Source organism: Streptomyces sp. NPDC028305 (assembly GCF_055569495.1).
Window position 1 is genome coordinate 130,774 of the sequence record NZ_JBVHTN010000003.1, and the last position, 56,832, is coordinate 187,605.

The following is a 56,832-nucleotide window of genomic DNA, read 5'->3' on the forward strand; positions in this document are numbered from 1 at the left end:
CCCGCAACAACGCCACCGGCGACCTATGGCTCTACCCCGGCAACAGCCAACGCGGCTACTCCAACCAAACACCCGTCAAAATCGGCAACGGCTGGTAGACACTTCGTCGCATCGTGCTGGGCACAGGCGGTCCCGGTAGGCCGAGGGTGACGCAGGTCCGCCAAGTCCGTCCGGCCCGGCATTCAGGCCCCTACCTGTCATGTGGCGTCAGGCATTCGCTGCGGATCTCCGATCCCGCGCAGTATGGCCGCGGCCGCGCCGGCGAGGAGCAGGACGAGGATGAGCGGCAGGTAGGCAGCCTGGGCGGACCTCGCCTGGAGGACCGCGCTCGTCGTGGCGCTCCCCAGGACCGCGCCCAGCTGGCGGGCGGTGAAGTAGGTGCCGGAAGCGGTGCCGCGCAACTCCGGTGGGACGGTGCGCAGGGCCGTGTTGTTCAGCGGGACCAGGGCGAGGCCCATGCCGAGGCCACACAGGAGCAGTCCGGGGACGCACTGCCATGCGGGTGCGTCGCGAAGGGTGCGCAGGGCGACGTGCGCCAGGCCGAGGGCCATGCCCAACAGGCCGGACAGCACCAGATACTTGGCGTTCACGCGGTCGGAGAGACGGCCGATGAAGGGGCCCATCGTGGCGGCGATGAGCGCCATGGGCGCGGTGAGGAGCCCGGCCTGTGTGGGTGTGAGGCCGAGGGTGGTCTGGAGGTGGAGGACGAGCGGCAGGAACATGCCGGTCATGGAGAAGCCGAGGGCCGCCGTGATCAGAGCGCTGACCGAGAAATTGCGGTCCCGGAAGAGACGCAGGGGCAGCAGCGGATCGTCACGGGTGAAGCGCTGTGACAGGACGAAGGCGCCGAGCAGGACCACACCGGCGACGATGACCTGGGGCACGGTAACCGGGCCGACGAGCGCGCCCCAGTCGTAGGACCTGCCGTTCTGCACGCCGAACACGATCAGCGTCAGGCCCGCGGCGGAGAGCAGGATGCCGAGCGGATCGATGCGGCGGGCGTGACCGGGTCGCCAGTCGGGAAGCACCCGCAGGCTCATCACCAGGGTGCCGGTGCCGAGGAGGACATTCAGGTAGAAGATCCACTCCCATCCGAGGCGGTCCACCAGGAGACCGCCCAGCAGGGGGCCGGCGACCGTGGCCAGTCCGGAGGTGGCGCCCAGCATGCCCATCGCACGGCCCCGTTCGCCGTCCGGGAACAGGTGGGTGATGAGGGTGAGTGTCTGAGGGGTGAGCAGTGCGGCGCCCAGCCCCTCGATCGCCCGCGCCGCGATCAGCACCTGGATGTTCGGCGCCGTCGCCGCTCCCAGGCACGCCACGCTGAACAGCGCGAGCCCGGCGACGAACAGCCGCTTGGGTCCGTGCCGGTCGGCGAGCCGGCTGGTGAAGAGCATCGGGACGGCATAGGTCAGGAGGTAGACGCTGGTGACCCAGACGACCGCGTTGAGACCGGCATGCAGGTCGCGGACCATGGCCGGGACCGCCACCGACACGATGGACGTGTCGACGACAATCATGAAAAGACCCAGGCAGAGCGCGGTGAGCGCCGCCCGGGCGCTGTGCGTGGGCGAGGTCCGGCGGGAGGCGGGTTTCGGTGCTTCGGTGTTCGTCATGGCTCACTTCGGCCGGTTTCGGCAGGGCTGCTGGGGACGCGTGCGGGCAGGCCGGGCCACGGGCCCGGGGCTGGGGTTCGCCCCGGGCCCGTGGAGTTCGGGGTCCGCGGTCAGGTCAGTAGCGGACCTTGCCGTAGTCGACTTCCTGTTCGGGGTAGCTCTCGGCGCGCCGGCCCAAGTCCCGCATCCGCGCCCGCATCTCTTCGGGCGGGAGGTGGTGGAACGATCCGTGGCCGGGCAGCACCCACTCGAAGGTGAAGGCGTCGGCTCCATGGGTGACGGACGCGGCCAGCGTCTTGATCGAGTCGTAGACGACGCTGTCGGCGACCTCGAGATCCTGCTCGGAGTGGGACCAGAAGAACGCGTCGCCGGTGAAGCAGAACCTGTCGTCGGCCACGAACACCGTGCTGCCCGCCGTGTGGCCAGGGAAGGGGTGGGCGATGACGCCCGGCCCGATCTCCACCGGGTCCTGGCCCCGGATGACCGAATCGGCGTCGGGGCGTGAGTGCAGGTCGCCCTCGTGGATCCACAGGCGCGCGCCGAACGCGTCGGCGTATTTCCGGCCGTGTGCGACGTGGTCGAGGTGGGTGAGCAGCACGTCGGTGATCTCGCCGACCGCTCGCGAGTAGCGCCGGGCGAGCGCGGGACGCCAGCGCGGGGTGTCGATCATCATGGCGGTGCCGTCGGGGCGGCGCAGCAGGTACGAGGTGGCGCCGTAGGTCTGCGGGGAGGCGTATCCGCACAGCAGCACGATGCCGTCCTCGTCGAGGGGCATCGGGTAGGGGTCGGAGTCCTCGCCCCACTGGTCCTGCGGCGGGTGCACGGACCGGGTCGGGCAGGCGTACGCGGCCTGGTACATCTGCCGCACCTCCTCCTCCGTCTCCGGCTGGCGTACGACGGAGGACACGCCGCCGTAGTTGCCGCCCTCCGCGTAGGTGATCATTCCGGGGGCGTACTGGCGGGCGATGTTGCAGTTCAGGCAGCGGTCATCGACGTACCAGCCGTCTCGGGGCCGGGCGTCGGTCTGCGTCGGGGTGTCGGTCTCGGTCTCGGTGGTGCTCATGACTCTGCTTTCTCGGTGTGGGGGGTGCTCAGATGGGTGGCGAAGAAGGTCTCGATGCGCTGCCAGGCGTCGGCGGCGGCTTCCGGGTCGGGGCCCATGCCCATCACCCGGAACAGGGGGCGCAGCGGGCGGGGGCCGACCTCGGCGTCGTTGAGGAAGGAGTGGCCGGCCTGCGGATACTCGTGGACGTCGTGCACGACACCGAGCCGGTCGAGGCTGGTGCGCAGCCGGGCGGCCGCGCCCTGGAGGGCACGGTCGCGCCCTCCGTAGCTGGCGACGACGGGGCAGGCGCCGGCGAGGGCGTCCAGGTCCTTGGGGAGCATCCCGTAGTTGGCGGAGGCGGCCTGGAAGCCACCGCGCCCGGCCGTCATCAGAGCGAAGGAGCCGCCCATGCAGAACCCGATGACGCCGACCGCGCCGGTGCAGTCGGACAGGGCCGCCAGGTAGGCGCGGGCGGCTTCGATGTCCTGGTAGGCGCGCCCGGTGCCGGACAGCGCCGCGCGCATGGTGGGGACCAGGCAGCGCCGTACGCCGCCCTGCGTGAACAGGTCCGGCATCAGAGCGAGGTATCCGGCCCGAGCCAGGCGCTCTACCTGACGGAGCATCACGTCGTCGACGCCGAGTGCCTCGTGGACGACGACCACTCCTGGCCGGGGGCCCGGGCCGGTGGGGCGAGCGAGGTGCCCGTTCAGCCGTCGGGAACCTCCGGCCGGGGCGCTGAGGTGGCACAAGTCGACGTGTTCGACAGGGGGCATGGACTTCTCCGGATCTCCGGGGACGGGGTCACAGGTCGAGGACGAGACGCGGGCCCCGGGCGCGGGAGACGCAGATCATCATCGTCTCGCCGGCCGCCCGGTCCTCGGGGCTCAGGACGGAGTCCCGGTGGTCCGGTTCGCCTTCCAGCACCTCCGTCTCACAGGTGCCGCAGATACCGTCGGTGCACGAGAACGGAGCATCGATCCCCGCCGCCCGCACGGCCGACAACACGGTGTGTTCCGGGGGCACCTGGACGGTGACGCCGGACTCGGCGCAGACGACTTCGAAGGCGGTACCGGCACCCTGTGCCTCCCGCTCCTTCGCCGTGAACCGCTCCATCTGAAGCGCCCCGGTGGGCCAGGCGCGGCAATGCTCCTCGATGGCGGCGAGCAGGGGCTCTGGCCCGCAGCAGTACACGAGGGTGTCCCCGTCGGGCTCGCCGAGGTGGGCATCGAGGTCGAGGAGCCCGTACTCGTCCTGCGGCCGGAGTGACACCTTCTGGCTGTACGAGGCGAGTTGGCTGGTGAACGCCATCGAGGCGCGGCTTCGTCCGCCGTACAGCAGATGCCACGGCGTGCCCGCCGCCTCCACCGCGGCGACCATCGGCAGCAGCGGCGTGATGCCGATGCCGCCGGCCACGAACAAGTACCGACGTGCCGGGCGCAGCGGGAAGTTGTTCCGGGGACCGCGTACCTCGACCCGGTCTCCGGGATGGAGTTTGTCGTGCACGCAGGCCGAACCGCCCCGGCTGTCCGGGGTGCGCAGCACGGCGATGCGCCAGGCCGTGCCGTCGGCAGGGTCGCCGCACAGGGAGTAGGTACGGGTGAGGCCATTGCCGAGCAGCAGCTCGACATGTGCTCCCGGCTGCCAGTCCGGCAACACCTCGCCCTCGGGGTGGCGAAGTGTCAGGGAGATTGTCTCATCGGCTGCTAGGGCCCTTTCCGCGACGACGAGGGACTGCTCGTACGAAGTGGGGGGTGCGCTCAAGGAGGAAGCCCGCTTTCACAGAACTCTGTGCGTCACGGGTCGTCGGCAACAGGAACCGAGGCACGGACGTGACGCAGAACGGTCAGGTCTCGGAGCGTGCGACGGAAGGCAAGGCGACGGACGACGTTTCCAATCTGGACCCTAACGCACACAGGGCCCACGGGTTGCCGAATCGTTATCCTCCAGGGGCGTGCGAGCAGCACGTTCCAGCCGCGCCTTCCCGCCCCACCCCTGTTACTCGGCTCGGTAGAGGGAGGCAATGTCCGTGGCGACGCGGGCGAGTTCCTCGCGAAGTTCCGGCGGTGAGACGACTTCGACATGCGGACCCTGGGACCCCCACAACCTGCTCCGCTTCAACAAGAACATCACCCCCGCCGTCTGAACACCCCGATCTAAGGCCATCAGCATGACCTCCAGCACCTCGTCCCCTTCCCCTCGCATCGCCCTCGTCACCGGAGCCAACAAGGGTGTCGGCCGCACCATCGCCCAGCAGCTCGCCGAACTCGGCATGACTGTCTGGCTCGGTGCGCGGGACCCGGAGCGCGGCAAGCAAGCCGAAAGCGAACTGCGCGACCTCGGTCTCGACGTCCGCTTCATCCGGCTCGACGTCACCGACGAGGCGACCGTCGCTCTCGCCGCCGAGCACATCGGGCGCGAGAGCGGCCGACTCGACGTGCCCGTCAACACGCCGGAATCAGCCGCCCTTGGGACCTGCCCAGCGAGACAGCGGTCGAGGACGTGCAGGACACCTTCGATACCAACGTGTTCGGATACATCAGGGTCACCAACGCCATGCTCCCGCTGCTGCGCCGTTCCGACGCGGGGCGCATCGTGAACATCAGCAGCGTGATCGGTTCCCTGACCGCCGCGGCCGAGAACCACGACCCCACCGGGGCCTTCCCCGACGGCCAGTTCCCTGTGATCCTCAGTCACAGCATGTCGAAGGCAGCGGTGAACTCGCTCACCGTGATGTACGCCAACGAACTGCCTGCCGAAGGCATCCTCGTCAACGCGGTCTCCCCGAACTGGGTCCCGACCGACGCCAACGGCCACTCCGGGATCCTCACCCCGGAACAGGGCGCCCGTATGCCGGTGCGGATGGCCGCCTTGTCCGACGGGGGACCCACGGGAACGTTCACCTGCTCCGATGCCACTGGTGACGGGCTGACCCTGCCCTGGTGACCCGCGCCCTCCTGTGCCGCGGCCTCCAGCGGGCGGCAGCACAGGAAGGCAGCAGCCCGCCGACCGGTTCTGGTTCGCCATCATGTGCGGACTGATACCCCGGCGCCACTGGCGCGAGATCTACCCTGTCACAATCGAACGCGGGCACCAGCGTCTCTATCCCACCCCGACCAGCACTTCCGAGGCGGAGAGCCTATACCCAACTGCTTTCGGTTCCTGAAGGTTTGGGCTTGTGGCGCATCCCGAACAGGAAACGCGTCACCCGCATCCTGCGCACTGCGCACTCGTACACCGCGAGGATCACCGCCAGTGAACCGGCCACGATGCCTGCATACTTGACCGCGGACGGCACGGACCATCCCACCACTGCGTAAGCGAAGGCGACCACGACGGGTTGGTGCAGTACGTACAGCGGAAGCGCGGCGACGGTGAGATACCCCCACACCGGCTTGCTCCCGTCCGCGGCCTGCCTGCCCTCGCGAGGTTCACGGGGCCGGTCCAGCAGGCCGAGGATCGCCACCACCAAGCACCATCCCGCCACCCCGAACAACGCCCGGGTGAACATCGCGAACCCACTCCGCGCGGTGAACGGATCGCCCTCCGCCAGAAAGCCGGGCGCGGTCCCGGCGAACAGGACGAGCCCGAGCACGCCGACCGGTACGGCCAGGCGGCGTATGACGGCGCGGATCCGCTCGTCGCCGGCCCATGCGTAGCCACAGAGGAAGAACACCAGGTACGCCCAGCGGTTCCAGCCCGCGTAGTCCTCCTCCATACCTGCCAGCGCATTGAGCAGGGCGAGCGGCAGCGCGGGCAGCAGGAGCAGGACGGGCCAGCGGGTCACCGCGGATCCCGCATGCTCGCCGCCGTCTTGCACCGCCGCCGCGACGGGTGCCAGGAGCAGGCAGAAGGCGAGGAGGAGGACGACGAACCACAGATGGCCGGTCTCGAAGTAGCGGCCGCTGAGGACGAAGGGGAAGTCATCGGGGTCCGGGTGGACGGTCAGGAAGCGCGGCCAGAAGTGCCAGTACGACTCGTGGTAGCCGGGGTCGGCGGCCCGCTGCCGCAGCCACTGCGGCAGCGGGTTGAGGGCGAGCGTCGCGAAGACGAGCGGGATACCCAGGCGCAGCAGGCGCTCGCGGGCGAACCCAGCCCGGCCACGGCGGCGGATCGAGTGCCAGGCGCCGAGGCCGGCGACAAGGAACAGCATGGGCATGGCCCACACCACGCCGAACCCGGCCAGGACGGTGACGGCGCCGGTCGTCTGCGCGTTCTTGACGTAGAAGTCGTCGTCCGGGGAGAAGACGAGGGCGGCGTGGAAGAAGACCAGGCCCAGCACAACGAGGGCACGCAGCGCGTCCAGTTCACCGCGCCGGGCAGCAGCCGTCGACCGCTCGGCCTCCGGGCCCATACGGCCCCTCCCTCCATGCCCCGCCCCAGTGTGGCGGAGCGCATCCACGGAGGACAGGGCTCCGCCGGAAGGAGACAGCACGGCCCCTGCCCTCGATCTGAAGGTGCTTCTGCCCTACGGCCGAACCGGGCCGATCCGCCAACTTCCCGAAGAGCCAGCGTGCCGAGGACCATGGCGAGACCCGCGTCTCCGCCGGGACTTGCGCTGCTGCGGACCGCGAAACCGCCGGCGTCTACAGCCCCGAAGGGCTGCAGGTGCGGAGAGGGCTGAGGTCTCGCGCGGCCATCCGCTTGCCGCCGACCGCTCTCACCTAGACCGGAACCGCGCCTCTCGATAGTCATACGACGCATTGACCCCACAGCGCCATCGCGGTTGCATGCTTGTGGCCCTCCGGTGGGGAGCCGGGGAGAAGGGCCATGTCCTGTCTTGGGGGGAAAATGAGGGGAAACGCGAATCGGAGCGCCACCAGACGTGTGCGGGCCGCCTTAGGCGCCACGGCCGTGGTCTGCGCGGTGACGACGGTGCTGCCGGGAGCCGCTTCGGCTGAGCCCTTGACCGTGCCGGGCGTCGCGGGCGCCAGCGGAGCCGGGGTCGAGCGGATCAGTGTCGCGACCGACGGCACCCAGGGCGACGGCGACTCCGCCGGCGCCACGATCACGGCCGACGGCCGGCGTATCGCCTTCTCGTCGTTGGCGAAGAATCTCACACCCGCCAATCCAGTGACATGGGAAAGGGTGTTCGTCCGCGACCAGCGGACGAGCCAGACCACGCTGATGAGCAGCATCACCCCAACGAATCAGGGCCCGGTGATCAGCGGTGACGGGCAATACGTCGCCTTTTGGGGGCTGTTGCAAAGAGACACGAAGTCCTTCCTGTCCCAGGTGAGCTCGGGAAGCACGATCGGCATCAACTGCCCCGGCCTCAGCTGCAGCCAGCCGTCGCTGAGCGCGGACGGCCGCTACGTCGCCCAGGTCGCCACCTTCAACCGACCGCCGTCCCGGCAGCGCATCGAGGTGCGGGATTGGCGCACCGACACCACGGAGACCGTCGCCGAGTTCGACCACACCGTCTCGGCCCGGCCGTCCATCAGCGGCGACGGCCGTTTTGTCGCCTACCAGGACGGCCAGGCGGAGGACGTCTTCGTGTGGGACCGGACCGACGACACCTCCTCCGGCCCGATCGAGGGCCCGTCCAAGGCGGCGACACTCGTCCAGCTCAGCAAGGACGGCAGCAAGGTCGTCTACCTCTCGGGCTCCGACACCTACGTCCACGACGAGAGCTCGGGCACCGACCAACTGGTGCCGAACGTGCGGGGCGTGGCCATCGATCCCACCGGCCGCTATCTGCTGTACGCCCCACACGACACGAACGGACCGTCGCTCACGCTGCGCGACCTGGAGACGGGCACCGACGAGATCGTCTCGAACCAGCTCGCCTCGGCCGGGACCGACGCGGTCAGCGCCGGTGGGCGCGACGTGGTCTTCCATTCCACGGCCGACGACATCGTGCCCGGCGACACCAACGGCAAGTCGGACGTTTTCATCCGCCGCTTCTACTGATCGGCCCTCCGGGAGTATCCGAACGGAAGTCAGCGGCAGCCGCTGACCGGATCATGGTCCGGCTGTAGCCGCAAGGGCGTTGACGCGACTCTCGTACTCGCGGCGGGCCTTGCGCTGGGCCGGGATCACGGTGGCCCCCGGGGCGCCGTCGTCGAGTGCGGCCCGCTCGGCGACGGCGGGGCGGCGACCGCCGGCAGCCTTACGTGAGGCCGGTTCGAGGGGCTGAGCCTATGCTCGTCGTCCCAGTCGCCAAGCCGGGCCAGGAACCTTGCGGATGCCGAAGCGACTGCCCCTGTTGCCAGAACTCGGTTACACCGGGGCCTGAGTCTCCTGCTTGACGCGTTCCGCGTCAGTGCCGGGTGCCAGGCCGACGGCCGCCGTGGGCTCGCTCACCCTGCTCGTGGGCATCGACGTGTGACCGGAGACGGACGTCGGTCCAGCGATCTCGACTTTCTGCCCGGGGCCCGTGTCGTAGCGTGCCGTGCAGCCGTTGAAGGTCGGCGGCGAGTCGCGCGGGGCCGTACTTGGTCTGCCGCCGCAATGCCTCCACCAGGTCAGCGATGTCCTCGGGGGTGCGGGCGGGGCTGGTGGCGGTGCGTTCCGATATCCCCTGCTGGTGGCGCTCCTGGACTCGGCGGCCGCGTTCACCGGGAGCCCTGGGATCTCAGGGCTCCCGCGTGAGCGGCTGTGCATGGCGTCAGCGTGCGAACTTTTCGATGGCCGCCGGGGTGACCGGCGTGAAGAAGTTGACCAGGTTGCCGTCGGGGTCGCGGAACAGCAGCGACCGGTTCCCCCAGGGCATCGTGGTGGGCTCGGTGACGAAGTCGGTCACGAAGCCGGTCAGGTTCTGGCGAACGCGGTCCACGTCGTCGACGAGGAACTCGGTGATCACGCTGTGGTTGTCCGCCGGACGGGCGGAGCCCGGGGCGAACAGCGGGACGGTGCGGGTGCCGGCGATCGCGAGGGTGGCGCCCGCGGTCCTGAGTTCGGCGAAGTCCTCGGTGGCCCATGTCGCCCGCACCCCTGTGGCTCGCTCGTAGAACTCGACAAGGCGCGCTACGTCGCTGGTGATGATGCGGATCGAGACGAAGTCCATGGGAATCTCCTTGGCTGTGCTGGAGGCGTGCGCGTCGCAGGCTAGGAGAAATAGCGGACAGAATCGGTCCTGAATTCGCGTGGGGCCGCGAACGACCAGCTGATCGACCTGGACGTGCCCGTGGAATCGGTGCGCGGCGCTACGGCGGGTACCGGCTCGCCCCCGGGTACCGCTTGCCTCCGCTCATGCTCAGCGACGTACGAGGCGCTGGTGTTCTGAGTCGTGCCTTTGTCCGTTCCTTCGCGTTGTCTGATCGCAGACTGCGGCTGATACGCGTTGCCCCACGTCGTCAGTGGGGGTGGGCCTCGTGAAGGGGTGCTCCGGCAAGGCGGGCGCCGAGGACGCCGGCGAAGTTGGGACAACTGTGGATGTCGTCGTGTGGACAGGCCAATGCGTGGGCGATGGCGGTGCGCGCCGTTTGGGCTTGGGCGATATGTTCGTCGAGCTCGGCAAGCTTGCGCTGGTGGAGTTCTCGCCAGGCGCTGGGGTCATCGGAGCGAGGGGCGACGAGCGCCTTGGTCTCGCGCAGCGTGAAACCGACGTCTCGTAGGAGCAGGATCAGTCCGACCAGTCCCACTGCCGAAGCCGGGTACCGCCGTTGGCCCGAGACCCGGGCCGGGATGGGAACCAGGCCCAGTTCTTCCCAGTAGCGCAACGCCGAGGTAGCGACCCCAGTGATCCTGGCCAGCTCACCGATCGTCAACTGCTTCATAGGCTGCTTGTCCACCATGTTGACTTCAAGGGTACTTGAAGCTGTTGGCTCGCGCCCATGACATCGACCTCGCTCAAGCAGCGCGTGACCACCAGAATCCTGCGCCAGTTCGGCCGTCCGCACGGTGTGCCCGGACGGCTGGTCGGATGGGTCATGGCACACCCCGTGAACTCGCTCGGGTTCTGGCCCAACCCCACGCAACAGCTCAGCGAGCTGCGCGGTCTGCTCCGCCCGGGCGGACGCATCGCGCTCGCCAGCCAGCCCCGCTGCGCCGGGGCCACCGCTGACACCACCGCCCGAGCCGGCCGGGAACTTCACGATCGGCTCACCCAGGCAGGCTTCACTCAAGCCCGCATGGAAACCCTCCCTCTAGCCCCACCAGTCGCCTGTGTCCTCGCCACCAACCCGGCAGAGGAGCAGCCCTGACCACAACAAGGGACAGACGGATGAACCGCAGCCCGCAGCCTCCAGGTGAAGTGCCGACCACCCCCGGCCTCCGGCTACGGCGGGGGCCGGCCGACCATCGACCAGGCGGTGGCGATTCAGGACCAGGGGCTTTTCAGGCTCCGTGCGGTGAGTCCGATGAGCGTTGTTCTTCTTGCAGGGGAGCCTCCCAGGTGGCGGTGATGTCGCGGGCGACATCACGTAGGAGGTCGATCAGCATGTCTGCGAGTGGTGTGAGGCTGGCGTCGGTTCTGGTCAGGGCGTAGAGCTGGCGGTAGGGCCTGGGGTGGGCCAGTTCGCGATGGGTGGTGCCGGGCGCATGGGTCAGGGCCAGGCGCGATACCAGAGCCACAGCGCTGCCTGTGCCGACGAGGGCCTGGACAACGTCGTAGGACTCGGTCTCGAACCGCACCGTGGGAGTGAAGCCGGCCTCGCGGGCAGCGTCGTGGAACTGTTCGCGTGCGGCGTGGCCGGCCAGGATGGAAACCCACGATTCGTCGCGCAGTTGTTTCAGGCGCAGTTCGGTGTCCGCGGGCTGCCCGGTGGCCAGTGGGTGGTCGTCGGGGAGAACCACGACCATCGGGTCCAGCAGGAGCGGGTGGGCGCGTAGGTGCGGGGGCGGCGCGAGCGGTGTGCCCCAGGACGCGACGATGGCGAGGTCCAGGCGCCCTGCGCTGATCTCGTTCGCTCCCCGTCCGGACACCACGTCCACGACGGAGACGTCGGCGTCCGGATGGCGGTGCCGCAGGGCCGTCAGAGCGGGTGGCAGCAGGTGCAGGGCAGCCGCCTGGAACGTTCCGATCCGCAGCCGTAGGGAGAGGTGACCGAGCAGTGCGGCCAGTTGCGCCTCGGCCTTGTCCGACGTCTCCTCCACGGTTCGACCGTGGGAGGCGAGCAGCGCACCGGCCGCGGTGAGCGTTGCTCCGCGCGGACCACGGATGACCAGGGGCACCTGCCAGTCGCGCTCGGCCTTGACCACCTGCTGTGTGACCGCCGCGGGCGTGAGCTGGAGGGCGTGAGCCGCCGCCGTCAAGGAGCCGTGCCGCTCGATCAACGCGAGAAGCCGGAGCTGTCCCGGGTCCACCACCATTCACTCATCCTAACGCTGCACCCTTCTCTTTTAACTTCTCTTATAAGTGCGGGAGAGGAAGCCTGGTGGTGCACCCATCGACCCCGATCCCTGGAAGGGTTCTTTCCCCATGCCTACGCATGTGCCCATTTTCATCGCCACCACATTGCTGCTGGCGATGCTGCCAGGCGCGAGTACAGCCATGATGATCCGGCAGGTTCTGGAAGGCGGGCAACGCACAGTCCGAGGCACGCTCGCGGGCAACGCCACCGGCTTCCTGCTGTGGTCCACGGCCGCCGCGGCCGGGCTGTCCGCTGTCCTGCTGGCCAGCCCGCGTGCGTACGCGGTGCTCCGGATCGCAGGCGGCGTCGTGCTGATGATCCTCGGGGTGAACACGCTGCGGACCGCGCTCACCACCGCATCCCCCCGTCCGGCCCGCGAGGGCGGGCGCCGCACCGGCTTCGCGGGCGGATACCTCACCGGCCTGAGCACCAACCTCGGCAACCCGAAGGCCGGCGTGTTCGCCGTCTCGGTGCTGCCCCAATTCGTGACGGCGAAGGGCCCGGTGTTCCTGTCGACCGTCGCCCTGGGAGCTCTGTGGGCGCTCGTCAGTGCCTCTTGGTACCTGCTTCTCACCTGGGCCGTCGGCCGAGGGCGCGCCTTGGTATCGCGGCCGACGGTCCTGCGGGGGCTCAGTGTGACGACCGGCGTGGTCCTGCTTGGGCTGGGCGCCGCGGTGGCAGCGGGTGTCTGAGGGCCGGGCCGGCACTTCTTCCAGCAGCCGACCGCGCGGGCCATCTGTCGCCATCTTCCTCAGTTGTTGAGCAGCCGCCATGTGGTGAGGGCGAGCCCGGCTCGTATCAAGCCAGTGGGCTCGGTGAGTTCGATGTTCAGGGTCTTACCGATCCGTTCGAGCCGGCGGGCAACGCAGTCGTGTCCTGCCTCAGCGGCGGGATACGTGTCTGCTTCCGCCCGGAACAACCGGATGAGAAAGAGGAGGAGATCAGGCTGGCGGCGGGAACGGCGGTCATTGTCCCGCGCGGGCGATGGCACCGCATCACATTGGACGGCCCCAGCGACATCATGTCCGTCACCCTTCCACGCGGCAGTCGCCTGGAGAAGCGGAGCCAAGCCTAGCCGGGCCCGTCACACACACAGAGCCCTTTGCCCGAGCAAGATCAAACTGAGCCGCGCGGGGATGGGGATGCGCCGCTCCGCAGCTACGGTGCCGCCCACCGCGAGGTCATGTCGTCGGTCGAGCACCGCAGCATGAAGGGCTTCCGCAAACCGGCGGCACATGACCGTCACCAGGAGCGGCTGAGCGCTCGCGCGCCCGAGGGGACCGTCCTTCATCCGACGGTCCCCTCGGCGCGGATCAGGGAAAGAGCTGTTGGCGCCCGCCGTTCGTGGACTCCCGGGCGTGCAGCCAGTGCGGAGCCGTGTGCACCTCGAACGGCAGGGGTTCGTCCGAGCGGATGCGGGCCGCCAGGCACTTCACGGCCAGCGAGGCGATGGCGGTCTTGTCGGGGACCACGGACGTGAGGGACGGCGTGCTGTAGAGCGCCTCGTCGGTGCCGTCGATGCTGGCCACGGCGACATCGTCCGGGATGGTCAACCCCGCTTCGAACAGGGCGCGTTGGGCACCGACGGCCAGCAGGTCGCTGAAGCAGAAGACCGCGTCGGGGCGTACGCCGGCCGGCAGGGCGGCCAGGGCGCGCATCGCCAGCAGGCCATTGCGCCGGTCGAACTCCTTGATGGCGGGGGCGAGCCGGGGGTCGTAGATCACCCCGGCTTCGTGCAGGGCGAGCTGGAAGCCCTCCAGGCGCTGACGACTGGTCGCCGACGCCTGCTGGTCCACACCGATGGCGGCGATCCGCGTACGGCCGAGGGCGGCCAGGTGCGCGGTGGCGTCGCGTGCCGCCGCGACGTTGTCGATCAGGACGTGGTCGGCCCCCACCTGGTCGCGCGCGTAGCTGCGCTCCCCGAGCAGGACCAGCGGGAACTCATTGGCCACGGCGGCGAGTTCGTCGGGCGAGACACCCAGGGGCGACAGGATCACACCGTCCAGCAGGGACGCGCCGACGCCGGTCGCCAGGCGCAGTTCCTCCGTCGCGTCGCCCAGCGTCTCCTCGATCAGGACGGTCAGGCCCAGGTGCGCGGCCTCGGCCCGTACGTGCTGGGCGAGTTCGGCGAAGTACGGTGTGGCCAGATCCGGGACGGCGAGGCCGATCAGGCCGCTGTGCCCGGTGCGCAGGCGGCGGGCCGATGGGTTGGGCCGGTAGCCGAGCTCGTGCACGGCCTTCAGTACGCGCTTCCGCGTGGCCTCGGATACGCGGGGAGCATTGCGTACAACGTTGGACACGGTCTTGATCGAAACCCCCGCCCGCTCCGCCACGTCCTTGAGTGTCACCGCGGCCACTGGCCAACCTCCTCACCTGTGCTTCTCCGCATTATGCATGGGCTGCGGCGGACTGTCAGCTCCGGGGCAGCTCGGAATCCCGTTCCGGACGAGGGGTTGACCGTGGCGAGATATCGCGGTTACAACGTTGGAACCGATCGATAGCAAGCGATTGCCACCGAGGGCGTCACGCGGGCAGCCGCCGACCGCTGTCCGTCGGACGGGTCCGGGCTGCCCGCCCGTGCCCACGGCGCCGACGCTCACCGCACATCCCATCAGGGGGTCCGCATGTCTTCGCACCGCTCCACCACCCCACTGCGCACAGCCGTGGTCGGCACCGGGGGCATCGCGCGCTCCAGCCACCTGCCCGCGCTGCGGGCGCTCGCCGACGCGGGCGAGGTGGAGATCGTCGCCGCCGTCGACGTCGACATGGACGCGGTGCGCGCGTTCGCGGCCGGCGCCGGGATCCCGCACGCCTCGACGGACCTCGACGCGACGCTGGCCGAACTGCGTCCCGATCTCGTGGTGTTGTGCACACCGCCCGCTGTCCACCGCGACCAGGCGGTGACCGCGCTGAAGGCGGGCGCCTGGGTGTGGTGCGAGAAGCCGCCGTGCCCGTCCCTCGCCGACTTCGATGCCATCGAGACCGCCGAGAAGCCCGGGGACGCGGGACCGTACGCCGCCATCGTCTTCCAGCACCGGTTCGGCTCCGGCGCGCGCCATGTGCGGCGGCTGCTGCGGGAGGGGGCGTTCGGCCGCCCGCTCGTCGCCCACTGCCAGACCACCTGGTACCGGGACGCCGCCTACTACTCCGTTCCGTGGCGGGGACGGTGGGCGACCGAGGGCGGCGGGCCCGCCATGGGACACGGCATCCACCAGACCGATCTGCTCCTGGACCTGATGGGGCCCTGGAGCGAGGTGCGGGGGATGGCGTCACGGCTCGTGCACGACGTGGAGACCGAGGACGTGTCGACGGCGCAGGTGCGGTTCGCGAGCGGCGCCGTGGCCACCGTGGTCAACAGTGTGCTGAGCCCCGACGAGGTGAGCCGGATCCGTATCGACTGCGAGCTCGCCACGATCGAACTGACCCACCTCTACGGCTACCGCAACGCGGACTGGCGCATCACCCCGGCTCCCGGTGTCCCCGAGGAGACCGTGGCCGCCTGGCGCGACTTCGGCACGGACGAGCCCAGCTCGCACCTGGCCCAGCTCCGCGCCCTGGTGGCCGACATCAGGGCGGGACGCCGCCACGCGACCAGCGGCGCGGGTGGCCGGCAGACGCTCGAGTTCATCACCGCCCTGTACAAGTCCGCGTTCACCGACGCCCCGGTGCGCGCGGGGGAGATCGGCCCCGGCGACCCCTACTACACCGAGCTGCACGGCGGCGCCCAGGGCTGGGCGCCGGACACCGCCCGCAAGGAAGAGGCCCACGCATGACGCTCGCACTGACCCACGCCCACGGCGACCGCATCACTGTGGCCCACGAGGCGACCGGCACCGAACTGTTCGCCTATGTGTACCGCCCCGAAGCCGCGTGGGAGTCCCCCAAGCCGTATCTGCACCCGGTCCGGACCCTCTCCGGCGGACTCGTCACCGACTACCGCCCCAACGACCACCGCTGGCACAAGGGGCTCCAGCTGACGGCCTCCCATCTGTCGGGCCAGAACCTGTGGGGCGGGAACACCTATGTCCACGGCGAGGGGTATGTCGCGCTGCCGGAGCGGATCGGCTCGATGGCACACGCCGCCTTCGAGGAGGTCGCCGCCGAGGACGGCCGGGCTGTGATCGCCGAGCGCCTGACCTGGCATCCGTACGACGGTGAGCTGTGGGCCGAGGAGGAGCGCCGCATCGAGGTGAGCGATGTCGATCCGCGCGCCGGCAGCTGGTCGTTGACGTGGACCTCGGCGGTCACCAACCGCCGTACCGAACCGCTGCGTTTCGGCAGCCCCACCACCCACGGCCGCCCGGCGGCCGGATACACCGGCCTGTTCTGGCGGGGCCCGCGCGCCTTCCGCGACGGCCACGTCTTCACCGCCGAGGCGGACGGCGGCGACCTCATGGGCAGCCAGGCGCCCTGGCTGGCGTACGTCGGTGAGCACGACGGGCGCGACGGCCACGCCACGGTCGTCTTCGAGCACGCCCCGGCCAACGACCACGCGGGCGACAAGGGGACGCACCCTGCGCACTGGTTCGTGCGCAGCGACCCGTTCGCCGCGGTCGCGCCGTCCTGGGCGTTCCACGAGGAGCTCGTCCTCGCCCCCGGCGACACCCTCTCCCGCGGCTACCGCGTGACCGTCGCCGACGGCGCCTGGGACCGCGAGCAGGTCACCGCTCACCTGGACAGGCACACATGGTGAGCGCGACGTACGACGGCTTTCCCGCGGCGGTCGGCGTGTCCCGGCTGCGCGTCTACGACTGGCCCACCGTCAACTGCGGCCGGCTCCCACACCCGAGCCGCCGGGCCGTCCTGGCCGTTGCCGCCGTCGGCCTCGGCACCGCCCTGACCGGCACGCTCTCCGCGTGCTCCGCCGCGAGCGGCGACACGTCCGGCATCACCCTCCGGTTCTCCTGGTGGGGCAACGACGACCGTGCCGCGCGCACCGAGAAGGCGGTCCGCCTCTTCGAGAAGGAACACCCCGGTGTCACCGTGCGCACATCGAACAGCGACTTCGGCTCCTATCTCCAGAAGCTGGCCACGCAGGCCGCCGGCGGCGGGGTACCCGACGTGGTGCAGCTCGACTACCGGCAGATCTCCCAGTACGCGGGCGGCAAGGCGATCATGCCGCTGGACGGTGCCATCAAGGGCCGGACGATCCGCACCTCCGACATGGACCAGGACTTCCTGCGCACCGGCACCTACAAGGGCAGGCAGTTCGCCCTGCCCATGGGGCGTGGCATCACCGGATACGCCTACGACTCCGCCGTCTACAAAAAGGCCGGTATCCCCACGCCCCGGCCCAGCTGGACCTGGCAGGACTGGGCAGAGGCCAACAAGAAGATCGCCGCCCTGGGGCTGAAGTCCCCCGACGGACGCCCCTACACGGGCTCCAACGACGGCGGCGACAACGAGGACGTCTTCGAGACCTGGCTGCGCAGCCGCGGCAAGAATCTCTACGCGGACCAGACGGAACTCGGCTTCAACGAGGACGACCTGACCGCCTTCTGGTCGTTCCGCGACCGGCTCCGCAGGGAGGGAGCCATCGCCCAGGCCCGGGACACCGTGCAGGCCGGGAGCACCGAGACCAGCCCCATCGGCCGCCGTCTCGCGGCCGCCGACTTCACCTGGGACGCGCCGTTCCCCGGATACACGGCCCTGCTCGGCGAGGACATCCACTTCGCACCCGTGCCCACGACCGACGGGCGGCAGGGCGCGTACTTCAAGCCGAGCATGCTCCTCGGCATCGGCGCGAACAGCAAGCACCCCCAGGAGGCGGCCCAGCTGATCGACTTCCTCCTCAACGACCCACGGGCCGGCGACATCCTCGGCTTCTCCCGGTCCACCCCGCCCAACCGCAAGATCGCCGCCCGCGTCGCCAAGGCGCTCGAGGGACCGGAGCGGGAGATCTACGACTACGCGCAGACGATGGAGAAGTACGGCCTGGATGCCCCGCCGACCGCACCGCCGCCCGGCGACCTCGCGATCCAGACGGCGCTCAATCGGGGCTACCAGCGCGTGATGTACGGCATGGCCACACCGCGGCAGGCGGCACGTGAATTCATCGACGAGGCGAACCGGGAGCTGGAGTCATGAGCACGGTCTCGACGACGAGGGCGCCCGAACGCACCGCCCGTACGACGCGGCCGAGCCCGCGGAAGAGCAAGCGGCGCCAGGTGCGGGAACGGCAGTGGCCCGCCTATGTGTTCCTCTCCCCATGGATGATCGGCGCGGTCGTGCTGACCCTCGTGCCGATGGCCGTGTCCCTGTACCTGTCGTTCACGGACTACAACCTGTTCGACCCGCCGCACTGGGTGGGGCTGCGCAACTACCGGGAGATGCTGACCGAGGACCCCCGCTACTGGCGGTCGGTCGGCACCACGATGCTGTACGTCGTCGTGGCCGTCCCGCTGAAGCTGGGCCTCGCCCTCGGTGTGGCGATGCTGCTGAGGAACCTCAGCCGGGGCCGGGGCTTCTACCGCTCCGCGTTCTACGCGCCGTCCCTGCTCGGCGCGAGCATGTCCATCGCCCTGGTGTGGAAGGCGCTGTTCAACGACGGCGGCACCGTCGCAGACGTCCTGGACTCGGTCGGCATCCACACCGGCGGCTGGGTCGGCGACCCCGATCTCGCGGTGTACGTGATCGTCCTGCTGACGGTGTGGCAGTTCGGCGCGCCCATGGTGATCTTCCTGGCGGGCCTCCAGCAGATCTCGCCCGACCTCTACGAGGCCGCGGCGCTCGACGGCGCCGGCCGCTGGCGGCAGTTCGTGTCCATCACCGTGCCGATGCTGTCCCCGGTCGTCTTCTTCAACCTGGTCCTGGAGGTCATCAACTCCTTCCAGGTCTTCACCCCGGCCTTCGCCATCAGCGGCGGCGACGGCGGCCCCGCCGACTCCACGATGTTCTACACGCTGTACCTGTACGAGCGCGGCTTCACGGCCTCGCATATGGGATACGCGGCGGCGATGGCCTGGCTGCTGCTGATCGCCATCGGCGCGATCACCCTGATCCTGTTCCGGACCTCCCGGTCCTGGGTCTTCTACGCGGACGAGGAGGGCCGATGAACATCGCCACGAAGCGGTGGCTGCCGCATACGGTCTCGGCCGTCGCGCTGCTCGTCCTGCTGTATCCGCTGGCCTGGCTGCTGGCCACCTCGCTGAAGCCGGCCGACGAGGTGATGACGAGCCTCGACCTGTGGCCCAGCCACCTGGAGTGGTCGAACTACACGACCGCCCTGGACGGGGTCTCGGGCGTCACGGTCACCCAGCTGCTCGGCAACACCCTGCTGATCGCGGGGGGCGCCGTCCTCGGCAACGTCCTGTCCTGCTCGCTGGCCGCCTACGCCTTCGCCCGGCTGCGCTTCCGCATGAGCAAGGTGATGTTCGCCTTCATGGTGGCGACGCTGATGCTGCCGCACCACGTCGTACTGATCCCGCAGTACATCATCTTCAACCGGCTCGGCCTGGTGGACAGTTACTGGCCGCTGATTTTGCCGAAGTTCCTGGCCACCGAGGCGTTCTTCGTCTTCCTCATCGTCCAGTTCATGCGCGGCCTGCCGCGTGAGCTGGAGGAGTCCGCGCGGATCGACGGCTGCGGTCCCTTCCGTACGTACTGGTCGATCACCCTGCCGCTGGCCCGGCCCGCGCTGATCACCACGGCCATCTTCACGTTCATCTGGACGTGGAACGACTTCTTCACGCAGATGATCTATCTCTTCGCGCCGGAGAAGTACACCATCACCCTCGCCCTGAGCAGCTTCGTCGACCAGTCCAGCACCTCCGCGTACGGGCCCATGTTCGCCATGTCGGTGATCTCGGTGCTGCCGATCGTGCTGTTCTTCTTCGTCTTCCAGCGCTACCTGGTGCAGGGCATGGCCACGTCCGGACTGAAGGGGTGAGGCACACCATGGCCGACACACGGCACACCATGGCCCACGCACCGATCGCGCCGGGGCGCGAGCGCCGGGAACCCGGAGAGGTCTTCGGCTCCGGCTTCACCCTCTTCGCCGACATGCTGCTCATCGGCCTGCTCACCAGCCTCGCCTGCCTGCCGGTCGTCACGGCCCCGGCCGCGTTCGCCGCGGCGTCCGCGACGCTCCGGGGGGCCGCGGGCAACGGCGTGCAGGTCAGGGCCGGTACGTACGGCGCACACCTCCGTGCCCACCTGTCCGCGCGGTCGGCGGCCCTCGGTCTGGTGCCGCCACTGCTCGCGGTGGTCGTCCTGATCGATGCCGCGCTGATGCGTGCCGCGCTGCCCGGAGCGGCCGTCATGGCGCCCGCCCTCGCGCTGCTCGTCCTGGGCGCCGCGGTCGTGGCGCTACGGGCGGCCTCGCTGGAGGCACCGCACGTCCTGTCCGCACGCGAAGCGCTGCTCCGCTCGGCCGCGAACCCGCGCGGCAGCCTTCTGCTGGCCGGTGCAGTGATCCTCAGCGGGCTCCTGGCCTGGTCGATTCCGCTGCTGATCCCGCTGCTGCCGGGCCCACTGGCGTTCGCCGCCACGGTCGTGGACCTCCGCTCCCCCGCGGACGCCCAGGAGCCCGTGAACGCCCAGGAGAACTGAACGGCAGCGCGGCACCCTCCCATCCCCCACCCACGCACCACACCACCGGAGTTCACGCATGCCCCACCCGCACCTGGACGCCGCAGGCCATCCGAGGCCGCAGCTGATCCGCGATCCCGACTGGCGCGACCTCGGCGGTCCCTGGCAGTTCGCCCACGATGACGAGGACCGCGGTCGCGCCGACCGCTGGATGGACCCGGCGAACTCCGCACCGTTCACCGGCACCGTCACCGTGCCCTACCCGCCCGAGTCCGCGGCCTCGGGCGTGGCGGACACCGCCTTCCACCCCGTGCTCTGGTACCGGCGCACGATCGACGTGTCCCGGCCGACCGCCGGGCGGCGGCTCCTGCTGCACTTCGGTGCGGTCGACCACCGGGCCGAGGTCTGGCTGGGCGGCCGCCTGGTGGGACGGCACGAGGGCGGGCACACCGGCTTCACCTGCGATCTGACCGACGCCATCGACCGGGACGGCGAGCAGACCGTCGTCGTTCGCGCCGAGGACCAGCCGCTCGACGCCGCACAGCCCCGCGGCAAGCAGGACTGGCGCCGGGATCCGCATGTCATCTGGTACCACTGCACCTCCGGGATCTGGCAGCCGGTGTGGCTGGAAGAGGTCCCGGCCGAGCACATCGCGCTCCTGCACTGGACCCCCGAGGTCGCCCACGCCCGCGTCCGCTGCCGGCTGCGGCTCGGCCACTGGCCGCAGCGCCCGCTCACCGTGACGGTCCGCCTCACGCGAGGTGAGCGGGTGCTCGCCGAGCAGCGGACGCTGATCGAGGGCCAGGAGACGGAGTTCGATGTCGCGGTGCCCGCCCTGCGCCACGGGCAGGATCTCGACGAGCTGCTCTGGAGTCCGGAGCGGCCGCAACTCATCGACGCCGTGGTGGAGTTGCGCGACGCGGCCGAGGACACACCGGTCGACCGTGCGACGTCCTACCTCGGCCTGCGCGACATCGGCTGGGACGACGGCGTCTTCCTCCTCAACCACAAGCCGTACTTCCTCCGGTTCGCGCTCCAGCAGGGCTACTGGCCCGCATCGCATCTGTCGGCCTCGGCCGAGGAATTGCGCCGCGACGTCGAACTGGCCAAGGAGATCGGCCTCAACGGGCTGCGTATCCACCAGAAGGTCGAGGACCCGCGCTTCCTGTACTGGGCCGACCGGCTCGGGCTGCTGCTGTGGGAGGAGATGCCGTCGGCGTACGCCTTCGGCGCACAGACCGTCGAGCGCGTGGTCGCCGAGTGGACCGAAGCCATCTCCCGCGACCTCAGCCACCCCTCGATCGTCGCCTGGGTCCCGATCAACGAGTCCTGGTCCGTGCCGAACCCGGCGCTCGTCCCCGCGCAGCGCCACTTCATGGACGCCCTGTACCACCTGTCCAAGGCCCTGGACCCGTCCCGCCCCGCCGTCTCCAACGACGGCTGGGAGATCTCCGCCGCCGATATCTGGGGCGTCCACGACTACACCCAGCACGGGGACGTACTGCGCAGGCGCTACGGCCACGCCTCGCTGCGGCAGGGCGAGCTCGCCGAGCAGTGGCCCGGCGCCAAACGGCTGACCCTGGACGGCGTCCGCCACCAAGGGCAGCCCGTCGTCCTCAGCGAGTTCGGCGGCGCGACCTTCGAGCCGGCCGAGGGCGCCGAGTGGTTCGGCTACGACACCGTGGCCACGAAGGAGGAGTTCGCGGAACGCCTCGCCGACCTGGTGACCGCCGCGGTGGACTCCGGGCTCGCGGGCTACTGCTACACCCAGTTCACCGACACGGAACAAGAGATCAACGGCCTGCTCACACCGGACCGCCAACCGAAGATTCCCCTGGCCGAACTGCGCGAAATTCTCACCCGAACCCGCACATAGCGCGTCTCGCCATCTGATTCCGCAGAGGAGAAACCGCAATGGCGCCATCCGAGTACGGGCACAGTCGTCGCCGAGTCCTCCAGGCATCCGCTCTCGCCTTGGCCACCGTACTGAGCCCGTGGAGCACGGCGGCCGGCTTCGCCCTATCGGCAGGCACCCCCGATTCGGCAGGCACCCCCGATGAGGACGGCTACGAACTCTGGCTGCGCTACCGTCCCACCGCCGATCCCCGGCGGCTCGCCGAGTACCGGAAGGCCCTGGCCGGTCTGGCACGTCAGGGCGAGGGCCAGGTCATCGGCAACGCCGAGTCGGAACTGCGCCGAGCCGCCCGGGGCCTCACCGGAAGCGAACCGGCCCGGGTTCCCGCCGATCGCGCCTCGGTCGTCATCGGCACGGTGGACGAGTCGCCGGTCGTGCGCTCCGAGGTGAGCCCCGATCGGCTGGCCCGGATCGGTGAGCAGGGGTACGTGATCGAGATGACCGGACCGCCGGGCAGGCGGCGACTGGTCGTCGGGGCCCGCAGCGATCGGGGCGTGCTGGCCGGAGTCTTCCATCTCATCCGTCTGCTCCAGCTCGAGCGGCCACTGCACAAGCTGTCCGTCGTGGAGAAACCGCGCACCGCGCTGCGCATGATGAATCACTGGGACAACTTCGACGGGTCGGTCGAGCGTGGCTACGCGGGCACTTCGCTCTTCGAGTGGGACAAGCTGCCGGACATCTCCGACCGGCTCGTCGACTACGCACGGTCCATGGCATCGATCGGCATCAACGCCTCGGTGCTCAACAATGTGAACGCCGACGCCGACTTCATCACCGGCGAGATGCTGACCGCGCTCAGACCCCTGGCGGCACTTCTCCAGTCATGGGGCATCTCCGTCTGGCTGTCCGTCAACTACGCCAGTCCGATGATCCTGACCGCGGACGACGCGGATCCGATCACGACGGCCGATCCCGCCGATCGACGGGTCCAGCGGTGGTGGCAGGACAAGAGCGCCGAAATCTTCAACAGCCTGCCCGGATTCGGCGGGTTGCTGGTGAAGGCGAACTCGGAGGGGCAGCCCGGCCCGCTGGATTACGGACGCACCCATGCCGAGGGCGCGAACATGCTGGCTCGCACGGTCGCCCCGCACGACGGGCAGATCGTCTGGCGCAGCTTCGTCCACGAGGATTTCAGCGACTGGGCGGAGTACCAGTACCGGGTGTTCGCCCCGCTGGACGGCACGTTCGAGGACAACGTCATCCTCCAGACCAAGTACGGACCGATCGACTTCCAGATCCGCGAGCCCGTACACCCCCTGTTCGGCGCGATGCGGCACACGAACCAGATGCTGGAACTCCAGCTCACACAGGAGTACACGGGCCACACGCTCCACGCCACCTATCTGGCTCCGCTGTGGCGGGAGGTGCTGACCTTCCCGACGCGGGGGCCCGGCACCGGACCGACCGTCGCCGACATCCTCGCGGCCGGCGACGGCCGTGCGCCGCGGGCGGGCATCGCCGGGGTCAGCAACTTCGGCAACGCCCGCAACTGGACCGGCTATCTGATGGGAGCGGCGAACACCTATGCCTTCGGCAGGATGTGCTGGGACCCGGACGCCGATCCCCGGGACCTGGCCGCGGAGTGGGCCGGGCTGACCTTCGGCACCGACGGCGCGGTCACCGAGGTCGTGGCCGACATCCTCGTGCACTCGCGCCGGACGTACGAGGACTACACCTCGCCGCTGGGGATGGGCTATCTCACCGACCCCGGTGGCGACCATCTCGACCCGAGCCCGCTGGGCACCCTCTTCCAGTCACACCACTCCACGACCGAGGGCACCGGCTTCGACCGCACCGAGGCGACCGGCAGCGGCTTCACCGGGCTCTACCCACGGCTGTGGCAGAAGCACTACGAGTCCACGGCGACCTGTCCCGACGACCTGCTGCTGTTCATGCACTGGGTGCCGTACGACCATCGACTGCGGTCGGGCAAGACCGTCATCCAGCACATCTACGATACGCACTTCACCGGGGTCGACCGCATCGACCGGTTCCTCGCCGGATGGAGCAAACTGTCCGGGGAAGTCGACCGGCAGCGCCATGCCGCCGTCAAGGCGGGGATCGAGGCCCAGCGGGCGCACGCGAGGTTCTGGCGCGACACGGTGGTCGGATTCTTCTTCGACAAGAGCCGCGTCGTCGACGCGCGGCGGGAATGGCTGCAAGCGGCGCTGAACGGTTCGCGGGTGCTGCTCGGCGGCCGGCCGAACCTCCTGCCGGTCACCGTCACCAACGCCTCGGCGCGGGACCGCGACCTGACGGTCGCGCTGCGGCCACCGGCGGCGGACTGGCGCACCGAGCCCGCCGAGCAGTCCGCGGCCGGCGCTGCGACCGCCGAGCTCGAACTGCCGGTCACGCCCCCCTTGTCGGGCACCGTCGCCGCCCTGGACCTGGAGGTGGCGCCGAAGCTCACCCGGCTCGACGGCCGCCCGCCGTCCCTGGTCGTAGCCCCCGAGGGCAGGCGCTGCCTCAAGGCGCTCAACGCCGGTCCACGGAACGGGACGTCGATGCCCGGCTACGACGCGCTGACCCCCGAGTCGGCGTGGTCGGCGTCGGCCGGCCACGGCTGGGTCGGCGCCGCCCCGTCGGCCAGGGACCGCGGTGGCGAGCCCCTGTTGCGCGACCACCTCTGGCACAACGCGTCCCGGGTGCTGCGCGTCGCCCTGCCGGCCGGCAAGCACACCGGGTACGCGCTGGTCGGTGACACCGGTGCCACGGCCTCGCCGACCCGGGTCGCGGTCGACGGCGCCACGGTCGCCACCAGTCCGAAGCAGCCCGGCGGGACCTTCACCTGGCTGGAGCTCCCCCTCGACGGAGGTGCCACCGGCCGCACCACGGACATCACGTTCACGGGGGTGGGCGGCCCCTGGCGGCTGTCCGCGTTCGCCGTCACGGACCCCGGCGCCCCGGTGCCGTCCCTGGTCGTCATGAGGGCGGTGGCGGATCCGGTGTGGTGGGCGGGCCGGGCCAACCCGGTCACGGTGCTGGTACGCAACACCGGCACCAAGGACCGCGATGTCACCGCCCGCCTCGTCACCCCCGACGGCTGGTCAGGCACCGAGCGGACCGTGACGGTCACCGCCGGAGCCGAGCGAGAGCTGACCGTCACCGCGACCCCGGTGCCCACTCCGGGATTCGCCACCGTCGAGATCCGGCTCACCAGCGGCGACGAGGAGATCGAGCACGGCCGGTCGGTGTCCGTGGTCACCACACCACACCCCGATGACGCGGCCACGGCGTTCGACGCCGGCCCGCCGTCCAGCCCGCTGCTGACCGGATACACCAGGCTGTCCCCCGAGGACGTCTACTCCGCCGACCGCGGCTTCGGTTGGGTCGGCGACCGGCCGAACACCCGTGACCGGGGCAACGCCGACGATCTGCGCCGCGACATCGTCATGCAGCGGGGCAAGCCCACCGTCCTGCGCGTCCCGGTGCCGGCCGGCGAGCACACGGTGTGGGTGCTGACCGGCGACTCCCTCACCGATTCGGGTGTCACCACCATCTCCGAGGACGGCACGGTCCTCGGACGCTCCGGCGACGACAGCCTGCCGAGCCGAGCCTTCGTCTGGTTCTCCTTCGCCCTCGACGGTGGAGCCGATGGGCGCACCGCCGACCTGGAGATCACCGGCTCGAAGCTGAACGGCCTCTGGCGCATCGCGGCCCTCGTCGTCGTCTGAGCCACCTCCGCGCCGCACACCCACCTCCGGCATATCCGTCATCCGCAAAGGAGAGTCCCCGACATGACATGGAAGCCGGCACGATTCCCCGCGCTCCGGGGCAGACCCGGCGCCGCCCTCCTCGCCCTGCTCATGGTCCTCGGCCTCGGCAGTGCGCATCCCGGACCGGCCGCGGCCGATCCCGCCGATCAGCCCGGGACGTACCAGAACCCCGTGATGGACAACGTCGCGGACGCCTTCTCCGACCCGTCGATCATCCGCGGCAAGGACGGCTACTGGTACGCCTATGCGACCCAGACCAGCATGCGCCGGGACAACCAGGGAGGCCCCTGGGAGTCACAGCACTTCATGCCGATCACACGCTCGGCCGACCTCGTCAACTGGACCTACGTCGGTGACGTCTTCGGGCCCGACAACCACCCGGAGTGGCGCGACTTCGCGACGACCTACTACTGGGCACCCGACATCCGCTACATCAACGGCAAGTACTACCTCTACTACTCGGTCGCCGGCGGCGACAAGAACACCATCGCGCTGGCCACGTCGGACCATCCGGCCGGCCCGTGGAAGGACATCGGTCACCCCGTGCTGCCGTACGGGACGACGGTCAATCAGATCGATCCGTCGGTGTTCGTCGACTCCGACGGCCAGAAGTACCTCTACTACGGCTCGTTCCGCGACGGCGGAATCCAGGCGGTGCGTCTGAACGAGGAGGGCACCGCGCCGGTCGGCGATCCGGTGCAGGTGGTCGGCGCCCGGCGCGGCGAGGCCGCGTACGCGGTGAAGCGCGACGGCTGGTACTACCTGTTCTACTCCGGCCTGGGCTGCTGTGCCCGGGACAAGGGCGCCTATCCGGTGTTCGTCGGGCGGGCCGAGAACCCCATGGGCCCGTTCAAGGACGCCGAGAGCGTCGGCCTGGCCGATCTGCACCCGGGCGGCACGATCGTCAACGCGCCGAACGGCAACAAGTGGGTCGCGACCGGCCATTCGGCGAACGTGGTCGACAAATCGGGCCAGGACTGGATCCTCACCAATGGATTCGACCGCCACGAGAGCGATCCCCACTGGGGCGGACGGCCGAGCGTGATGGACCGGCTCGACTGGATCGACGGCTGGCCGACGGTCCGCGCGGGGGCCTGGACCAGCGAGGACCGGCAGACCGCGCCGACCGGCGCATGGGACGCGGGCAGCACCTTCGAGGACGGCCTCGTCCACTTCGACATCCCCGGACACGGCTCCTGGACCACGGGTTCGGATCCCGACTCGGGACGCTATGCCCGCAGCCGGTCCCGGGCCGCGGTCCCGCAGCTGCTGCTGCCGCGTCGGGCCCCGGACGGCGATGTGAGGATCGAGGCCGACGTCCGGCTGCGCGACGACGAAGGCCGGGTCGGCCTGGTCCTGGCGTCCGCGGGCCCGTCCGACCACGCCGTGGCCTGGCTGGATTCCACCGGCACACTCTCCGTCGAGGTCACCCGGGACCGGAAGGTGGTGCGGAAGCGGACCGCTCGTCTGCACACGAACGCCGATCCGCGGACCTGGCACTCGCTCACGGCCGAGATCCGCGACGGGGCGGCGCATGTTCAGGTCAGCTCGGCCATGCTCGACATGCCGCTGGCCGAGCTGAAGGTGGACGTGCCCGAGGACTGGCGCCGTGGCGGTGCCGCCTCGACCCGCGGCGCCGGCGAGGTGGACAACGTCGGCGTGACCCGGCTCTACCGGCCGGTGACCGTCAAACAGCCGGACCCCCACATCGGAACCCGGCTGCCGGAGTACGACGAGGACTTCGACGACAACCAGCTGGACGGCTGGACGTGGTTCGGCCCCGCCGACGGGAAGGTCACCGACGGCCAGTATGTGTGGCCGACGCAGGATGCCGACTTCTCCGGCAAGGGCACCATGGCATCGGCGCTGCTCCGTGACGCTCCGACCGGCACCTACACGGTCGAGACCAAGCTGCACTTCCCGATCACCGACGCCCCCGACGGGCGCAGCCAGGCCGGGATGATCGCCTTCCAGAGCCCGGAGAACTCAATCCATCTGGCCCCGACACGGACCGGCCCGTCACGGCAGGCTTTCCTGTGGATCGGCCGAGACCGTGACAGCTGGCCGGAGATGCAGCTGGGCCCGTCGGCCGACACCATGTGGCTGCGGCTGCGCCACACCGTCGATCCGAAGACCGGCGAACACACATTCCAGCCGGCCACGAGCCGGGACGGGAAGCACTACATCTGGGGCGGGGTCTGGCATCTGCCCGCCGGCTCCGACCCGCGCATCGGCCTCGTCTCCCTGGCCGGTAAGGGCGTGACCGCACGCTTCGACTACGTGCGCTTCTACTCCTGACGCCGCTCCGCTCCACTCGCGACGACTCCGAGTTCCGCCATGTGCTGCCGAGCAGTTGGGTGATCCTGTCGAGCCGCTGGAGCACGGTGTTGCCGTGCAGGAGAGAGCACGTCGACCTGAAGGAGCTTGCGCTTGCCGAGAATGCCATCCGCCCTGGTCGGAGGCGCGCACCTGGACTGGCGGTCGTCGGCCCCGTCGCTCGAGTCGGCGCTCTCGCGTAGCCGGTAGCGGGCGCGTCATGATGATCGACCGTGCAGCTGCGACTGGCCTGCATGGGAGTGACCAACACGTTCGCGCTGCCGCGTCTGCTGCCGATGAGCGACCGGAACAAGGACGCGGAGATCCTGACCTTCCGCCATCAGATCACGGTGCTCGAACGCCAACTCAGCGATGATCGAGCACAGTTCACTCCGGGCGATCGGGCGTTCCTGGCGGTGCTGCTGCACCGGCTGGCATTGCCGGTTCTGCGACGGGTGCGGCTGCTCGTGCGTCCTGACACGGTGCTGCGCCGGCATCGCAGCCTCGCAAGCACTGCGCCTGGCGCGGGAGTCGGCTGGATGCTTCTTAGTCGTAGCGGTCGACTCCGGTCCTCAGCTCGGGTTGACGGGGTGTGAGAGGTGCCGGTCAGGCCCCTCACCTCCCAGTACCCAGCTGAGGTCGTGATCCGTGTGCTCCCGGGACCGGGCGCTGAGCTGGTCGCTGATCCACATCTTGGTGCGCTGCGGCACCCGTGGGTGGGCGACGAGTTCTTCCAAGTCGTGGCGGGTTGTCGGATAGGCCCGGCGGACCGCGCAGCTCACCAGCCCCAAGGCGTACCGTTCCGGAAAAGCCACGTGGCCGACGTCGCCCTCCGCACCAGGCTCCTTGAGGTGCTCCCACAGTCTCCGGTACACAGCCGGGGAACCGTGGTCGAAGATGCTGTCCATCGCGCCGCGGAGCGCCTTGGCCAGGTGGTTCTCCGCGGCCGGGCCCTGTCGTGAGGCCACGGCCCTGCCGATGACGCGGATCAGCAGCTCGGTGGCGGGTGCCGCGCCGTGTGCGGTGCTGAGCCGGCGCACCAGCTGGCCGAGCCCGCTGATCAGTCCGGCGTCGGTCGGTGGGGCGAAAGCCAGGTCGAGGGCCTTGGTGACGGCCGTGTGGGTGAGAGGGCCGGACTCGCAGGCGGCGTGGAGGAGCGCCTTCCGGGCCGCGTTTCGGGTGCTGGCCGATGTGTCGTTGAGGTGGGGGATGTCTCCCGAGGCGTCGAACACCAGCCCCGAAAGGAAGAGGTCTGCCGTGGGGTACTGGCCGGGTTCGCGCGCGGCGATGGTTCCCACCAGCCCGACAAAGGCCGCCCGGGTCTTCTGATCGGAGAAGATGCCGTACCGCGGAAGGAGATCGGTCAAGCCGGGCGCGGGGAGAACACCGGCTGACACGGAGCATTCCCAGAGCGTCAGTGCCTGGCGCTGCCGCTTGCCGCTGTTGCCCTCGGCCGTTTCGTCCGCGATCAGTCCGGTGAGGGCCGGGGCCGATGCCCGTAGTGCGCCCAGCACCCGCTCATGGGCGAGGGGAGTCAGCGGACCGGTGCCCTTCTTGGCCCGGCCGGTGGTGATGGCCTCCAGGAGCACCGTGTCGGCGTCCAGGAGTGACAGGGTCACCAACAGGCCGATGTGGCGCTCGGTGTGGAGACCGGCGTCCGTGACCGCTCGGTGCAGGGAACGGCGGATGAGGCCCCGGGCGGCTGCGGGGGCGGTCGTCGCCTTCTCGATCCTGTGGACCGCGGTGGGGTGACCGCCGAGCGCGGCCGGCAGCAGGAGCGTCGCCAGGCCGTCCCGGGACAGCCACATGTCGGAGTCGGCGTCCCAGCCGGAGTGTTCCAGGACCTGCCGGACGCGGTGCGGGGGAACGTCCCGGTGGGCGAGGATCCGGCGGGCGACCAGTGCTCGCCGTTTCGAGGGCGTGACCGGCTGGTTTTCGGGGCAGGGCAGTGCCTTCAGCATGGCCGCGAGCCTGTGCATGAGAACCTCTGCCGCGGCGCAGTCGCTGCTGAGCAGCGAAGGGAAGACCATGCGGTGCTGCAGTGCGTGCGGCGCTCCGTGGCCGGTCATCTCCAGACAGCGGTCGAGGGTGGTCTCGATGGCCCAGTGTCCGTGCGGCAGCGTGGTCAGGATCGCGGTGACGGCGATGAGTCCGGCATTGCCCACGGTGTCCTGGTCGTCCGCTTCGAGCAGCGCCAACGTATGGTCGAGGCAGTGGGTCCAGGGGTGGGTTCCGGTGTCGGGACGGCCGTCGGCGCCGTCGCCCGGGAGCCCGTGGTCATGGGTCCAGGAGGCGGCCACCACCCTGGCCAGGGCTGTTCGGAAGATTTCGACGTCCCCCGACTTCGGCGGGATGCGCACACGCTCGATCCGCTTCTGGACGGCGGCGGCCCACTCCGGCGAGCCCAGTGTTCTCCAGTGCCGCGCCCAGAGGGTCATCACACCGGATGCCAGCTGCGCCAACCCCCGGGACAGGGCGAAGTCGAGCACCCCCATGAGACCCCTTTGGGCGGATGCCACATCGAGGTGTGAGGTCAGCACGAGAAGCCGAGGCAGGATGTCGATGCCCACGCTGCCCGTACGGCGCCCGGTCAGTTCCCGGACGCAGCCCCAGTCGGCCAGGGCGGCGTGCACGGCAAGCGAGTTCTGCGCGGCCAGCCGTTCCAGGGCTTCGAGCACGGCCTCCTCCAGACTGGGTTCCTTCCTTTCCCACAGCCCACGCAGCAGCGGGAGGAGTGCGTCGACGTCCGTGTCGCGTACGGTCGGGGCCAGGACCGCGTACCGCCGGGCCACGCCGTGCGGCGCCGTCGCGAGCAGAGGCTCGACGGACACGCCCACGGCCGGGTTCCGGGCGGCGACGGCCACCGCGACGGTATGGAGGATCACGGCGTCCGGGTGCGCCGCCATGCGCCTCAGCGTGTCCCGTACCGGGCCGCGATACCGCTCCGGCCCCGCCGCGAGCATGAGGAACTGTTCGAGGATCGCCCCGACGAAGAAGTCATGGGGATGGGAGCCGACCCACTCGGACAGCGACCGCAGCGCTCGCACCCCGGTGAGGCGCAGCAGGCCACGCGCGGCCGCGTACTCGAACATGGTCTGGTGGAAGAAGTGGATACCGTCCGAAGCTCCTCTGGCCAGCACGCCCCGGTCGATCAGCAGATCCATGGCCGCCCCGACGCGGGCCGGTTCGTACGGCCGCGAGGGGCGGGGGCCGGCGTCCGCCGAGGTGAGCCGCTCGACCAGGTCCTCGTGGGACAGCTCGGTCCGGCCGGCCGACATGAGTACGACGGCGATCGCACCGGTGATCGATGAGAGATCCTCCGGCGACGTGGCGCTCTGGTTGCCGTAAACGCGCCGATCGGTGACGACCCGGTGGTCCCAGTAGCGACGGTAGAGGCCGGTGGCGTCGATCTCGGCGCTGGGGAACGCCCCGTCGTCCCGCGCGAGTTCGAACAGCAGCCGCAGCTGGAGGGGGCTTCTGCACACCTCGCGCACCGGCAGTCCGCGGGCGACGGGCTCCATCAGCCTCCGCACCCGTGCCCCGTCGTCCCGGGGCACGGCATCGGGGCAGTAGAGCGCGGCGTGTCCACGGATGGCGTGGGGGATCTCGCCGTCGTCGTAGGGGCCCAGCGACATCCGGACGAAGCCGGTGCGCAGCCGGTTCGCCTCCTCCGGCCGGGAGGTCAGCACCATGCGGACACCAGCGGCGGCGAGATCCTCGCACAGGTCGAGCAGCGCCATCTCGTGGAAGTCGTCGTGCAGCAGCAGATCGGCGGTGTCGAGGAGCACGACCGGTGCGCGCCCCCGAGCCCGGGCATGGTCCGCCCCGGACACCACGGTCCGGGAGGTCAGCATGGGGCTTCCGGAGGTGCCGCTCAGGGGGCGCAACAGCCAGGCGGCGTTCACCAGGAAGACCTCGGTGTCCTCCAGCGCGGTCAGGTCCTGGGCGATGCCCCACAACAGACTGCTCTTGCCGTTCCCGGCGTCCCCGGTCACCAGGATTGCCTGCGGATCACCGTCGTAGAGGGCCTCCATCACCCGGTCCTGGACGGTGCGCCGCACATACAGCCCGCCGCTGAGCTGCGGCGGGGAGCCGGTGCCGCCGTCCGGCCGGGGAGAGGCCACGATGTCCAGATCGTCCGAGAACCTCCGTGCCCATCGGAGGAGCTGCCGGTGTGCGGCCGACTCGCTGTCCGACGGCCTCCCCTCGTCGGGATCCGATGCCGGCTCCGGTGCCGGTGTTGGTGTTGGTGCCGGCTCCGGTGCCGCCGGCCCTTCCGGGCCCACCTCGTACGCCGGCGCCGGGCCCGTGGGATTTCCCGGCCCGGGTGGGGCCGGATCGCCACCGGGCGGCAGTGCGCGGAGAACGGAGAAAGCAAAGGCGGCGGCATGGCGGGCCGCGCGGGACTGCCAGCCCTGGGCATCGGCGTCGTACTTCTCCCCGTCGGCCCGGTCGCTGATGCCGCGGACGATCAGGGCGGGTAAGGCCGCGTTGAGATGGGCGGCCTGCGCCACGCCGGCGCCCTCCATCTCGATGGCGGCGGCGTCCTGGTAGTTCCGGCGCAGTTGCCGGCGCAGGGGCGAGTCCGCGGAGTTGAGGACGACCTCCCCGGCGGCCACCGGCTTGAGGTGGACGGCCGGGAGGGAGGCGCCGGGCGGGCGGTCCCGCAGCAATCCGGTCCATGAACCGGACCTGCGGGCGAAGCGGGCCAGCTGGTCGAGTTCCTGGCGCACCGGCCAGACCCTCGGGCGGGAGTGAAACTCGCCGTCCTCGTCCTTTCCGCCGTGGTACGCGTACACATGCGTGGCCACGACCACGTCGCCGAGCTCGATATCGCCCTTGAGCGCCCCGGCCACCCCGACGAACGCCACCGCCCGCGGGCGGAACATGGCGATCGCCCGCTCGGTCAGCACGGCCGCCCCCTGGTTGCCGTCGCCGAGTTCGGCAAGCGCTACACGCCATGACGTACCGACGAGTCGGCCGACCTCGAACAGGGTGCCGGACGCGTGCATTCGCGGCAGCAGATCGACCAGATGTGCCCGAACGGCCTCGTACTCCACGTCCAGCGCGGTCAGCACGACGAGTGAGTCGCTGTGATGACCGGTGCTCTCCACGTTTCCCCCTGGCCCCGCGTCCACCATCCGGCCCGCAGGCGAAATGCTACCGTCCAAGGGCTTTCTGGGGTGGCGCCGAGGGCCGGCTCACCGGAAGAACTCCGCGATGACGGCGGCGTCCTCCAGCTTCTGCTCGCCCCAGTCACCGTTGCGGTTCATCGTCATGGCGTGCCGCCCGTCACCGGAGACGACCGTGCGGGTTCCCGAGCCGGGGATCATGCCGCCGTGTCCCCAGGCCCAGCAGTCGCCGTCGCGATCGCCATCGCCGTCGCCGTCCCCGTCCCCGTCGAGCTTGAAGCGGCGTATGCCGAGGCCGTACAGGTCGTCCTCACCGCCATGTCCCTTGTCCCCCGCTACGGACACGGCCGTGAGCAGTCGGCGCTGCTGTGCGGCGGGCAGCAGCTCGCCTCTGAGGAGCCGTGAGATGCCGCTGGTGTGGTTGAGCAGGTGGCGGGCGATGACCCCGGGCGTGCCCTGCGCGACGATCCGGTCGAGAGCCGCCTGCGTACGGTCGTGCGCGCGACGGGGCGGGTCGGAGGAGTCTGCGAGTGCCGGGGTCGCGAGAGCCAGGGCGCCCCATGCGCAGAGCAGTGCCAGAGGGCGACGACGTAACCGATGTGATCCCATGAGTCCAGCTCACCAGCCGGGCGGCGGACAGGGCATCGGGGAAGCCCCGGAGAACCCCCGGTGGTACGGAACTCTTCATCCCTGAAAGGGTGTTGTCGCGCCGAGCCGGCCAAGCGGCCCGGGTGAAGTGGCCGGTGCCGCCCACTCCGGTCGAGGAGTGTCGACGCGGCCCTCGGTACGGGCGCCGCATCGCGGGGGTCGCCTGCCGGGGGTCGTCTGCCGGAACCGCGCCGGGGAACAGGTAACGGCACACGGAATCCGCAACGGGAGAGATGGGACACGTCATCACGCAGTACCGCCAGGCACTCCGCACAGAGGAATTCAGGTGGCGTTGGAGGTGGTCGTGCGACGGGCGTGGGCTTCGATCAGGGCGAGCGTGACTTCGGGCTGTTCGATATGCGGCAGGTGACCGGCTCGGGGGATGACTTCGAGGTGGGCGTCGGCGAAGGCCGCGGCGTAGGCAGCGCCGTAAGCGGGCGTGACCACGCGGTCGCTCTCCCCCCACAGCAGGAGTGCCGGTATATCCACACGGCTCAGGCGGCGCAGCAGTTTCGTATCGTGCATGTACGGCTCGCCTGCGAGAACGTGCATGGTGGCCATGCTGGCCTGCCGGGTGGCGCGTTGGTCGGCCGGAATGGCGGCGGGGTCCACGTAGTAACGGTCCGGGTCGTACCAGGAATGCTCCGCCACACCGCGGGCGTCGAGGGCGAAGAAGTTCGTGATCGGCTCGCCGGCGATGTGCACACCTACCGCGTCGATCAGGACGAGGCCGCTGATCACACCCGCTGTGTCACGTACCGCCATCTCGGCTGCGATCCAGCCGCCGAGCGAGGAGCCGATGACCAGGACGTCGCGCAGGCCGCGGTCGTGCAGGAGGTGCAGGTAGGTGATGGTCAGATCGTCCACGCCGGTCAGCCAGCCGGGGCGAGGCGTTCCCTCCCAGCCGGGGTGCACGGGGGTGAGAGTGTGCGCGGTGGACGAGAGATGTGCGGCGATGCCGGCGACCGTGGCGGGCCCGCCGCCTCCGTGCAGGATGAGCACCGGGCGGCCGGTGCCCGCCTCGGACAGGGTGAGGGCGAGGTCGTCGCACGAGGCGTTGTGGGCAAGGGAGTTGATGTCCGCTGTCATGCCCCACACACTAACTAAGCTTCTTTAATTAAGCTAGTTTCAATGCGGGTAGACTTGCAGCATGGATGCTGATCTGCAGGTTTTGGGGCGCGCGGTCAAGCAGGCGCAGTACCGGCAGCACCGAGCGCTGGACAGTGCGCTGGGCGAGGTCGGGACGACGTTGGCGCAGTGGGATGCGTTGCGCGCCATCAGCCGCCGGCCCGGAGCGTCGGCGCGCGAGTTGGCCGCCGTGACATTCCAGAGCGAGCAGGCGTTCGGAGCGCTCGTGGGCCGTCTGGCCGCCCAGGGACTGGTGGAGCGCACACCGGGCCACGGACGCCGCGTCGAACATCGCCTCACGCCCGCCGGCGAAAAGACTCTGGCCGCCGGCCACCTGGTCAGCAACAAGGTCCTGGAAGAGTGTTTCTCGCTCCTCCCGTCCGCAGACCGAGCAACCCTGCTCGGCCTGCTACGACAGCTCAACGGGGAGCGTCCCGCTCAACCTGGCCGCCCAGACGGTTAGTTGACGTCGAGGACAGTGTCCGGAAGGCACGCGGTTTGAGGTGCGCGATGCGTCGAAGGACGGCTTGGCCTACCAACGAGGGCCCCGGCGTGAGCGGAAGACCCCTTCAGCGGTCGGCGGTGCCAGCGCCGTGAGCCCCCGGAAACATGGCGTTCATGACAAGAGGAAACCGACGGTAACAACTGCTTCCTAGCGTGATCGGCCGAGGGATCAGAGTCGTATACAGGGCCGCCGGAACGACTCATGACGACCCGTCGAGACTCCCCCGTTCTGTCGATGACGCCACGCGGGGCTCTCCACCGCATCGCAGCACCGGCACCCAGCACCACCGGGAGGCGCGACATGAGCACCACCGAGTCACCGCTGAAAACGACAGGCGCGACGAAGACCGCCGCCGACCAGGCGGCCCGGGAGACGCTGGAGGACTACACCCTCCGTTTCGCGCCCCGTAGTTACCGCCGCTGGACCCCGATGGTCGTCGCCACCACCGCACTCGGCGGCATCGCCTACATGGCCGACTTCTCCATCGGCGCCGGCATCGGGCTGGCGCACGGCACGGGCAACGCGCTGGTGGCAATCGCGGTAGCCGCCGTGGTCATCTTCATCACCGGCTTCCCGCTCGCCTACTACGGCGCCCGCTACAACATCGACCTGGACCTGATCACGCGCGGCTCCGGCTTCGGCTACTACGGCTCGGTGCTGACCAGTGTCATCTTCGCCAGCTTCACCTTCATCTTCTTCGCCCTCGAAGGCTCGATCATGGCTCAGGGCCTCAAGCTCGGCCTCGGGCTCCCGCTGTGGCTGGGCTATCTCGTCTCCACGCTCATGGTCATCCCCCTGGTGATCTACGGCATGAAGGCCCTGAGCAAGCTCCAGGTGTGGACCACCCCGATCTGGCTGCTGCTCATGGTCGGCCCGCTGGTCTACCTGGTCACCACCGATCCCGGCACGGTCGACCGCTTCCTCGCCTACACCGGTACTGAAGGCGACGGCAGCGTCAACACCGCCTCCGTACTCCTCGGCGCGGGCGTGTGCCTCTCCCTCATCGCCCAGATCGGCGAGCAGATCGACTACCTGCGTTTCATGCCGCCCAAGACCGATGCCAACAAGCGCAGTTGGTGGGCCGCCGTGATCATGGCGGGCCCCGGCTGGGTGGTGCTCGGCGCGCTGAAGCAGGCCATCGGCGTCTTCCTCGCCGTGTACATCCTCGCCAAGGTCGGCCCGGCCGCCGCGACCGAGCCGATCCAGCAGTTCCGCGGCGCGTTCGACGCGATGATGCCCTCCTGGATGGTCATCCCGCTGGCCGTGGCCCTGGTGGTCATCAGCCAGATCAAGATCAACGTGACGAACGCGTACTCCGGTTCGCTGGCATGGACGAACTCCTTCACCCGCGTCACCAAGCACTATCCGGGCCGCATGGTATTCGTCCTGGTCAACCTGGGCTTCGCGCTGGCCCTGATGGAAGCCGACATGTTCAGCTTCCTCAACGACATCCTGGGCTTCTACTCGAACTGCGCCATCGCCTGGGTCGTCACCGTCGCCACCGACATCGGGATCAACAAGTACCTGCTGAAGCTCTCCCCGCTTCAGCCGGAGTTCCGCCGCGGCATGCTGCACGCCGTCAACCCGGTCGGCGTCGTGGCGTTCGTCGCAGCCTCCGGACTGTCGATCGCCATGTACTTCCACGTCCTCGGCGACACCCTCCAGCCGTACTCCCCGGTCGCCGCGGCGGTGATCGCCTTCATCCTCACCCCGCTGATGGCGATCGTCACCAAGGGCAGGTACTATCTGCGCCGCACCGACGACGGCATCGCCGAGCCTCTCCTGGACACCGACGGCAACCCGAGCGCACTCACCCTCGACTGCCACGTCTGCCACCAGCCCTACGAACGCCCCGACCTGACCGCCTGCGCCACCCACGACGCGGCCGTCTGCTCACTGTGCCTGAGCACGGACAAGGTCGGCGATCATGTGCTGCCGGCCACCGCATAGCACCCGGCGACCAGGGGCGCTCGGCACACTTCTTCAAGCCTCGACCTCGCAAGTACCGGCTACCGCACCCGGGTCATCGCCCCCACCGGGCTCGCCGGCAGCTCCCTCCCCTCCCCCGGAACACCCCACGTCCATGGCCGCCCCGTCCACTCACCAGGTTCTGCCCACCCGAATACCCGGCGGTGTGATCAACGGGTACAGATACCCTGCCTGACCAGGAACGACGAGCTTCCGAACGGCACAAGGTCGTTGACCGGCGCACCCACGGCGCAAAGGACCCTCAGGGAGCTGCTGGGCCCTGCGGGTTACCAGGGGCCGTGGTCGACCAGTCCCAGCGCCAGGATGGCTGCCGCGGTGGACAGGAACACGATCCCGCCCACGATGTTGCGGGAGCCTACCCGCAGGTGGGCGATGATCGCGCCGATGAAGTACAGCACGAGGCCGGTGGCAGCGAGGGTTCCCAGGAGCGGAACGGCGAACCCGGCCAGCAGCCCCACGGTGCCCGCCGCCAGCAGGGTGCCCAGTACCGGAACCCACTTCCGGGGTATGCCCTTCATGTCCGCCTGGGTCTTGGGGTATTCGTGACCGATCAAGTAGGTGACGGCGGCGGCACCGTTGAAGACCGCGCCGAGGATGGTGACCGTAACGTAGGTGGCGTACACGAATTATCCGCTTCTGTAGAGAATAGTACTGTCGGGCACTCCGGGACGGGATGCCGTTCTCCAGGAGGACGAGCAGGCGACTCGATTTGTGACATCGCTTGGCAGCCGAGCGTGCATCCGGGAGTGCGTGGGGCCGGCGCCCTTTCCGCGTCGCGTACGGCCACCGCCGGCGGAAGAGAGCTGCGCTCATCCAGCCCCTGGCGCGAGGCCCCACGACGGGATCAGACGGTGAGGACGAGCTTGCCCTGGAGGTGACCGCCGTCGAGCAGCCGGTGCGCGACGGCGACGCGCTCGAACGGGAACGTCTCCTGCACGTGGACCCGGAGCCTGCCCTGTTCGACGAGTTCGACGAGACCTCGCAGGGCGACCGGATCGGGGTCGACCGCGATACCGCTGAAGCGCATCCCCGCCGCCTCGTACTTGGCCGCGAGCTCCGAATCCTCCTCGGCGACCGCCGTCACCAGGTGACCGCCTGGGCGGAGTACTTCGAGCGACCGCTCGACGGTGTCGCCGCCGATCGTGTCGAGCACGACGTCGATGTCGCGGACCGCCCCGGTGAAGTCGACCGCCGTGTAGTCGATCACCTCGCCCCGGTCCCCGCAGACCGCGCCCGGAACCGGCGGAGGCGCGGCTCCCGAGGTGGACGCCCACCGAAGTTCGACAAGACCGACTACCGCGAGCGTCACGCGGCACCGGGCCGTGGCAACGAGGTATGACAAGCTCGCCGTCCGCTACGAAGCGACCGTGCTGATCGCAGCCCTCAGCGAATGGCCCTGACCTGTGCCTGCTTTCCCGGTCGTTGCTCACCAATCCCGGGTGGCGATCATCTCCTCTACGTCCACGTCCGTGAACCCATAGGCCGATGCGACAAACCAGAAGTCCTCAGCAATCTCCTCCCGCGCGACAGCTGGCGCAGAAACGCATGCCCTGCTACCCGCTCGTTTGTGATCGACATGAGGCTCCCCCGTCTCCTTGAAAGGACCGATGCGCCGATCATGCAAGACACCACTGACAGGGCGAAGGTCGTTCAACCTCCGCTTTCACGGATGCTCGGCTGCGACGATCAAGAAGTTGGGGAGGTGGACGTAGCTCTCGATGCCAGGTTCGCTGTCCGCTGTCTCCCGCGCGATGTCGGGTTCGAGGCCCGGCTCGGCGATCTCGCGTAGTCGGCATCCGAGCGCGGCCAGTTCGTTGAGGTAGGCCGAGATCGGCCGGTGGAAGTCGGTCGCGTGGGTGAGGGGGATCTCGTATTCCTCCAGGTACCGCCTCAGGCGGTACTCCCCGTGTTTGCGCCAGGTGGCCAGCAGTTGCTCGAAGGCGGGGTGGTTGACGGAGAAAAGGAACAGCCCGCCAGGTCTCAGGGCCTGCACGCAGGCTCGCATGGCGGGCTTCCAGTCGGGGATGGCGGGTAGCACCATGCTGCAGACGACGGCGTCGTACCCGCTGCCCAGGTCTGGTATCCGGGTCAGATCGGCTTGGATGTAGTGGATGCCCTGCTGGAGGGCAAGCTCCTTCTCCTGGCTGTAGGCGAACATCGCGTCGGTGGGCTCGACGCCGGTGACGTGGGCGCCGCGAGTGGCCAGCATGCGGCTGAAGTAGCCCTGGCCGCATCCGGCATCCAGGACGCACCGGCCCCGCACGTCACCGAGCATGCGCAGCAGCACCGGGTTGATCAGATGACGTTTGGCGAAGTCGCCGTCAGGCTCCATCGCCTCCATGACCTCGCGGGGCATCGTGTTCCACTGCTGGATAGAAACTTCGTTCGTCGGACGTGTGGTCACTCGCGGGAGCGTAATCCGGTTGGCGGCGCGGCTTCGTTCCTTTTTGGTGGTGGGCGGGGCGGGCGTATGCCTCACCGGTGGTCAGGGCGGCTCAGCCCGCGCTGCCGACCCGGGCCCGGGCCTTGACCCGGGCCCGGGCCTTGAGGAGCCGCCGCAGGCCGGTCAACAGCCGCTCGTGGAAGACGGCGGGGGCCACGCGGGGGCCACGACTCCGGGAGCCGTCCGCAGCCGCTCGACGTGCCGCATCCGGTTCTGGATCCAGAGCCCCTCCTCCCGGGCGCGTCCGCCGCTCGCGGGTCGGTGACGAAGAGAGCGGTGTATTCCGGGTGGTCGGGCCACCACCGCGGCATCCAGCGCAGGGCGTGGTCGCGTAATGCGGAGTCGCGATCGGCGGACGCGCAGCGGTACCGCAGCTTCCGGACCTGAAAGGCGTCAATACTCCGATCAGGCTGCTGAGCTGGGCGTTTCCGGCGAATGCTGCGGCGGTCGGGGTGCCGTGGTGTGGTACTCGTCGAGCAGTCCACCGAGTATCCGCTCGCGCCCGACCGTGGCGGCGGGCAGGGGGATGATGTTCGGGTCGTCGTCCGGGGCACGTAGGTCGAGGCTGCGGTGGGCTCGTCCGGCGTTGTCATGCTCGGCGTACCTGGTGATGCCCCCTTCAGCCCTCGGCCACTTCGTGTCCTGCAAACAGCGGATCCACCACCGGAACTCGTGTTCCCCGGGCGTCGCTCCGATCATGCGCGCGATCCGCGCGGATGTCGAGCAGCCGCAGACCTGACCCGGAGTTGCCCCGTTCGCCCACCGTCACCGCGGGATCAGCGACAACAGCGCCACGAACCGCCACTCCCCCACCGTCGGGCCGGTGACCAGGAGATACGCAGATGTCCGGCCGGAGTGGCTAGGGGCCGCAACGTCTCGCCAGGAGCGCCGCGTGGAGGTGGTGCAGGTCTGTCGGGCGGTGTGGGGAGAGCCCGGTGAGTTCGGTGATACGGCGGATCCGGTAGGCCACGGTGTTCGGGTGCACGTGCAGTGACGTGGCGGTGGCAGTGCGATCCAAGTCCTCGCGGAGATAGGTCTCCAGGGTGGTCAGGAGCACCGGCTTGTGGTCGAGCGGGGCCAGGAGCAGGGCGAGTCTGTCGCGGGCCTCGCCGGGGCGGCTCAGCTGGTATTCGAGGAGGACGTCGGCAAGGCGGTAGAGACCGGGAGGTCTCCCGGTGCGGAGCAGGAGTTCCACGATGTCGGTGTTCTGGGAAACCGCCGAGGGGACGGCGGCCGGGTCGGCAGGGTCGGCCGTGGCGGCCGCCGCGGTGATGGGCGCGCCCGCCGCTTTCGCACAGGCGGCGACGAGCCCGCGCAGCTCGTCCCAGGGCGGTGGTGCCGGGACGGGGACCAGGGCGGTGCCGCCCGTCGCGTCGAGGTCGGTCATCACCGGCTGTCCGGCATAACGGTCGAGCACCACCCGGACCCTGCGGATCTTGCGGCGCGCGGCGATCGCCGCGCCCGGGGCGCGGCCGTGGTCCGTCTCGTCCGGGTGTGGGACGAGGAACAGGGCGAGCGTCACGTACCAGTCGGCGGGGCGCAGTGCGCCGCGCCGTCCTGAGCGGTCCCCGACGGGTTCGCCCGCGAGGAGCGCGGCCATCAGGGCGTGCCGCCCGCCGTCTTCCTGGCTGTCGATGAGCTGCCGCGTCTCCAGATAGGCGGCGCTGACGGCCGACGTCAACTGTCGCTGTGTGCGGAGCAGATGACGCTGTAGCTCAAGGATGTCGGCCACGTCGCCGGGCCGGGCGTCGGCGGTCAGCTCCTCAGCGATCATGGCGACGCCAAGGTGGTACGCGGTGATGATCGCGTCCAGCGGCACCCCCTCCTCGGCTCGCTGTGCGGCCGACTCCCGCTGCCGGGCGAGCGCGGCGTCGGCGGCGGGCCGCCGCCGCTCCAGGACGTCGGCGAAGAGCCGGACGCTGTGTTGCACAATGTCCGCGACGTCGCCCGCGACCGCCTCGCGCGGGAGTTCGGTGTAGGTGGGGAGTTCGCTGAGCAGCCGCTCCAGGACCCGCTGGGAGAGGCGCGGGGCGCGGGCGCGCAGCAAGGGGGCGAGGGAGCGGCCGCCGATACGGAGGTCGTGTGTGGTCCCGGTTTTGTCGCCCGTCACAAAGGGCCTCCGCGAAGTCTGCCGTACTCGCCAGTTAACGAACGTTGGCCAAGTCTGCATGATGTCCCGCGATGCAAGAACAGGGCCACAGGACTGCACGGCTATGAGAGGAGTTATCCGTGAACTCAACTCGGTTACCGGGGACTCGCCGACCCGTCAAGCGTTCACTCGGAGCGGTCGCGCTGGCCGGGATGCTGGTGGGCGCGGGGACCGGCGCCGCGTCGGCCGAGCCCGGGCCGGCGGCCCCCGCCTCGGGAGAGGCCTACCTGGCGCTCGGTGACTCCTTCGCCTCCGGCCCCCTCGTCCCCGACATCACCGGCCCGCTGGCCTGCGGGCGCTCCACGCACAACTACCCGCACGAGCTGGCCGCTCGCCTCAACGTCGCCTCCTTCAAGGATGTGACGTGCAGCGGAGCCAGCACCAAGCACACCACCGAGCCCCAGTCGGGCAGCGTACTCGGCCTGCCCACTGGAACCGAGCCGCCCCAGTTCGACGCGCTGAGCCCGGACACGACCCTGGTCACTCTGACCTTCGGCGGCAACGACACCGGGCTCGTCGGCGTCGCCCAGAACTGCATGACGCTCGACCCGGGCGCCACCCCGTGCAAGGACAGGTACACACAGGGTGGTGTGGACCAAATCGCCCAGCGCATCGAGGAGTTCAAGCCGAGAATCGCCGCGGTGCTCGACGGCATCCACGCCCGCTCCCCCAGGGCCCGTGTCGTCGCCGTCGGCTACGGCGACTACATCAAGCCCGGCGGATGCTTCCCGCTCCAGCCCGTGCTCGGCGTCGACGCCGACTACTTGCAGGCCAGTGTCGACCGCATGAACGGCGCCATCGCCCAGGCCGCGGCCACGCACGGTGCCGAGTACGTCGACCTGCGCACCCCGAGCAAGGGCCACGACGCCTGCGCGGCGCCCGGCGACCGCTGGATCGAGGGGTTCATCCCGATGCACCTCGCGGCGCCACTGCACCCCAACCGGCAGGGCGAGGAGAACTACGCCCGGATCATCGACGATCAGCTCCAGAAGGGCTGAGCACGGTGCGAGCGCCACGCGACGGGAGGTTCCGGTCGGTCGGGCTCGTGGGGACGCTGGTCGGGGCGCTGGTCGGGGCGCTCGGCCTGAGTCTTGCGGGCGCCCCGGTCTCGTACGGCGATGATTCCGGCAGCACCAGGCCTGTTCAGCAAGGCAGCAGCCAGCCCGCCCTGCCCGCCGACAACGGGTGGGGCAGGCAGAGCGGTTGTGACCCGCTCGGCACGTCCGCCTGCCTCCTCCCCTTCCCCAACGACTGGTTCACCCGGCCCGACCCACGCTCCCCGACCGGCCGCAGGCTCGCCCTCGACCGGACCGCGCTGCCCGCGAACTCCCAGGGCACGCGGCCCGATCCGGCGCCTTGGAACCGGCTCGACGGGTTCTCGCCGGGCTCCACCCTCACCGTCCAGGTCCCGGACCTCGACCCGGACGCGACCGGCATCGCTCCGGTCACCGACATCGGACTTTCCCTCGCGCCGGACGCCCCGATCGTCCTCGTCGACATGGACACCGGGAAGCGCGCACCCTACTGGGTCGAACCGGACGCGAACGCCACGCGCCCGGACCGGCGGGCCCTCCTCATCCATCCGGCGAAGAACCTCGTCGAAGGACATCGATACGCCGTCGGGCTGCGGATGTTGCGCGACTCGAACGGCGCCCCGCTGCCCGTACCGGAGGCCTTCGCGAAAGTGGCGGGTCCGCGGCTGCCCGCCACAGACCCCCTGGCGGCCCGGCAGCGGGAACTCCGGCCCGCGCTCAGGACACTGGCACGAGCGGGCGTGGCCCGCGAAAGGTCGGGAGGGCTCGGAAGGCTCGGACTCGCCTGGGACTTTACGGTGGCCTCGCGGCAGAGCCTCACCGGCGACCTCCTCACCATCCGTGACGACGCCCTGCGCGGACTCGGCGGCTTCGCACCCCCGTACGCCATCACCGGGGTCAAGGACTTCACCGAGCAGCAGGATCCGTACGTCACCCGTGAGGTACGCGGCGAGGTGACCGTTCCCAGCTACCTGGACACGCCCGGGGGGCCACCCGGCTCCCGCTTCCACCGGGGCTCCGACGGGGCGCCGCGACAGCTGCCGGGCAACACCCAGAAGGCGGCGTTTCGCTGTGAGATCCCCCGGTCCGCCCTGACGAAGCCGGCGAGGCCTGCCCTGTACGGGCACGGGCTCTTCGGCGGGCGCGACGAAGTCGGCGGCGGCAACGTCAGGGCAATGGCGGAAGAACACGGCTTCACCTTCTGCGCCACGGACTGGGCCGGGATGGCCAGGGAGGACGTACCGACCGCAGCCGCCGCGCTCGGCGACCTCGGCCGCTTCCCGGAACTCTCCGAACGGCTCCAACAAGGCCTGCTCAACGCCGTGTTCCTGGGTCGGGCCCTCGTCCATCCGGATGGGCTCCCCGCCGATCCTGCCCTGCGCACCGCCGACGGACGGCCGCTGCTCGACACCACGCACGGACTCGCGTACGACGGCAACAGCCAGGGCGGGATCCTCGGCGGCGCCCTCATCGCGGTCTCGCCCGACATCGAGCGGGGTGTGCTCGGCGTCACCGGCATGAACTACGGGCTGCTGCTCAACCGCAGCGTGGACTTCGCCCCCTTCCGGGCGGTGCTCGACCGGTCCTACCCCGACAAACTCGACCAGCAGTTGTACCTGGGGCTCGCGCAGCTCCTCTGGGACCACGGCGAGACCAATGGATACGCCGCACACCTCACCCACGACCATCTCCCGGGCACGCCACACCATCAGGTCCTGATGCATATCGCGTACGGCGACCACCAGGTCGCCAACGTGGCGGCGGACGTGGAGGCCCGCGCCCTCGGCGCCCGGCTCGTCACCCCGGCCCTCGCGGCCGGACGCAGCCCCGACCGCACCCCGTACTGGGGCATCCGGCCGATCCGCCGACTCCCCTATCGCGGCTCGGCGATGACGGTTTGGGACAGCGGCGCCCCGTCGCCACCCACCACCAACGCCCCGCCCACCGGCCACGGCCACGACCCGCACTCCGACCCACGCAACTCCGCGGCGGCGCGCGCGCAGAAGGGCGCGTTCCTCACGACGGGGCGAGTGATCGACGTGTGCGGGGGCGCGCCCTGTACGGCGACACCCGTTCCTCTTCGAAACCCCTAGGAGCAACCACCGTGTCGGCGCGCACCACTACCGACCCCACCCGGCAGGTAGGACCTCTGATCAGCGAGGCCATCGAACCTGACGCTTGGCTCATTCCCTCGACGCCAGAACGGAATTTTCCATGAGAAGGATTTCCCTGGCCGTGGTCGCGGCCACAACGTCACTCATTCTCGGTACCACAACGACGACAGCGAGCGCCGCGGAGTGGCGGCAGGTCTCCAACCAGAGCTTCCATCTGCTCACCGCGCTGCAAAGATCTCAGGGAGTCACCACCGACGGCCAGTACTGGTACTTCTCCTGGCAGTTCGGCCTGAGCAAGGTCACCCTCGACGGCGAGTCGACGCTGACCAGCAAGACGCTCGCGATTCCCGCCGAATTCCTGGCCCAAGGGGACAACCACATCGGCGATATCGACTACTACCAGAGCCGACTCTATGTACCGATCGAGGACGGCTCCGCCTACCAACACGGCCACGTGGCCGTTTTCGACGCCGCCACGCTCGAATACACCGGCATATCCTACGATCTTCCCCAATCCGTCCAGCGCGACGGTGTCCCCTGGGTCGCCGTGGATCCCGCCCGCGGCTACTTCTACTCGTCCGAGTACAACGCCACGGCACTGAATGCCTACAGCCTCACCGACGGCCACCTGGTCAAGCAGATCCCCCTCAGCCAGCCCGTGCCCAAGGTCCAGGGAGCCAAGATCTACCAAGGACAGCTTTACGCCTCGTCCAACGGCCCCACGAAATCGGTCCTCCGTATCGACCCCGATTCCGGATCCGTCAGCGACGTACTCGACTCCGGCCTCTCCGAAGACACCGAAACCGAGGGCCTCGTCTTCCTTTCCCGCCCTGATGGCTCGGCCATGCACGTCCTCGACGTCGCACCCAACAGGATCAGCGTCAATTTCCGTCACTTCGGGCCCAGCTGACCCGCGCAACGGGCTCGCTGCACTCTCTCAGCGTCGCCGCTTCGGCGGCGACGCTGCCGAGCGAAGTCTCTTTGTCTCGCTTGGGGTGCTGCCAGAGCGGCTCAAGCAGGGACGACGGCACGACGGGCATGGCCCCTCCGGCATGGGCACGGTGGCAGGAATAGCGGCACCCGTGCTGTGCCTGCGTGGCACAGGGCATACGTGGGACACCGCTTACGGCAGGCTGCGGCGTGAGAGCCGCGGTCTTGTTGCGGCTCCCACGTGGACGGATCTGGTCAGGGCAGCAGGTGGTGGGTCAGGCATCGCCTGGCTGCACGGCTTCCGCCGACTGCGGATCCGCTGGGAACAACGCGAGCGCCTTGTGTGCGAAGACGGTCCGCGTAAGATCACCGCTCGAGGGGTGGTGGCATGACCATGAGGAACTACCGGTGGTGCGCGGCGATCGCGGCGGCACTGCTACTGGCCGGCTGTGGCGGTGGCGCGGAGAGCGGCAGCGGGAACGACAAGGCGGTAGCGCTCACGAAGGAACAAGTACGGGAGACGTTGCCGGATGGCGAGGCCATGACGGGTTGGAAGGAGTCCGCTCGGCCCACGGCCGTTGAGATGGACAAGCTCTACCGTTCGCAGGCCTGCCCCATCAAGGACAACGCGGGCTGCGAGAACTCCCGCTTCTTCGGCGCCTCGACCTTCCGGCACGACGACAGCGCCGCCACCGTCACCTTTCTGATCATCGCCTACGACAGCGAACAGGCCGCCCGGGAGGCGTACGACGTGCTCTGGGACGGCCACTACGCCAAGAGGGCGGGACAGAGGGCCAAGACGTTCGGGATCGGCCCGATCGGTGACGAGCGCGACGCTCGATTCGGTTCCTTGGGCTTCCGCGGCGAGCCCGGCGCCGTGACCCAGACCCGGGTCGGCACGGCGCTGCTGTGGACCGAGGCGGCTTCCGCGGGCAAGGGCGGCATCGACGAGGACGGAGTCCGGGACCTGGCCACAATGCTCGCCAAGCGTACCCGACAGGCCCAGAACGGGGACGCACCTTCCGCCGCGCTCGACGGCTGACCGGGCGGCCACGCCGGGACCCGCCCCGCGGGCGTGGGGGTGGTCCGCCACCCCCACGCGTGCGCATAGGGTCACAGATGACCTGTGGTCCTACGCCAACCCGACGTGGGTATTGCCCTCATGGCGGAGCCGAGGGTCTACCACTTGTAGAACAAGTACCCACCCTCCGCGGCCACGCAGTTGAAGCCCAGGAGCCTCCCCTGCTGAGCCAGTTGGTTGCCGTAGGTCTGGCACTCCCCGATGGTGCTGAACCACCTGGGCTGTACGGGGCTGGCGGAGGCCGCACCAGCAGCCCCCAGGGCGAGGACCGAGGTCGCGATCGCGGTGGCGGCAACAGCCGCGAATGTACGGCGCTTGTTCTTCAACGCTTCTCCCGATGAAATGAACAACGATACGGCCACCCCGCGAAAGCACCGACGCGGCCGCACTCACCGTAGCCCCGGCCCATTGCCTGCCCATTGCCGTGATACTGCCTGAAACTTGTCCGCTCACTCCGGGTGGCTCAGAGCCTCCCGAACACATCTGGCAAAACCTCGCCATGCTGCCCCAGGACTACCGCCGCTGGCGCCGCTGGCCCGTCACCGCCCGCGAGAACATCACCCTCGGCCAAGGGCCCCGGCGACGACCCCACCATCACCGCAGCCGCAGCCGGAGCCGGAGCCGGAGCCGACAGCGTCCTCGCCACCCTCCCCGACGGACTCGACACCAGCCTCGCCCCCCTCCTGGTGGGGCGGCCGCGACCTCTCCGGCGGCCAATGGCAGCGCATCGCCGCCGCACGCATCGTCGTCCTCGACGGCGGCGAGATCGTCGAAGAAGGGACCCACGAGACTCTCCTCGACCACAGCACCGGGAGCGGCGCGTATGCGGCGGTGTGTCGCACTCAGGCCAACACCTACGCCAGCACCCCCGCATGATCCGCATGCCCTCGGCACCTGCCGGACCTCGGGTGCGGACAAAGCTGGGAAGCCGTGCGGAAGACCCGGCCGCCCGCACCGATCGTCTGCGACGAGTGCCGCCACCCGGTGCGCACCCAGCCGCTGACGGTCGCGCTCGCCGGAGCGGGGCTACTGGTCACCATCGTCGGAGACGAGCGCCGGGCCGTTTTAGCCGGGCGTTAGTGGAGCGGCAGCCTAGCGATAGTGGCCTCGACCAGGGTGGGTGACGTACCGAGGAGACAACGACGCAAACCACCCCCGGGGGGGGGAACCGAAATGAGCTCCAGCACCACTGTCCGCACCGCCCGTCGCCGCACCCTGCGCGTCGCCGCCGCGGCACTCATCGCAGCCGCCGGCCTTTCCCTGACCGCCTGCAACAACTCGGACGACACCGCCTCGAAGCCTGCGGCCGGGGCCGGCAGCGCAGGCTCCTCCGCCGGAGCGCAGGGCACTGATGCCCAGCCGGACAACGCCAAGTCGGGCTCCGGCGACGGCGCCTCGTCCCGTGCCGGCTCCGGGAACGGCGCGGCGAAGGGCGGGGGCAAGAGCAAGTTCTGCCGCACGAGCGACCTGATCATGGAGGCTGTGGACAGCTCGCCCGACCAGGAGGTGGGTGAGGTCACCGTGCAGATGACCAACAAGGGCGCGAAGACCTGCTCGGCGACGGGCTTCGCGGGCGTAGACCTCAAGGACATCGACGGCACGTCCGCCCCTGTCGACCGCGGCGGTGAGCAACCCCGCATCACCGACCTGAAGCCCGGTGACACCGCCACCTTCAGCATCTCCTACGAGGTCGACTTCAGTGGCGACAGCCTCGCGTCCCCGACCAACATCATCGTGACGCCGCCGAACGAAACCCACAGCGTGACCCTGGAATGGCCCGCGGACGCACTGAAGCTGGCCGGCCCGTACGACGACAAGATCCAGGTCCACCCCGTCGGCATAGCCAACTGAGCACCACGAAGTCAGCCCTGTGCTGGTGAGGCTCTGGCCGGGGAACATGTCCCCCGGCCAGAGCCTCACCAGCACAGCTTGTCGACCACGACGACGTCCCACTCCAGGGCCGTGTGGGTGCCGCGCTCGTCCTCCTCCACGCGCAGCCGCTGACACGGATTGCGCGGCTCGGCACCGACGACGTCCAGCACGAAGACGGCGAAGTCCTCGTCCGACTCGGTGACCCGCCGTCGCCCGTCCCAGCCCCGTTCGCCGGGAAGCTGCTGGACTACCTGGGGCAGCGGCCGAACACCATGACCGCGACCAACCCCAACGCCCGATGGCTCTTCCCCGGCCGCCGGGCCGGACAACCCATGACCGCAGGCACTCTGGAACTCCGGCTCCGCCACCTGGGCTCCCCGACCCAGCGAGGACGCGCCGCGGCGATCCGCCACCTCGTCCTCCAGGCCCCGGACCCGGTGGTCGCCCGGATGCTGGGCTACAACGCCGACACCACAGCCCGCCTCGCCGAAGAGGCCGGAGGAACCTGGCGCCACTATGCCCCCGGTGACCACTCACGGTGACTCCCAAGCCACCTCATCGCGTTCCGGCAGCGGTCGCCGGCTCCCCACCACGCGTTGAGTCACGGATGGAACCGCCACCGGCCTTCAGAAATGACATCCACCTTGCCGTCCCTGACGCGAACGGCCGTCTCGTCGTCGATGAAGTAGATCGGGAAGTCCGCCCGCGCAGCGATGCGATCAGCCCAGGCGTCGTCCCTCTCGGGGAAATCCGGCGAGTACAGGTGAGGCTTGAGATACCAGTCGAAGAGGCCGAACGGCGGCTCCACGGTCGTCGCGCCGAGCACGTGGAGGTCCGCGGTGTCCCCGATGACGTCGGCGGAGTGTCCGGTGAGATTACGGCTGAAGATCATTGAGCCGGCGCTGACCCCCACATAGACCCGGTTCTCCAGCGTCTCCAGGAAGCCGTCGGCCAGGCCGTTGCCGGTGATGCTGCGCGCGAGGTGGTAGTGGCTGCCGCCCTCAACATAGATGACGTCGGCGTGGGCCAGCCGGTCGAGCACCATCTGCCGGGGCAGGCCGTTCAGTTCCAGGACGTCGAACTCCCGCCAGCCGAGGCCGTACAGCCGGTTCATGTCCGCGACGAACCACCCGTGGTCCCCGGGCTCGGCGACTGATGCCGTGGGCACGTACACGACGTTCGCGGATCCGAACGGCTTTCCCAGCATGTCCCGCAGCGCATCCCGCAGTGTCTCGTTGCGCAGGCCACTCGCCGTCAACAGAAAGTTCATCGGGCGAGCCAAGCACGGCTGACGGGCGAGCGCAACGAACCCAGGATCCACCAATACCTTCATGGCATGACCGCATCAGGAACAGGCACTCACGGTGACCACAACCACCCAACAGCCGAGTAATACACGTCCTGGAATCCCAGGTCGGCGTGGTCGGCGCCGACCACGCCGCCGATGCGCATGCCGGTGTCGATGAGCAGGTACAGCGGCACCGCGTCCCGCACCGCCGCTTCGGCGCCGAGTGGGGTGTGAAACTGGCGACCTCGTGTAATCGAGGCCACCGAACTCGTCACGAAGGACGGGTTCGGGATGTCGGCCATGGAGACCAAGCCCTGGCAGACGATGGTGCGGGTACGGGTCGGCAACGCGCTGTCCGTCGTCACCTACGCCGAGGAGTTCGCCGGCCGCGAGCGCACCAGAGTGATCGCGGAGATCCTGATGCGTGACTTCCTGCGGCGCGCGGGCCTGGACGACTCCGGTGGCGGGCACGGGACGGGGACGCTGACGGCGAGCAGGCGCCGACTGGCCGAAGTTCCGCGCGCCGAGGTCCCGAAGCAGGGCACCCGACTGGCCAAGTACACCCACATCCCAAGCCAGTCCGTCTACGGGGCGACCTGGAAGGAGAAGGAGCGGTCGTACGTGTGGGCAAGTTCGCGCCTGCCGTTCGCCTTCCGCGCGCCCAAGCCGCTGTTCTGCCAAACCGGCGGCAAGGACGATCTCCTCACGTACGAGTGTGAGCGCAGCGCCACGGCGACGGCGGCAGCACAGGTGCCCGACATCAAGATCCGGATCGCGTCAAACCTCGACTGCGGGGCCTCCTGCCACGAACGGGACGCCGACGCCTACGAGCGCGCCCTCCTGAAGTACGGCGATCCGCGGTGGACGAGCGTCCCGTCGTCCCCTGAGCGCGTTGGTACGGCCGCCTACGCGCAGGAGGCCAAGACGGTCGACCAGGAACAGTGCTACACCATGTATCTGCGCCGGAGTTTCATCTGGCACAGCAAGGGCAGGCAGCTGACCTGGCGGATGTGGGTGAAGGTGAACGTGCCGGAGAAGGACAGGGACCTGGCCCAGATGGTGGCGAACGACATCTTCACCCAGTCCGGCCGGCGGGGCAGGGCCCCGACCATCAGCTGAAGACGATCAACGAGCCCTGGGCCAGGCTGCCGGTTGTTGCCGCGTGCAGTGCGGGTGCCGACAGGTCAGCAGTCTGGGCTGACGAGGCACCCTCGTCTCTGGGCCGTCACGACGAGGAGAGTGCTCATGGTTCCGACGTTGAGGATCGGTGCGTTCGTTCCCGCCGGCGTGCCGATCACGGCCCCGGTCACCAAGTTCGGGGGCCAGCCGGTGTGGCTTTCCGAGCCGCAGTGGCCGGTCAATGACGCATGGGATGAGCCGATGCGCTTCATCTGCCAAATCGAGCTCGGGGCTGTGCTCGGCGACGTGGGGCGAGGCAAGCTGGCGTACGTCTTCGTGACTCACGCGGCCCACGGCGACGAGACGTTCTTCGACCCCGACATCGCCTTTCCAGACGAGGGCGCGAACGCGGTCATCGTGCAGCCGGGTGGTGTCTACGGCGGTTCAACGCTCCCGCTGGCCACCGGGCCCAGCCTATACCACATCGAGGATGGGTCCGACGCCGAGTACACCGTCCGGCTCCAGCCGGACAAGGACCCCGACTTCCGTCCTCAGCACGACCACGGGAGGCCGCCGCCCAATGATCACGATCAATACTGGGAGCAGATCAGCGGTGCCAAGATCGGCGGAACGCCAGCGTTCTTTCAAGGCGATGATTGGCCTGACGGCGGGCCCTGGAAGCTGGCGTTGCAGCTGAGCCCGAACTTCCAGCCGTTCTACCTCAATCTCGGCGCAGCGCCTACAGCGTTCGCGTTCGTCTCGCCGGACGCCAAGCAGGGGCGGTTGCTCGTACAGGACTCCTGACCGAGGTCAGGGAGCCATGGGCTGTGTGGGAGGACCTGGGCGTGTCCGCCGCTGGACGGCTGGCTCCAAGGGATCGCCGGCGGGTTGGGAGTGAAGGTGGCCGCGTCGACCATCTGGAAGATCCTCAAGGAATCCGGCGTCGATCCGGCGCCCGGATGTACGTAGTTGCGGCGATCGAACACAGCAACCGCCGCATCCGGATCCTGGGCGCCACCGCACACCCGTCCACCTCCTGGGTAACCCAAACGACGAAGAACCTGGCCATGGACCTCGAAGGCGCAGGCTGCCGGGCCCGGATCATGATCAGGGACAGCGATGGGATCCGCCGCGGCCCGCCACGCAGGCCCCGGCACACCACCCGTCCCGAGACGTCCTGACGGCGATCCTCTGGGGAAATCTGGCCTCAGTGGGGCGCCGCGACCGCAGTGGTGCGATAGGCCCGCTCGATCTCGGCGGTCGGAAATGGCGTCCGCTTGCTCTCGATGAGCAGACGGCGGGCGAACTCGCCCATGACAACGGCAGCTCGGGAATGCTGGTCGATGATCGCGGCGATCTCGCGCGGGACGTCACCGGGCTGGTGGCCGGCGATCCACTCGCGTAGGAACACCTCGTGTTCCATATCGCCGCGCAGGCCATCGGGCAGGTGGTGGCGAAGCAGATGACTCACGGTGTGGCAGCGGTCATACACGAGGTGGTCGGAGAAGAACTCCGCCTCGGATGCCGACAGTTCGAAGCCGGAGCTCAGGGCGAGTCCGAAGTCCGCGAAGTACAGCAGTCGACCGTCGGTCAGGACATTGGTGAAATGGGCGTCGAAGTGGACGAGTCCGTGCGAGCTCATGAAGGCGGTGCCGCGCGCCAGGGCTTGCTCCACCCACGGGTACGGCGAGCTCTCCCCACCCTCCGGCGCGGCGGTCCGGTAGTCGTGCAGCCAGTCGGCAAGTGTCTGCGGGAGGTGTTCCAAGAAGAGAACCAGGCTGGACGAGGACCGGCCGATAGCCTCCAGCCGCCCACGCACGGCCGGTGATCCCTCCCAGTGCACGACCGCCCCGTCGATGCCCCCGAACTCGGCGGCGACCCCTTCGGGAGGTGAGTCGGGCAGGATGCGCCAGTGGTACATCAGCGGAAAGCCCTCGTACTCGTTCCCGAGGACCCAGTTGGTGGTCATGGCGTGCACGGCCAGCTCCCGCCAGGCCCCGAACCCCGCTGAGCCCACCCCGTACTGGTAGAACATCGGCAGTCCGAAGAGGTTCGCCGTCGACCGCGCGTTCTCCGGCCGCAACTCGATCTCCGTCAGGGGGATCCGCTTGACGAACACCCGCGTGCCGTCGATGTCCAGCTCCGCCGACCTGCCGCCGATGCCGGACCCGAGCGGGTCGGCTGCGCCCACCACCTCGCCGAGCCGACCGTCACTCAGCAGGGACAGGTGCGTGGCCACGGTGCCATAAGTGGCAAGCCGCGCGGCATACCGCGGGTCCGGGTGTTGCATAGACGACTCTCGGTGCCCGGAACCAGGGCTTTGGTGATCTTGCGACACGTTGTCGAGCCTATCCGCCAGGCTACCGAAGGAGCAGGTACGCGAAGTCGCCCGGGACGCTGGCCCCCGGACGCCGCCTCAGACGATGCCACGCCCCCGGCACCGATCTCTCACGGACGCGACCGCAAGCGTTCTACCTGCGCAAACGGCACCCTTTCACCCGTTTGCCCCGGATACGCTGCGGACGACGCGGTACATTGACGCCGTCTTCCGCAGTTGGTGCTGCACACGGCGGACCCTATGGCTGTGGGGGCTTGGGTCGGACTTCGCCCCAGAAGGCGTCCCCGTCCAGCACGCGCTGCTTCTTGTGGAAGGTCCCTATGCGGCCGCCTTGCCGGTCCTGCTCGTGATCGGGAACCCAGGCGATGCCCCGGCTGTTGGCCGGCAGACTCGCATAGAGGCTTTGAGGAAAACAGCCTCCACGTGCATGAAATCGCAGGCCAGAAGCGTGTCGGCCTGGGCTCGGAGGAAGGAACGCCAGGTCTGCCGGGAGGCGCGCCGCGGTGCGGGGCTTCCCCCGTTCGGTGATCGGCTAGTCCCCGCAGCTGCGCTGGCTTGATCGCGTCGCCCGCCCGCTTTCGGCGTCTCCTCACAGACAACCCACAGACACCTCGCCCTCGTCCTAGGTGACGCGAGAGGCGCCCGGGACCGACGGGACGTCTGCGCACGGGGTTTTGAGGAGAGGACCATTGATCCGTGCCCGGCGAATATGTGTGACCGCCGTGGCGGTGCTGGCGGCCCTAGCGGCCTCGCCCGGACTGGCACAGGCTGAACAGCCACACCAACCGGGGCCGTTGAGCGCGACGGACGACAACCCACTTCCGCCGGGGTGGCGGATCGACGGGGAGGGCGGGGCGCGTGAGCTGGTCTGGCGTGCGCCGAAGGCCGTGCCCATGGGGGATGCGCGGGTCGAGTTCCGTACCGGGGACCGGCTGCTCGGGGTGCCGAAGCCGGCGAGGGACGGGCGGACCTTCCGGCTCGCCCTCGACGAGGCGCTGCCCAAGAAGCTGGCGGGCCTTCAAGTAACGGCCGCGGGGCGTCGGCTGGACGCGGCGGCCGACGACACGCACAAGTCCGGCTCGCGCGGGGCCCGGATGCCCGCGCAGGCGCCGGCGAACGGCGTTGATCCGGGCAAACCCGGCTCGTACCGCACGGTCACCGGGGAGTACGACCTCGACCCGGTGCGCCTGCCCGGGTTCGACACCCCGGTGGAGATGACCGCCAAGGTGGTGGCGCCGAAGGGTGCTACCGGCAGCCGGCCGCTCGCCCTGTTCCTGCACGGCCGCCACGACACCTGCTACAAGCCGGGCTCCGAGGACGACGTGACCGGCGACTGGCCCTGCGCGGACGGCTACAAGCCGATCCCGAGCTACCTGGGCTATCTGCGAGACCAGCAACTGTTGGCCACCCAGGGATATGTGACGGTGTCGATCTCGGCGAACGGCATCAACGCTCAGGACTGGGAGCCCGAGGACGCCGGCGCGCAAGCGCGTTCCTCGCTGGTACGGCAGCACCTCGCCCGCTGGGCCGACTGGACCGCTCATCGCTCCTCCGCCCCGGCCGTCGTACGCGAGGCGGCGAAGGCGGACCTCTCCCAGGTCCTGCTCGTCGGCCACTCGCGCGGTGGCGAGGGCGTCAACCGGGCCGCCATGGACAGCCTCTATCCGCCGCCGGCCGCCGAGGACGGCTACCGGGGCCCGGTGCGCTGGAAGGTGCGCGGGACTGTGCTCATCGGACCGACGATCTTCGGCCAGAATCCGGTCGCCGACGTGCCGTCCGTGACGCTGCTGCCGGGCTGCGACGGCGACGTGTCGAACCTTCAGGGCGAGGACTTCGTCGATGGGACGCGCGGGATCAGCCGAGGCACGGCACTGCACAGCGCGGTCTACATGGTCGGCGCCAACCACAACTACTTCAACAGCGAGTGGACCCCGGGCGAGGCCGTCGCACCGGCCATGGACGACTTCGGGACCGACCCGGAGCAGCCGGACCCGGTGTGCACGCCGGGTGCCCCGACCCGGCTGACCGCCGCCCAGCAGCACAAGGCGGGCGCCACGTACATCGCCGCCGCGGCCCGGCTCTTCCTCGCCGGGGACGATCGGGTGCGTCCGCTGCTCGACGGTTCCGGCAAGCGGGCCCCATCCGCGGACCCGGCCCGGGTGCTGACCCACGCGGTCGGCGGCCGCCGCAGCGGTGGTTTTCTGCCGGACGGCGGGGCGAAGGTGACCGGCGCCCGGCTGTGTTCGGCGATCGACCCCGACCCGGCCGTGGCCTGTCTGGACCCGGAGACCCTCGGATCGTCACCGCACTTCGCGTCGTGGGAGACGGAACAGGAGACCGGCCGCAGCGCGGTGGACCTGAAATGGTCCGCGCCGGGCACGGCCGCGCGTTTCACTCCGGCCAAGCCGCTCTCCCTCCGCGGCTCCCAGAAGCTCGCGCTCCGGGTCTTCGTACCGCCGAACACGACCGGCACGAAGTTCGACGTGTCCGTCACCGACTCATCCAACCGTCGGGTGACGCTGGGCTCGGTCCAGGTGGACGGGCTTCCGGGCTCTGTGAACACCGCCTCGTACTGGGCCCAGGAGCTGCGTGTCCCGCTGTCGGCCGCGACCCGGGCCGGGCTCGATCTCAGGCA

The 56,832-nt window shown here is 69.6% G+C and carries 49 protein-coding genes and 4 pseudogenes (1 of these 53 only partly in view); 29 read left to right on the plus strand and 24 right to left on the minus strand.

Annotated features, from left to right (window positions below; translation table 11 throughout):
* Nucleotides 1–197: 197 nt before the first annotated feature.
* The 4 genes from ACZ4WQ_RS11975 to ACZ4WQ_RS11990 form a co-directional block, all read right to left on the minus strand.
* Complete coding sequence (locus tag ACZ4WQ_RS11975) at nt 198–1,613, minus strand: DHA2 family efflux MFS transporter permease subunit (RefSeq protein ID WP_398372550.1); 1,416 nt, start codon at nt 1,611–1,613, stop codon at nt 198–200.
* 115 nt (nt 1,614–1,728) lie between these two features.
* Nucleotides 1,729–2,676 (minus strand): 4Fe-4S domain-containing protein, encoded by a 948-nt coding sequence (locus ACZ4WQ_RS11980; RefSeq protein WP_358843519.1) that lies wholly within the window; start codon nt 2,674–2,676, stop codon nt 1,729–1,731.
* Nucleotides 2,673–3,431 carry a dienelactone hydrolase family protein gene (locus ACZ4WQ_RS11985; RefSeq protein ID WP_398372547.1) on the minus strand — a complete coding sequence of 253 codons (759 nt, stop codon included), beginning with the start codon at nt 3,429–3,431 and terminating at the stop codon, nt 2,673–2,675. The genes ACZ4WQ_RS11980 and ACZ4WQ_RS11985 overlap by 4 nt, the downstream gene beginning before the upstream one ends.
* 28 nt (nt 3,432–3,459) lie before the next feature.
* Nucleotides 3,460–4,419, minus strand: a complete 960-nt coding sequence (locus ACZ4WQ_RS11990) for a PDR/VanB family oxidoreductase (protein WP_398372545.1) — start codon at nt 4,417–4,419, stop codon at nt 3,460–3,462.
* A 406-nt stretch (nt 4,420–4,825) separates the two neighbouring features.
* Between ACZ4WQ_RS11990 and ACZ4WQ_RS11995 the strand changes: the two genes are divergently transcribed.
* Nucleotides 4,826–5,254 carry an SDR family NAD(P)-dependent oxidoreductase gene (locus tag ACZ4WQ_RS11995; RefSeq protein ID WP_398372543.1) on the plus strand — a complete coding sequence of 143 codons (429 nt, stop codon included), beginning with the start codon at nt 4,826–4,828 and terminating at the stop codon, nt 5,252–5,254.
* Nucleotides 5,158–5,601: an SDR family NAD(P)-dependent oxidoreductase gene (locus tag ACZ4WQ_RS12000; RefSeq protein ID WP_398372541.1), complete on the plus strand. Its 444-nt coding sequence runs from the start codon at nt 5,158–5,160 to the stop codon at nt 5,599–5,601. Before ACZ4WQ_RS11995 ends, ACZ4WQ_RS12000 begins: the two co-directional genes overlap by 97 nt.
* Before the next feature lie 193 nt (nt 5,602–5,794).
* Here ACZ4WQ_RS12000 and ACZ4WQ_RS12005 read toward each other — a convergent pair whose 3' ends face one another.
* Nucleotides 5,795–7,009 carry an acyltransferase gene (locus tag ACZ4WQ_RS12005; RefSeq protein WP_398372539.1) on the minus strand — a complete coding sequence of 405 codons (1,215 nt, stop codon included), beginning with the start codon at nt 7,007–7,009 and terminating at the stop codon, nt 5,795–5,797.
* 557 nt (nt 7,010–7,566) lie between these two features.
* On the opposite strand from ACZ4WQ_RS12005, the gene ACZ4WQ_RS12010 reads away from it, so the two are divergent.
* The gene (locus ACZ4WQ_RS12010; protein ID WP_398372999.1) at nt 7,567–8,568 is read left to right on the plus strand and encodes a hypothetical protein; all 1,002 of its coding nucleotides are present in this window, start codon (nt 7,567–7,569) and stop codon (nt 8,566–8,568) included.
* Between the two features lie 697 nt (nt 8,569–9,265).
* On the opposite strand, the gene ACZ4WQ_RS12015 is transcribed toward ACZ4WQ_RS12010, so the two are convergent.
* Nucleotides 9,266–9,664: a VOC family protein gene (locus ACZ4WQ_RS12015; protein ID WP_358843528.1), complete on the minus strand. Its 399-nt coding sequence runs from the start codon at nt 9,662–9,664 to the stop codon at nt 9,266–9,268.
* A gap of 14 nt (nt 9,665–9,678) precedes the next feature.
* Here ACZ4WQ_RS12015 and ACZ4WQ_RS12020 point away from each other — a divergent pair.
* Nucleotides 9,679–9,882, plus strand: a pseudogene (locus ACZ4WQ_RS12020) (hypothetical protein); the annotation flags it as partial.
* 71 nt (nt 9,883–9,953) lie between these two features.
* On the opposite strand, the gene ACZ4WQ_RS12025 reads toward ACZ4WQ_RS12020, so the two are convergent.
* Nucleotides 9,954–10,394, minus strand: coding sequence for a MerR family transcriptional regulator (locus ACZ4WQ_RS12025; protein ID WP_398372536.1), 441 nt, complete (start codon nt 10,392–10,394; stop codon nt 9,954–9,956).
* A 39-nt stretch (nt 10,395–10,433) separates the two neighbouring features.
* On the opposite strand from ACZ4WQ_RS12025, the gene ACZ4WQ_RS12030 reads away from it, so the two are divergent.
* The gene (locus ACZ4WQ_RS12030) at nt 10,434–10,802 is read left to right on the plus strand and encodes a hypothetical protein (protein WP_398372534.1); all 369 of its coding nucleotides are present in this window, start codon (nt 10,434–10,436) and stop codon (nt 10,800–10,802) included.
* A gap of 133 nt (nt 10,803–10,935) precedes the next feature.
* Here the strand turns inward: ACZ4WQ_RS12030 and ACZ4WQ_RS12035 are convergent, their stop codons facing one another.
* Complete coding sequence (locus tag ACZ4WQ_RS12035; protein ID WP_385342794.1) at nt 10,936–11,910, minus strand: LysR family transcriptional regulator; 975 nt, start codon at nt 11,908–11,910, stop codon at nt 10,936–10,938.
* Nucleotides 11,911–11,956: 46 nt separating this feature from the next.
* Between ACZ4WQ_RS12035 and ACZ4WQ_RS12040 the strand changes: the two genes are divergently transcribed.
* Entirely contained in the window at nt 11,957–12,643 is a 687-nt protein-coding gene (locus ACZ4WQ_RS12040; RefSeq protein ID WP_398372532.1) for a LysE family translocator, read from the plus strand.
* Between the two features lie 59 nt (nt 12,644–12,702).
* Here the strand turns inward: ACZ4WQ_RS12040 and ACZ4WQ_RS12045 are convergent, their stop codons facing one another.
* Together ACZ4WQ_RS12045 and ACZ4WQ_RS12050 are read right to left on the minus strand one after the other, a co-directional pair.
* The gene (locus ACZ4WQ_RS12045; RefSeq protein WP_398372530.1) at nt 12,703–12,942 is read right to left on the minus strand and encodes a hypothetical protein; all 240 of its coding nucleotides are present in this window, start codon (nt 12,940–12,942) and stop codon (nt 12,703–12,705) included.
* A gap of 322 nt (nt 12,943–13,264) precedes the next feature.
* Nucleotides 13,265–14,308 (minus strand): LacI family DNA-binding transcriptional regulator, encoded by a 1,044-nt coding sequence (locus tag ACZ4WQ_RS12050; RefSeq protein WP_385342799.1) that lies wholly within the window; start codon nt 14,306–14,308, stop codon nt 13,265–13,267.
* A gap of 267 nt (nt 14,309–14,575) precedes the next feature.
* Here ACZ4WQ_RS12050 and ACZ4WQ_RS12055 point away from each other — a divergent pair, with 267 nt between their 5' ends.
* The 10 genes from ACZ4WQ_RS12055 to ACZ4WQ_RS12100 all read left to right on the plus strand — a co-directional run bounded on the left by ACZ4WQ_RS12055 (nt 14,576) and on the right by ACZ4WQ_RS12100 (nt 29,023).
* The gene (locus ACZ4WQ_RS12055; protein ID WP_361182048.1) at nt 14,576–15,724 is read left to right on the plus strand and encodes a Gfo/Idh/MocA family protein; all 1,149 of its coding nucleotides are present in this window, start codon (nt 14,576–14,578) and stop codon (nt 15,722–15,724) included.
* Nucleotides 15,721–16,644: a DUF6807 domain-containing protein gene (locus ACZ4WQ_RS12060; RefSeq protein WP_311721469.1), complete on the plus strand. Its 924-nt coding sequence runs from the start codon at nt 15,721–15,723 to the stop codon at nt 16,642–16,644. Before ACZ4WQ_RS12055 ends, ACZ4WQ_RS12060 begins: the two co-directional genes overlap by 4 nt.
* On the plus strand, nt 16,638–18,038 hold the full coding sequence (locus ACZ4WQ_RS12065; RefSeq protein WP_398372526.1) for an ABC transporter substrate-binding protein: 1,401 nt from the start codon (nt 16,638–16,640) through the stop codon (nt 18,036–18,038). The genes ACZ4WQ_RS12060 and ACZ4WQ_RS12065 overlap by 7 nt, the downstream gene beginning before the upstream one ends.
* Complete coding sequence (locus ACZ4WQ_RS12070) at nt 18,035–19,006, plus strand: carbohydrate ABC transporter permease (RefSeq protein ID WP_311721466.1); 972 nt, start codon at nt 18,035–18,037, stop codon at nt 19,004–19,006. Before ACZ4WQ_RS12065 ends, ACZ4WQ_RS12070 begins: the two co-directional genes overlap by 4 nt.
* Nucleotides 19,003–19,839: a carbohydrate ABC transporter permease gene (locus tag ACZ4WQ_RS12075; RefSeq protein ID WP_311721465.1), complete on the plus strand. Its 837-nt coding sequence runs from the start codon at nt 19,003–19,005 to the stop codon at nt 19,837–19,839. Before ACZ4WQ_RS12070 ends, ACZ4WQ_RS12075 begins: the two co-directional genes overlap by 4 nt.
* 8 nt (nt 19,840–19,847) lie before the next feature.
* The gene (locus ACZ4WQ_RS12080) at nt 19,848–20,501 is read left to right on the plus strand and encodes a hypothetical protein (protein ID WP_398372523.1); all 654 of its coding nucleotides are present in this window, start codon (nt 19,848–19,850) and stop codon (nt 20,499–20,501) included.
* 58 nt (nt 20,502–20,559) lie between these two features.
* Complete coding sequence (locus tag ACZ4WQ_RS12085) at nt 20,560–22,356, plus strand: glycoside hydrolase family 2 TIM barrel-domain containing protein (RefSeq protein ID WP_468022186.1); 1,797 nt, start codon at nt 20,560–20,562, stop codon at nt 22,354–22,356.
* Nucleotides 22,357–22,454: 98 nt separating this feature from the next.
* Complete coding sequence (locus ACZ4WQ_RS12090) at nt 22,455–26,069, plus strand: alpha-glucuronidase family glycosyl hydrolase (RefSeq protein WP_398372519.1); 3,615 nt, start codon at nt 22,455–22,457, stop codon at nt 26,067–26,069.
* Between the two features lie 63 nt (nt 26,070–26,132).
* Entirely contained in the window at nt 26,133–28,409 is a 2,277-nt protein-coding gene (locus ACZ4WQ_RS12095; RefSeq protein WP_398372517.1) for a glycoside hydrolase family 43 protein, read from the plus strand.
* A 251-nt stretch (nt 28,410–28,660) separates the two neighbouring features.
* Nucleotides 28,661–29,023 carry a hypothetical protein gene (locus tag ACZ4WQ_RS12100; RefSeq protein WP_398372515.1) on the plus strand — a complete coding sequence of 121 codons (363 nt, stop codon included), beginning with the start codon at nt 28,661–28,663 and terminating at the stop codon, nt 29,021–29,023.
* On the opposite strand, the gene ACZ4WQ_RS12105 is transcribed toward ACZ4WQ_RS12100, so the two are convergent.
* From ACZ4WQ_RS12105 to ACZ4WQ_RS12115, 3 genes are all read right to left on the minus strand, one after another.
* Nucleotides 29,000–33,541 (minus strand): phosphorylase family protein, encoded by a 4,542-nt coding sequence (locus tag ACZ4WQ_RS12105; protein ID WP_398372513.1) that lies wholly within the window; start codon nt 33,539–33,541, stop codon nt 29,000–29,002. The genes ACZ4WQ_RS12100 and ACZ4WQ_RS12105 overlap by 24 nt on opposite strands.
* An 87-nt stretch (nt 33,542–33,628) precedes the next feature.
* Entirely contained in the window at nt 33,629–34,168 is a 540-nt protein-coding gene (locus ACZ4WQ_RS12110; protein WP_398372511.1) for a hypothetical protein, read from the minus strand.
* 321 nt (nt 34,169–34,489) lie between these two features.
* The gene (locus ACZ4WQ_RS12115; protein ID WP_398372509.1) at nt 34,490–35,296 is read right to left on the minus strand and encodes an alpha/beta fold hydrolase; all 807 of its coding nucleotides are present in this window, start codon (nt 35,294–35,296) and stop codon (nt 34,490–34,492) included.
* Between the two features lie 61 nt (nt 35,297–35,357).
* Here ACZ4WQ_RS12115 and ACZ4WQ_RS12120 point away from each other — a divergent pair, with 61 nt between their 5' ends.
* Together ACZ4WQ_RS12120 and ACZ4WQ_RS12125 are read left to right on the plus strand one after the other, a co-directional pair.
* Nucleotides 35,358–35,798, plus strand: a complete 441-nt coding sequence (locus ACZ4WQ_RS12120) for a MarR family winged helix-turn-helix transcriptional regulator (RefSeq protein WP_398372507.1) — start codon at nt 35,358–35,360, stop codon at nt 35,796–35,798.
* 342 nt (nt 35,799–36,140) lie between these two features.
* On the plus strand, nt 36,141–37,790 hold the full coding sequence (locus ACZ4WQ_RS12125) for an allantoin permease (protein WP_361182064.1): 1,650 nt from the start codon (nt 36,141–36,143) through the stop codon (nt 37,788–37,790).
* A 305-nt stretch (nt 37,791–38,095) separates the two neighbouring features.
* On the opposite strand, the gene ACZ4WQ_RS12130 is transcribed toward ACZ4WQ_RS12125, so the two are convergent.
* From ACZ4WQ_RS12130 to ACZ4WQ_RS12155, 6 genes and pseudogenes are all read right to left on the minus strand, one after another.
* Nucleotides 38,096–38,452 (minus strand): DoxX family protein, encoded by a 357-nt coding sequence (locus ACZ4WQ_RS12130; protein WP_358843546.1) that lies wholly within the window; start codon nt 38,450–38,452, stop codon nt 38,096–38,098.
* A 221-nt stretch (nt 38,453–38,673) separates the two neighbouring features.
* Nucleotides 38,674–39,039: pseudogene (locus tag ACZ4WQ_RS12135) on the minus strand (zinc-binding dehydrogenase); the annotation flags it as partial.
* A 216-nt stretch (nt 39,040–39,255) separates the two neighbouring features.
* Nucleotides 39,256–39,357 (minus strand): annotated as a pseudogene (locus ACZ4WQ_RS12140) (DUF5713 family protein); the annotation flags it as partial.
* Nucleotides 39,358–39,492: 135 nt separating this feature from the next.
* Nucleotides 39,493–40,233 (minus strand): class I SAM-dependent methyltransferase, encoded by a 741-nt coding sequence (locus tag ACZ4WQ_RS12145; protein ID WP_358843548.1) that lies wholly within the window; start codon nt 40,231–40,233, stop codon nt 39,493–39,495.
* Nucleotides 40,234–40,677: 444 nt separating this feature from the next.
* On the minus strand, nt 40,678–40,920 hold the full coding sequence (locus ACZ4WQ_RS12150) for a hypothetical protein (protein WP_398372504.1): 243 nt from the start codon (nt 40,918–40,920) through the stop codon (nt 40,678–40,680).
* Nucleotides 40,921–41,131: 211 nt separating this feature from the next.
* Entirely contained in the window at nt 41,132–42,382 is a 1,251-nt protein-coding gene (locus ACZ4WQ_RS12155; protein ID WP_398372502.1) for a PucR family transcriptional regulator, read from the minus strand.
* 119 nt (nt 42,383–42,501) lie between these two features.
* Here ACZ4WQ_RS12155 and ACZ4WQ_RS12160 point away from each other — a divergent pair, with 119 nt between their 5' ends.
* From ACZ4WQ_RS12160 to ACZ4WQ_RS12175, 4 genes are all read left to right on the plus strand, one after another.
* Nucleotides 42,502–43,419 (plus strand): SGNH/GDSL hydrolase family protein, encoded by a 918-nt coding sequence (locus tag ACZ4WQ_RS12160; protein ID WP_398372500.1) that lies wholly within the window; start codon nt 42,502–42,504, stop codon nt 43,417–43,419.
* A gap of 47 nt (nt 43,420–43,466) precedes the next feature.
* The gene (locus ACZ4WQ_RS12165) at nt 43,467–45,548 is read left to right on the plus strand and encodes a hypothetical protein (RefSeq protein WP_398372498.1); all 2,082 of its coding nucleotides are present in this window, start codon (nt 43,467–43,469) and stop codon (nt 45,546–45,548) included.
* A 121-nt stretch (nt 45,549–45,669) separates the two neighbouring features.
* The gene (locus tag ACZ4WQ_RS12170) at nt 45,670–46,479 is read left to right on the plus strand and encodes a DUF6923 family protein (RefSeq protein WP_398372496.1); all 810 of its coding nucleotides are present in this window, start codon (nt 45,670–45,672) and stop codon (nt 46,477–46,479) included.
* Between the two features lie 408 nt (nt 46,480–46,887).
* Complete coding sequence (locus tag ACZ4WQ_RS12175) at nt 46,888–47,541, plus strand: hypothetical protein (protein ID WP_398372495.1); 654 nt, start codon at nt 46,888–46,890, stop codon at nt 47,539–47,541.
* A 137-nt stretch (nt 47,542–47,678) separates the two neighbouring features.
* Here ACZ4WQ_RS12175 and ACZ4WQ_RS12180 read toward each other — a convergent pair whose 3' ends face one another.
* On the minus strand, nt 47,679–47,906 hold the full coding sequence (locus ACZ4WQ_RS12180; protein WP_311721446.1) for a hypothetical protein: 228 nt from the start codon (nt 47,904–47,906) through the stop codon (nt 47,679–47,681).
* 604 nt (nt 47,907–48,510) lie between these two features.
* Between ACZ4WQ_RS12180 and ACZ4WQ_RS12185 the strand changes: the two genes are divergently transcribed.
* Both ACZ4WQ_RS12185 and ACZ4WQ_RS12190 read left to right on the plus strand, forming a co-directional pair.
* Nucleotides 48,511–48,660: a hypothetical protein gene (locus tag ACZ4WQ_RS12185; protein WP_385342839.1), complete on the plus strand. Its 150-nt coding sequence runs from the start codon at nt 48,511–48,513 to the stop codon at nt 48,658–48,660.
* A gap of 93 nt (nt 48,661–48,753) precedes the next feature.
* The gene (locus tag ACZ4WQ_RS12190; RefSeq protein WP_398372492.1) at nt 48,754–49,431 is read left to right on the plus strand and encodes a DUF4232 domain-containing protein; all 678 of its coding nucleotides are present in this window, start codon (nt 48,754–48,756) and stop codon (nt 49,429–49,431) included.
* Between the two features lie 65 nt (nt 49,432–49,496).
* Here the strand turns inward: ACZ4WQ_RS12190 and ACZ4WQ_RS12195 are convergent, their stop codons facing one another.
* A complete protein-coding gene (locus tag ACZ4WQ_RS12195) occupies nt 49,497–49,622 on the minus strand; it encodes a hypothetical protein (protein ID WP_398372490.1) in 126 nt (41 codons plus the stop codon).
* A gap of 162 nt (nt 49,623–49,784) precedes the next feature.
* Between ACZ4WQ_RS12195 and ACZ4WQ_RS12200 the strand changes: the two genes are divergently transcribed.
* On the plus strand, nt 49,785–49,994 hold the full coding sequence (locus ACZ4WQ_RS12200; RefSeq protein ID WP_398372488.1) for a hypothetical protein: 210 nt from the start codon (nt 49,785–49,787) through the stop codon (nt 49,992–49,994).
* A 59-nt stretch (nt 49,995–50,053) separates the two neighbouring features.
* On the opposite strand, the gene ACZ4WQ_RS12205 is transcribed toward ACZ4WQ_RS12200, so the two are convergent.
* Nucleotides 50,054–50,722 carry a Type 1 glutamine amidotransferase-like domain-containing protein gene (locus ACZ4WQ_RS12205; protein ID WP_311721440.1) on the minus strand — a complete coding sequence of 223 codons (669 nt, stop codon included), beginning with the start codon at nt 50,720–50,722 and terminating at the stop codon, nt 50,054–50,056.
* Between the two features lie 89 nt (nt 50,723–50,811).
* Nucleotides 50,812–51,042 (minus strand): hypothetical protein, encoded by a 231-nt coding sequence (locus ACZ4WQ_RS12210; protein WP_385339690.1) that lies wholly within the window; start codon nt 51,040–51,042, stop codon nt 50,812–50,814.
* On the opposite strand from ACZ4WQ_RS12210, the gene ACZ4WQ_RS12215 reads away from it, so the two are divergent.
* From ACZ4WQ_RS12215 to ACZ4WQ_RS12225, 3 genes and pseudogenes are all read left to right on the plus strand, one after another.
* On the plus strand, nt 51,032–51,859 hold the full coding sequence (locus tag ACZ4WQ_RS12215; protein WP_398372485.1) for a hypothetical protein: 828 nt from the start codon (nt 51,032–51,034) through the stop codon (nt 51,857–51,859). The two genes, ACZ4WQ_RS12210 and ACZ4WQ_RS12215, sit on opposite strands and share 11 nt — an antisense overlap.
* 126 nt (nt 51,860–51,985) lie before the next feature.
* Nucleotides 51,986–52,663 carry a YwqG family protein gene (locus ACZ4WQ_RS12220; RefSeq protein WP_311721436.1) on the plus strand — a complete coding sequence of 226 codons (678 nt, stop codon included), beginning with the start codon at nt 51,986–51,988 and terminating at the stop codon, nt 52,661–52,663.
* Nucleotides 52,664–52,747: 84 nt separating this feature from the next.
* A pseudogene (locus tag ACZ4WQ_RS12225) lies at nt 52,748–52,983 on the plus strand (integrase); the annotation flags it as partial.
* An 83-nt stretch (nt 52,984–53,066) separates the two neighbouring features.
* Here ACZ4WQ_RS12225 and ACZ4WQ_RS12230 read toward each other — a convergent pair.
* A complete protein-coding gene (locus ACZ4WQ_RS12230) occupies nt 53,067–54,149 on the minus strand; it encodes a protein kinase family protein (RefSeq protein ID WP_398372483.1) in 1,083 nt (360 codons plus the stop codon).
* A 761-nt stretch (nt 54,150–54,910) separates the two neighbouring features.
* On the opposite strand from ACZ4WQ_RS12230, the gene ACZ4WQ_RS12235 reads away from it, so the two are divergent.
* Nucleotides 54,911–56,832 carry the 5' portion of a hypothetical protein gene (locus ACZ4WQ_RS12235; protein WP_398372997.1) on the plus strand. The gene runs 823 nt beyond the window's last position, so 1,922 of the gene's 2,745 nt are visible here — the first part of the coding sequence; the start codon lies at nt 54,911–54,913; its stop codon lies off the right edge, out of view.

What these genes read in the sequence shown, in the direction of transcription:
- ACZ4WQ_RS12030 (WP_398372534.1), top strand. Translation starts at nt 10,434, where the DNA reads ATGACATCGACCTCGCTCAAGCAGCGCGTGACCACCAGAATCCTGCGC.
- ACZ4WQ_RS12215 (WP_398372485.1), top strand. Translation starts at nt 51,032, where the DNA reads ATGTCGGCCATGGAGACCAAGCCCTGGCAGACGATGGTGCGGGTACGG.
- ACZ4WQ_RS12005 (WP_398372539.1), bottom strand. Translation starts at nt 7,009, where the DNA reads ATGGGCCCGGAGGCCGAGCGGTCGACGGCTGCTGCCCGGCGCGGTGAA.
- ACZ4WQ_RS12175 (WP_398372495.1), top strand. Translation starts at nt 46,888, where the DNA reads ATGACCATGAGGAACTACCGGTGGTGCGCGGCGATCGCGGCGGCACTG.
- ACZ4WQ_RS12190 (WP_398372492.1), top strand. Translation starts at nt 48,754, where the DNA reads ATGAGCTCCAGCACCACTGTCCGCACCGCCCGTCGCCGCACCCTGCGC.
- ACZ4WQ_RS12095 (WP_398372517.1), top strand. Translation starts at nt 26,133, where the DNA reads ATGACATGGAAGCCGGCACGATTCCCCGCGCTCCGGGGCAGACCCGGC.
- ACZ4WQ_RS12230 (WP_398372483.1), bottom strand. Translation starts at nt 54,149, where the DNA reads ATGCAACACCCGGACCCGCGGTATGCCGCGCGGCTTGCCACTTATGGC.
- ACZ4WQ_RS12080 (WP_398372523.1), top strand. Translation starts at nt 19,848, where the DNA reads ATGGCCGACACACGGCACACCATGGCCCACGCACCGATCGCGCCGGGG.
- ACZ4WQ_RS12015 (WP_358843528.1), bottom strand. Translation starts at nt 9,664, where the DNA reads ATGGACTTCGTCTCGATCCGCATCATCACCAGCGACGTAGCGCGCCTT.
- ACZ4WQ_RS12075 (WP_311721465.1), top strand. Translation starts at nt 19,003, where the DNA reads ATGAACATCGCCACGAAGCGGTGGCTGCCGCATACGGTCTCGGCCGTC.
- ACZ4WQ_RS12035 (WP_385342794.1), bottom strand. Translation starts at nt 11,910, where the DNA reads ATGGTGGTGGACCCGGGACAGCTCCGGCTTCTCGCGTTGATCGAGCGG.
- ACZ4WQ_RS12085 (WP_468022186.1), top strand. Translation starts at nt 20,560, where the DNA reads ATGCCCCACCCGCACCTGGACGCCGCAGGCCATCCGAGGCCGCAGCTG.
- ACZ4WQ_RS12120 (WP_398372507.1), top strand. Translation starts at nt 35,358, where the DNA reads ATGGATGCTGATCTGCAGGTTTTGGGGCGCGCGGTCAAGCAGGCGCAG.
- ACZ4WQ_RS12065 (WP_398372526.1), top strand. Translation starts at nt 16,638, where the DNA reads ATGGTGAGCGCGACGTACGACGGCTTTCCCGCGGCGGTCGGCGTGTCC.
- ACZ4WQ_RS12055 (WP_361182048.1), top strand. Translation starts at nt 14,576, where the DNA reads ATGTCTTCGCACCGCTCCACCACCCCACTGCGCACAGCCGTGGTCGGC.
- ACZ4WQ_RS12170 (WP_398372496.1), top strand. Translation starts at nt 45,670, where the DNA reads ATGAGAAGGATTTCCCTGGCCGTGGTCGCGGCCACAACGTCACTCATT.
- ACZ4WQ_RS12125 (WP_361182064.1), top strand. Translation starts at nt 36,141, where the DNA reads ATGAGCACCACCGAGTCACCGCTGAAAACGACAGGCGCGACGAAGACC.
- ACZ4WQ_RS12110 (WP_398372511.1), bottom strand. Translation starts at nt 34,168, where the DNA reads ATGGGATCACATCGGTTACGTCGTCGCCCTCTGGCACTGCTCTGCGCA.
- ACZ4WQ_RS12200 (WP_398372488.1), top strand. Translation starts at nt 49,785, where the DNA reads ATGACCGCAGGCACTCTGGAACTCCGGCTCCGCCACCTGGGCTCCCCG.
- ACZ4WQ_RS12060 (WP_311721469.1), top strand. Translation starts at nt 15,721, where the DNA reads ATGACGCTCGCACTGACCCACGCCCACGGCGACCGCATCACTGTGGCC.
- ACZ4WQ_RS12205 (WP_311721440.1), bottom strand. Translation starts at nt 50,722, where the DNA reads ATGAACTTTCTGTTGACGGCGAGTGGCCTGCGCAACGAGACACTGCGG.
- ACZ4WQ_RS12115 (WP_398372509.1), bottom strand. Translation starts at nt 35,296, where the DNA reads ATGACAGCGGACATCAACTCCCTTGCCCACAACGCCTCGTGCGACGAC.
- ACZ4WQ_RS12220 (WP_311721436.1), top strand. Translation starts at nt 51,986, where the DNA reads ATGGTTCCGACGTTGAGGATCGGTGCGTTCGTTCCCGCCGGCGTGCCG.
- ACZ4WQ_RS12070 (WP_311721466.1), top strand. Translation starts at nt 18,035, where the DNA reads ATGAGCACGGTCTCGACGACGAGGGCGCCCGAACGCACCGCCCGTACG.
- ACZ4WQ_RS11975 (WP_398372550.1), bottom strand. Translation starts at nt 1,613, where the DNA reads ATGACGAACACCGAAGCACCGAAACCCGCCTCCCGCCGGACCTCGCCC.
- ACZ4WQ_RS12025 (WP_398372536.1), bottom strand. Translation starts at nt 10,394, where the DNA reads ATGGTGGACAAGCAGCCTATGAAGCAGTTGACGATCGGTGAGCTGGCC.
- ACZ4WQ_RS11995 (WP_398372543.1), top strand. Translation starts at nt 4,826, where the DNA reads ATGACCTCCAGCACCTCGTCCCCTTCCCCTCGCATCGCCCTCGTCACC.
- ACZ4WQ_RS11980 (WP_358843519.1), bottom strand. Translation starts at nt 2,676, where the DNA reads ATGAGCACCACCGAGACCGAGACCGACACCCCGACGCAGACCGACGCC.
- ACZ4WQ_RS12210 (WP_385339690.1), bottom strand. Translation starts at nt 51,042, where the DNA reads ATGGCCGACATCCCGAACCCGTCCTTCGTGACGAGTTCGGTGGCCTCG.
- ACZ4WQ_RS11985 (WP_398372547.1), bottom strand. Translation starts at nt 3,431, where the DNA reads ATGCCCCCTGTCGAACACGTCGACTTGTGCCACCTCAGCGCCCCGGCC.